General features: G+C 74.3%; 51 protein-coding genes and 1 pseudogene (2 of these 52 cut by a window edge). 36 read left to right on the top strand and 16 right to left on the bottom strand.

Features of this window, described 5'->3' with window-relative positions; genetic code table 11:
- Together PSED_RS28605 and PSED_RS28600 are read left to right on the top strand one after the other, a co-directional pair.
- Positions 1 to 70, top strand: the end of a protein-coding gene (locus PSED_RS28605; protein ID WP_013677718.1) for a polysaccharide deacetylase family protein. It extends 698 nt beyond the left edge of the window; only the last 70 of its 768 coding nucleotides appear in the window; its start codon lies beyond the left edge, outside the window; its stop codon occupies positions 68 to 70.
- Positions 64 to 885 (top strand): glycoside hydrolase family 16 protein, encoded by an 822-nt coding sequence (locus PSED_RS28600; RefSeq protein ID WP_049803534.1) that lies wholly within the window; start codon positions 64 to 66, stop codon positions 883 to 885. The genes PSED_RS28605 and PSED_RS28600 overlap by 7 nt, the downstream gene beginning before the upstream one ends.
- Positions 886 to 900: 15 nt before the next feature.
- Here the strand turns inward: PSED_RS28600 and PSED_RS28595 are convergent, their stop codons facing one another.
- Positions 901 to 1548 carry a response regulator gene (locus PSED_RS28595; protein ID WP_013677716.1) on the bottom strand — a complete coding sequence of 216 codons (648 nt, stop codon included), beginning with the start codon at positions 1546 to 1548 and terminating at the stop codon, positions 901 to 903.
- Between the two features lie 68 nt (positions 1549 to 1616).
- On the opposite strand from PSED_RS28595, the gene PSED_RS28590 reads away from it, so the two are divergent.
- From PSED_RS28590 to PSED_RS28575, 4 genes are all read left to right on the top strand, one after another.
- On the top strand, positions 1617 to 2840 hold the full coding sequence (locus PSED_RS28590; protein WP_013677715.1) for a sensor histidine kinase: 1224 nt from the start codon (positions 1617 to 1619) through the stop codon (positions 2838 to 2840).
- Positions 2841 to 2984: 144 nt separating this feature from the next.
- On the top strand, positions 2985 to 3743 hold the full coding sequence (locus PSED_RS28585) for a DUF6069 family protein (protein ID WP_013677714.1): 759 nt from the start codon (positions 2985 to 2987) through the stop codon (positions 3741 to 3743).
- 173 nt (positions 3744 to 3916) lie between these two features.
- The gene (locus tag PSED_RS28580) at positions 3917 to 5869 is read left to right on the top strand and encodes an oxidoreductase (protein WP_013677713.1); all 1953 of its coding nucleotides are present in this window, start codon (positions 3917 to 3919) and stop codon (positions 5867 to 5869) included.
- Positions 5866 to 6624, top strand: a complete 759-nt coding sequence (locus tag PSED_RS28575) for an SDR family NAD(P)-dependent oxidoreductase (RefSeq protein ID WP_013677712.1) — start codon at positions 5866 to 5868, stop codon at positions 6622 to 6624. The genes PSED_RS28580 and PSED_RS28575 overlap by 4 nt, the downstream gene beginning before the upstream one ends.
- Positions 6625 to 6636: 12 nt before the next feature.
- Here the strand turns inward: PSED_RS28575 and PSED_RS28570 are convergent, their stop codons facing one another.
- Positions 6637 to 7617: an SDR family NAD(P)-dependent oxidoreductase gene (locus PSED_RS28570; RefSeq protein ID WP_013677711.1), complete on the bottom strand. Its 981-nt coding sequence runs from the start codon at positions 7615 to 7617 to the stop codon at positions 6637 to 6639.
- A gap of 88 nt (positions 7618 to 7705) precedes the next feature.
- Entirely contained in the window at positions 7706 to 8854 is a 1149-nt protein-coding gene (locus tag PSED_RS28565) for a GNAT family N-acetyltransferase (RefSeq protein ID WP_013677710.1), read from the bottom strand.
- 157 nt (positions 8855 to 9011) lie between these two features.
- Here PSED_RS28565 and mftA point away from each other — a divergent pair, with 157 nt between their 5' ends.
- From mftA to mftE, 5 genes are read left to right on the top strand one after another with little or no spacing between them, the layout of a single operon-like run.
- Positions 9012 to 9119 (top strand): mycofactocin precursor MftA, encoded by a 108-nt coding sequence (gene mftA, locus PSED_RS28560; protein ID WP_013677709.1) that lies wholly within the window; start codon positions 9012 to 9014, stop codon positions 9117 to 9119.
- Positions 9109 to 9417 carry a mycofactocin biosynthesis chaperone MftB gene (gene mftB / locus PSED_RS28555; protein WP_013677708.1) on the top strand — a complete coding sequence of 103 codons (309 nt, stop codon included), beginning with the start codon at positions 9109 to 9111 and terminating at the stop codon, positions 9415 to 9417. The genes mftA and mftB overlap by 11 nt, the downstream gene beginning before the upstream one ends.
- Before the next feature lie 12 nt (positions 9418 to 9429).
- The gene (gene mftC, locus PSED_RS28550; protein ID WP_013677707.1) at positions 9430 to 10662 is read left to right on the top strand and encodes a mycofactocin radical SAM maturase; all 1233 of its coding nucleotides are present in this window, start codon (positions 9430 to 9432) and stop codon (positions 10660 to 10662) included.
- A 55-nt stretch (positions 10663 to 10717) separates the two neighbouring features.
- Complete coding sequence (locus PSED_RS28545; protein WP_013677706.1) at positions 10718 to 14572, top strand: oxidoreductase; 3855 nt, start codon at positions 10718 to 10720, stop codon at positions 14570 to 14572.
- Between the two features lie 9 nt (positions 14573 to 14581).
- Positions 14582 to 15307: a mycofactocin biosynthesis peptidyl-dipeptidase MftE gene (gene mftE, locus PSED_RS28540; RefSeq protein WP_013677705.1), complete on the top strand. Its 726-nt coding sequence runs from the start codon at positions 14582 to 14584 to the stop codon at positions 15305 to 15307.
- A 106-nt stretch (positions 15308 to 15413) separates the two neighbouring features.
- Here the strand turns inward: mftE and PSED_RS28535 are convergent, their stop codons facing one another.
- A complete protein-coding gene (locus PSED_RS28535) occupies positions 15414 to 16559 on the bottom strand; it encodes an alkaline phosphatase family protein (RefSeq protein WP_013677704.1) in 1146 nt (381 codons plus the stop codon).
- Between the two features lie 78 nt (positions 16560 to 16637).
- Here PSED_RS28535 and mftF point away from each other — a divergent pair, with 78 nt between their 5' ends.
- From mftF to PSED_RS28510, 5 genes are all read left to right on the top strand, one after another.
- Positions 16638 to 18152 carry a mycofactocin biosynthesis glycosyltransferase MftF gene (mftF, locus tag PSED_RS28530; RefSeq protein WP_013677703.1) on the top strand — a complete coding sequence of 505 codons (1515 nt, stop codon included), beginning with the start codon at positions 16638 to 16640 and terminating at the stop codon, positions 18150 to 18152.
- Positions 18153 to 18420: 268 nt separating this feature from the next.
- Positions 18421 to 18936 carry a (2Fe-2S)-binding protein gene (locus PSED_RS28525; protein WP_013677702.1) on the top strand — a complete coding sequence of 172 codons (516 nt, stop codon included), beginning with the start codon at positions 18421 to 18423 and terminating at the stop codon, positions 18934 to 18936.
- Between the two features lies 1 nt (position 18937).
- On the top strand, positions 18938 to 21415 hold the full coding sequence (locus PSED_RS28520) for a xanthine dehydrogenase family protein molybdopterin-binding subunit (RefSeq protein ID WP_013677701.1): 2478 nt from the start codon (positions 18938 to 18940) through the stop codon (positions 21413 to 21415).
- A complete protein-coding gene (locus PSED_RS28515) occupies positions 21412 to 22263 on the top strand; it encodes an FAD binding domain-containing protein (RefSeq protein WP_013677700.1) in 852 nt (283 codons plus the stop codon). The genes PSED_RS28520 and PSED_RS28515 overlap by 4 nt, the downstream gene beginning before the upstream one ends.
- A 118-nt stretch (positions 22264 to 22381) precedes the next feature.
- Positions 22382 to 23128, top strand: a complete 747-nt coding sequence (locus PSED_RS28510; protein ID WP_013677699.1) for an SRPBCC family protein — start codon at positions 22382 to 22384, stop codon at positions 23126 to 23128.
- A gap of 305 nt (positions 23129 to 23433) precedes the next feature.
- Here the strand turns inward: PSED_RS28510 and PSED_RS35770 are convergent.
- Positions 23434 to 23766 (bottom strand): annotated as a pseudogene (locus tag PSED_RS35770) (hypothetical protein); the annotation flags it as partial.
- Positions 23767 to 23926: 160 nt separating this feature from the next.
- The gene (locus PSED_RS28500) at positions 23927 to 24304 is read right to left on the bottom strand and encodes a hypothetical protein (protein ID WP_013677698.1); all 378 of its coding nucleotides are present in this window, start codon (positions 24302 to 24304) and stop codon (positions 23927 to 23929) included.
- A gap of 450 nt (positions 24305 to 24754) precedes the next feature.
- Here PSED_RS28500 and PSED_RS28495 point away from each other — a divergent pair, with 450 nt between their 5' ends.
- From PSED_RS28495 to PSED_RS28480, 4 genes are all read left to right on the top strand, one after another.
- Positions 24755 to 25477 (top strand): PASTA domain-containing protein, encoded by a 723-nt coding sequence (locus PSED_RS28495; RefSeq protein WP_233899187.1) that lies wholly within the window; start codon positions 24755 to 24757, stop codon positions 25475 to 25477.
- Between the two features lie 796 nt (positions 25478 to 26273).
- Positions 26274 to 26897: a superoxide dismutase gene (locus PSED_RS28490; protein WP_013677696.1), complete on the top strand. Its 624-nt coding sequence runs from the start codon at positions 26274 to 26276 to the stop codon at positions 26895 to 26897.
- Positions 26898 to 28023: 1126 nt separating this feature from the next.
- Positions 28024 to 28236, top strand: a complete 213-nt coding sequence (locus PSED_RS28485; protein WP_013677695.1) for a hypothetical protein — start codon at positions 28024 to 28026, stop codon at positions 28234 to 28236.
- The gene (locus PSED_RS28480; protein ID WP_013677694.1) at positions 28233 to 28934 is read left to right on the top strand and encodes a hypothetical protein; all 702 of its coding nucleotides are present in this window, start codon (positions 28233 to 28235) and stop codon (positions 28932 to 28934) included. Before PSED_RS28485 ends, PSED_RS28480 begins: the two co-directional genes overlap by 4 nt.
- Before the next feature lie 241 nt (positions 28935 to 29175).
- Here the strand turns inward: PSED_RS28480 and PSED_RS28475 are convergent, their stop codons facing one another.
- Both PSED_RS28475 and PSED_RS28470 read right to left on the bottom strand, forming a co-directional pair.
- Positions 29176 to 30447, bottom strand: a complete 1272-nt coding sequence (locus PSED_RS28475; protein WP_013677693.1) for a sensor histidine kinase — start codon at positions 30445 to 30447, stop codon at positions 29176 to 29178.
- A gap of 3 nt (positions 30448 to 30450) precedes the next feature.
- Positions 30451 to 31131: a response regulator transcription factor gene (locus tag PSED_RS28470; protein WP_013677692.1), complete on the bottom strand. Its 681-nt coding sequence runs from the start codon at positions 31129 to 31131 to the stop codon at positions 30451 to 30453.
- Positions 31132 to 31233: 102 nt separating this feature from the next.
- On the opposite strand from PSED_RS28470, the gene PSED_RS28465 reads away from it, so the two are divergent.
- From PSED_RS28465 to PSED_RS28455, 3 genes are read left to right on the top strand one after another with little or no spacing between them, the layout of a single operon-like run.
- Positions 31234 to 31722 carry a hypothetical protein gene (locus PSED_RS28465; RefSeq protein WP_013677691.1) on the top strand — a complete coding sequence of 163 codons (489 nt, stop codon included), beginning with the start codon at positions 31234 to 31236 and terminating at the stop codon, positions 31720 to 31722.
- A gap of 41 nt (positions 31723 to 31763) precedes the next feature.
- Positions 31764 to 32516 (top strand): DUF3761 domain-containing protein, encoded by a 753-nt coding sequence (locus tag PSED_RS28460; RefSeq protein ID WP_013677690.1) that lies wholly within the window; start codon positions 31764 to 31766, stop codon positions 32514 to 32516.
- A 46-nt stretch (positions 32517 to 32562) separates the two neighbouring features.
- Entirely contained in the window at positions 32563 to 33579 is a 1017-nt protein-coding gene (locus tag PSED_RS28455; protein ID WP_013677689.1) for a P1 family peptidase, read from the top strand.
- A gap of 63 nt (positions 33580 to 33642) precedes the next feature.
- Here the strand turns inward: PSED_RS28455 and PSED_RS28450 are convergent, their stop codons facing one another.
- From PSED_RS28450 to PSED_RS28440, 3 genes are all read right to left on the bottom strand, one after another.
- Positions 33643 to 33915 carry a MoaD/ThiS family protein gene (locus PSED_RS28450; RefSeq protein ID WP_013677688.1) on the bottom strand — a complete coding sequence of 91 codons (273 nt, stop codon included), beginning with the start codon at positions 33913 to 33915 and terminating at the stop codon, positions 33643 to 33645.
- A gap of 14 nt (positions 33916 to 33929) precedes the next feature.
- Positions 33930 to 34991 carry a GTP 3',8-cyclase MoaA gene (gene moaA / locus PSED_RS28445; protein WP_049803781.1) on the bottom strand — a complete coding sequence of 354 codons (1062 nt, stop codon included), beginning with the start codon at positions 34989 to 34991 and terminating at the stop codon, positions 33930 to 33932.
- A 200-nt stretch (positions 34992 to 35191) separates the two neighbouring features.
- Positions 35192 to 36397 (bottom strand): acyl-CoA dehydrogenase family protein, encoded by a 1206-nt coding sequence (locus PSED_RS28440; RefSeq protein ID WP_013677686.1) that lies wholly within the window; start codon positions 36395 to 36397, stop codon positions 35192 to 35194.
- A gap of 60 nt (positions 36398 to 36457) precedes the next feature.
- Between PSED_RS28440 and PSED_RS28435 the strand changes: the two genes are divergently transcribed.
- The 5 genes from PSED_RS28435 to PSED_RS28415 all read left to right on the top strand — a co-directional run bounded on the left by PSED_RS28435 (position 36458) and on the right by PSED_RS28415 (position 41704).
- Complete coding sequence (locus PSED_RS28435) at positions 36458 to 36871, top strand: TOBE domain-containing protein (RefSeq protein ID WP_013677685.1); 414 nt, start codon at positions 36458 to 36460, stop codon at positions 36869 to 36871.
- A complete protein-coding gene (gene modA, locus PSED_RS28430) occupies positions 36868 to 37659 on the top strand; it encodes a molybdate ABC transporter substrate-binding protein (protein WP_013677684.1) in 792 nt (263 codons plus the stop codon). Before PSED_RS28435 ends, modA begins: the two co-directional genes overlap by 4 nt.
- 138 nt (positions 37660 to 37797) lie before the next feature.
- Positions 37798 to 38559: an ABC transporter permease gene (locus PSED_RS28425; RefSeq protein ID WP_049803780.1), complete on the top strand. Its 762-nt coding sequence runs from the start codon at positions 37798 to 37800 to the stop codon at positions 38557 to 38559.
- A complete protein-coding gene (locus PSED_RS28420; RefSeq protein WP_013677682.1) occupies positions 38556 to 39683 on the top strand; it encodes an ABC transporter ATP-binding protein in 1128 nt (375 codons plus the stop codon). Before PSED_RS28425 ends, PSED_RS28420 begins: the two co-directional genes overlap by 4 nt.
- Before the next feature lie 497 nt (positions 39684 to 40180).
- Entirely contained in the window at positions 40181 to 41704 is a 1524-nt protein-coding gene (locus tag PSED_RS28415; protein WP_233899185.1) for a S8 family peptidase, read from the top strand.
- Positions 41705 to 41734: 30 nt separating this feature from the next.
- On the opposite strand, the gene serS is transcribed toward PSED_RS28415, so the two are convergent.
- The gene (gene serS / locus PSED_RS28410) at positions 41735 to 42997 is read right to left on the bottom strand and encodes a serine--tRNA ligase (protein ID WP_013677680.1); all 1263 of its coding nucleotides are present in this window, start codon (positions 42995 to 42997) and stop codon (positions 41735 to 41737) included.
- Positions 42998 to 43131: 134 nt separating this feature from the next.
- Here serS and PSED_RS28405 point away from each other — a divergent pair, with 134 nt between their 5' ends.
- Positions 43132 to 44796, top strand: a complete 1665-nt coding sequence (locus PSED_RS28405; protein ID WP_013677679.1) for an AMP-binding protein — start codon at positions 43132 to 43134, stop codon at positions 44794 to 44796.
- Positions 44797 to 45016: 220 nt separating this feature from the next.
- The gene (locus PSED_RS35400; RefSeq protein ID WP_041762662.1) at positions 45017 to 45403 is read left to right on the top strand and encodes a cold-shock protein; all 387 of its coding nucleotides are present in this window, start codon (positions 45017 to 45019) and stop codon (positions 45401 to 45403) included.
- Positions 45404 to 45418: 15 nt separating this feature from the next.
- Here the strand turns inward: PSED_RS35400 and PSED_RS28395 are convergent, their stop codons facing one another.
- From PSED_RS28395 to PSED_RS28385, 3 genes are read right to left on the bottom strand one after another with little or no spacing between them, the layout of a single operon-like run.
- Complete coding sequence (locus tag PSED_RS28395) at positions 45419 to 45898, bottom strand: DUF2771 family protein (protein WP_013677677.1); 480 nt, start codon at positions 45896 to 45898, stop codon at positions 45419 to 45421.
- 23 nt (positions 45899 to 45921) lie between these two features.
- On the bottom strand, positions 45922 to 47910 hold the full coding sequence (locus PSED_RS28390; protein WP_013677676.1) for an MFS transporter: 1989 nt from the start codon (positions 47908 to 47910) through the stop codon (positions 45922 to 45924).
- Between the two features lie 21 nt (positions 47911 to 47931).
- On the bottom strand, positions 47932 to 48693 hold the full coding sequence (locus PSED_RS28385) for a glutaminyl-peptide cyclotransferase (RefSeq protein ID WP_013677675.1): 762 nt from the start codon (positions 48691 to 48693) through the stop codon (positions 47932 to 47934).
- Between the two features lie 28 nt (positions 48694 to 48721).
- Here PSED_RS28385 and PSED_RS28380 point away from each other — a divergent pair, with 28 nt between their 5' ends.
- The 5 genes from PSED_RS28380 (at position 48722) to PSED_RS28360 (ending at position 56274) form a co-directional block, all read left to right on the top strand.
- Positions 48722 to 49555, top strand: a complete 834-nt coding sequence (locus PSED_RS28380) for a DUF3027 domain-containing protein (RefSeq protein ID WP_013677674.1) — start codon at positions 48722 to 48724, stop codon at positions 49553 to 49555.
- A gap of 38 nt (positions 49556 to 49593) precedes the next feature.
- Positions 49594 to 52587 (top strand): sacsin N-terminal ATP-binding-like domain-containing protein, encoded by a 2994-nt coding sequence (locus tag PSED_RS28375; protein WP_013677673.1) that lies wholly within the window; start codon positions 49594 to 49596, stop codon positions 52585 to 52587.
- Positions 52584 to 53957 carry a D-inositol-3-phosphate glycosyltransferase gene (gene mshA, locus PSED_RS28370; RefSeq protein ID WP_013677672.1) on the top strand — a complete coding sequence of 458 codons (1374 nt, stop codon included), beginning with the start codon at positions 52584 to 52586 and terminating at the stop codon, positions 53955 to 53957. Before PSED_RS28375 ends, mshA begins: the two co-directional genes overlap by 4 nt.
- 18 nt (positions 53958 to 53975) lie before the next feature.
- Positions 53976 to 54455 (top strand): type III secretion system chaperone family protein, encoded by a 480-nt coding sequence (locus PSED_RS28365; RefSeq protein ID WP_013677671.1) that lies wholly within the window; start codon positions 53976 to 53978, stop codon positions 54453 to 54455.
- A gap of 730 nt (positions 54456 to 55185) precedes the next feature.
- Complete coding sequence (locus PSED_RS28360) at positions 55186 to 56274, top strand: DUF4349 domain-containing protein (RefSeq protein ID WP_013677670.1); 1089 nt, start codon at positions 55186 to 55188, stop codon at positions 56272 to 56274.
- A 742-nt stretch (positions 56275 to 57016) separates the two neighbouring features.
- On the opposite strand, the gene PSED_RS28355 is transcribed toward PSED_RS28360, so the two are convergent.
- Positions 57017 to 57526 (bottom strand): VOC family protein, encoded by a 510-nt coding sequence (locus PSED_RS28355; RefSeq protein WP_013677669.1) that lies wholly within the window; start codon positions 57524 to 57526, stop codon positions 57017 to 57019.
- 94 nt (positions 57527 to 57620) lie between these two features.
- Between PSED_RS28355 and PSED_RS28350 the strand changes: the two genes are divergently transcribed.
- Positions 57621 to 57671, top strand: partial view of a MarR family winged helix-turn-helix transcriptional regulator gene (locus PSED_RS28350; RefSeq protein ID WP_013677668.1) — the start only. 498 nt of this gene lie beyond the right edge of the window; 51 of the gene's 549 nt are visible here — the first part of the coding sequence; the start codon lies at positions 57621 to 57623; the stop codon falls past the right edge of the window.

The raw sequence follows: 57671 nt of genomic DNA, 5'->3' as shown, positions 1-57671 counted from the left end.
GCAGCAGGCCTGGCTCGACTACGACGGCGACGACAAGACCTACTATCCCGCCGTGGCAGGCCCGTGGTGATCCCCTTCGGCGAGCTCGTCCGGGGGGCGACGACGTCGGCCGTCGCGGCCGTGATCGCCCTGTGCGCCGAGCTCGTCGGTGCCGGGCCCGTCGCGGCCGCGGACACCTCGCCCCCGGCGTACACGTTCGTCGACGAGTTCGACGGTCCCGCCGGTAGCGCGCCCGATCCGGCGCGGTGGACCTACGACCTCGGTGCCGGCGGCTGGGGCAACGGCGAGCTGCAGACCTACACCGACTCCGGGCGGAACTCGTTCCTCGACGGCGCGGGCAACCTCGTCGTCCGCGCGACGGCCACGCGCGCGGCCGACGGCCGGATCGCCTACCAGTCGGCCCGGCTCACGACCAAGGGTCGCTTCGCCCAGCGCTACGGGCACTGGGAGGCCCGGCTGAAGTTCGTGAGCGCCCGCGGTTACTGGCCGGCGTGGTGGACCCTCGGCGCGGACATCGACCGCGTCGGCTGGCCGCGGTGCGGCGAGATCGACATGTTCGAGGACTACGGCTTCGGCGCGCGCGAGTCCAGTGTGCACACCGGGACGACCGACGCCGACCTCGCCAGCTGGTCGGCGTCGGCGCCGAACGACGGGCGGTTCCACGACGTGCGCATGGACTGGTCGCCGGTGGGCATCACGTTCGCGCTCGACGGCGTGCCCTACGGCAGCGTCGTGTTCGACCCGGCCGACCCGACGCGCCCGGCCGACCCGGGTACGGCGTTCATGCTCCTCAACGTGGCCGTCGGCGGGCGGGTCGGTGCGCCCGACCCGGCGTGGACGGCCCCGGTCGACCTCGTCGTCGACCACGTCCGGGTCTGGAGCTGACCGGCGCCCGGTTCGCTACTCCACCAGCCCGCGGCGCATCCCCTCGGCGACCGCCGCGGCCCGGTCGGACACCCCGAGCTTCTCGTAGAGCCGCTGGACGTGCGTCTTCACGGTGCTCACGCCGATGAACAGCTCGCCGGCGACCTGCGGCACCGAGAGCCCGCGGGCGAACGCCTGCAACACCTCGCGCTCGCGCTCGGACAGCGCCGGGCCCGTGGTCTGCGCGCGCATCCGGATCTCGCCCGCGAGACCGGCCGCCAGCTCCGGCGGCACGACGGTGCGGCCCTTCGCCACGTCGAGCACCGCCGCGACGATCTCCGCGCGCCGGGAGTCCTTCGCCAGGTAGCCCGCGGCGCCCTCCTGCAGCGCCTGGAACACCACGGCACTGTCGGTGTGCGCCGACAGCAGCAGCACCCGGGTCGCCAGCCCGTCGCGCACCGTGGCGCGCACGACGCCGAGACCGTCGATGTCGGGCATCTCGTAGTCGACGAGTGCGACGTCGGGCGAGTGCTCGCGGATGGCGTCGAGCGCCTGGCGGCCGTCGTCGGCCTCGGCGACGACCTCGACGCGCCCGCTGGTCGTCAGACCACGGGCGACGCCGTCACGGAAGAAAGGATGGTCGTCGGCGACGACCACACGCACTCGGGCGTCCGACGACTCCATCGGGTCAGCATATTGATTCCGGCGTCCGCGGTGGACACTTCGCGCAGAGATCCCGACCCGGAGGTCCCATGTCCGTCCCGACCGAACCGGAGCCCGTCGGCCCGGACGTCCTGCGCGTGGCCATGGACCACGCCCGTCGTGGGGTGAACCTGCAGGTCGCGCTGCGGTGGGTGCTGGTCGTCTTCGTGGCGCTGACCGTCGTGTTCGTGGCGCCGGCCCAGCAGGTCCTCTCGTGCGCGCTCATCGCGGGCGGGTACGCGCTGTGGGCGCTCGCCGTGTTCCTCTGGACGCGCGGCGGCAGCGACACCCCCGTCCGGTTCGCGTGGATCGCGCTGCTCGTCGACCTCTTCGTGCTGGGGACGCTGACCCTGCTCACCGGCGTCGCCACCCCCGAGAGCTGGACGGCGGACGTCTTCACCGCGGGTTTCCTGCTCGTCCCCGTGCTCGCCGCCACGCAGCTGCGCGCCCACGTGTGCGCGGCGGTCGCGGGGGCGACCGTGGTCGTCTACCTGGTCGCCGGGGTGGCGACCCAGCAGGCCAACGCCGAGCCGTGGGCGTCGCTGCTGCTGCGGACGGCGATCGTGGCGGGCGTGGGCCTGGGCTGCATCGGGCTCTCGCGCATCCAGCGCTCGCGCGTGGAGACGATCGGCTCGCTCGTCACCGACCGCACCGACCTGCTCGGCCAGCTCACCGGCATCGAGGAGCGCGAGCGGCGGGTGCTGTCGGAGCACCTGCACGACGGTGCCCTGCAGTACGTCCTCGCCGCCCGCCAGGACCTGGAGGACGCCCGCGACACCGGGGACGCGGGCGCGTTCGACCGGATCGAGGAGGCGCTGCTGGAGTCGTCGCGCCTGCTGCGCAGCACCGTCTCCGAGCTGCACCCGGCCGTGCTCGACCGGGCCGGCCTCACCGCCGCGCTCGGCCAGCTCGTCGAGACCGCGGCGGCGCGCGCGGGGTTCGCGGGTGAGGTGTCGACCGACGGCTGGCCGGCCGAGCGCACCCCGCTCGACGGGCTGCTCTACCGGACGGCGCGCGAGCTCGTCGGCAACGTGGCCGCGCACGCGAAGGCGTCGTCGCTGCGGCTGACGCTCGGCCGGGTCGACGGCCGGGCCCGTCTCGTCGTCGCCGACGACGGGGTCGGCCTCCCCGCCGACGCCATGGCCCGCAGCCTGCGCCGCGGCCACATCGGGCTGGCCTCCCACCGGGTCCGCATCGAGGCCGCCGGCGGGACGTTCACCGCCGCCCCGGCGTCCCCGAGCGGCACCGTGGTGACGGTCGAGCTGCCCTTGTGAGCCGTTCACAGGGCGTGTCCGTCGATCGGGGGACAGCGGCGTCGTCCCGCGGATCGGGCGGTCGGTCGACGGTGGGAACCCGTTGCGCGCGAGAGCCTTGAGGCATCGGGGAGGAAGCCCCGCAGACTGAATGAGGCGAGTGCGATGACCACGACGATGAGCAACCGCTACTGGGACGGCGACACCGAGCGGATGGCGCCGGTCGGGTACCAGGTCCGCGGCACCGTCCCGCCGCGTCCCGTGACGCCGGAGCCCCGGGTGCCCGCCACCGGGCTCGGCGACCGGACCCACGGCGAGCCGGGCCAGGGCCACGGCGTCGGCTACGGCACGGGCGTCGGCTCGGGCTACGGCACCGGCTTCGACGCGGGCCACGGTCCGGGCTACGACGTCGTCCGGCCCGACGGCCGCTACGGCCACGACGGCGCCTCGGCTGTGGTGTCGCCCGCCGCGCAGGCGGAGCCGGTCGAGCACCGGCCGGTCGTCGACGCGACGCGGCTCTGGTCGGGCGGCCTGGCGACCGCGGTCGTCGCAGCGCTGATCGGACTGGTCGGGGTGCTGGTCGTGCGGGTGGCGTTCCACGTCGCGCTCTACGCGCCCACCGGGGCGGCGGCGCTGGGGTCGTCGGCCTCGGTGACGATGCTCTGCCTGGTCGCCGCCGGGGCCGCGCTCGCCGCGACCGGCCTGGCCCACCTGCTCCTGCTGTCGACGCCGCGCCCGCTGGCCTACCTCGGCTGGATCGTCGGCCTCACGACCGCGGTCGCCGTGGTGATCCCGTTCCTCGGCTCGACGTCGCTCGCGGTGACCGGGGCCGCCGCGGTGATCCACCTGGTGATCGGGCTGGCCATCGGGACCCTCGTCGCCGGCTCGGCCGCCGCCGCCACCCGCAGCGGCCGGCTGCGCTGACCCGGGATCGCCGACCCGCGCGTCCCGACCCGCACCACGAACCCGCGCCCCCCGCCCGGCCCACCAGCCCGGGCGGGGGGCCTCTCCGTGCGCGCAGCACATGCGTCGTTAGGACCTTGACGACGCTCTGTCGACGAGGCAGTGTCGACCCGTCCCGAGCGACGGAGGCGGCGTTGGCTCCACCACCACTCACCCGGCTGTTCGAGCCGATCGACATGGGGAACGTGCGGGTCCGCAACCGCATCGTCCTCGCCGGTCACGGCAGCCGGTTCGTCGATCCCCACGACCACGCGCTCACCGAGCGCCAGGCCCACTACCTGGCCGAACGCGCCCGCGGCGGCGTCGGACTGATCATCCAGGGGTCGGGCATCGTGCACCCGACCGGCCTGACGTTCGGCGGGATCAACCAGGTCTGGGACGACGCGGGCATCGCGCCGTACGCGCGGGTCGTCGACGCCGTCCACGAGCACGGCGCCGCGATCTTCGCCCAGCTCTCGCACCTCGGGCGTCAGGGCAGCGGCTTCCCCAGCCACCGCGAGCTGTGGGCACCCTCGGCCGTGCCGGACCCGTCGAGCCGGGTCGTTCCGCACGCCATGACGCACGCGGACATCGAGGAGCTGGTCGAGTCGTACCGCTCGGCCGCGCGGCGCTTCCTCGCCGCCGGCTTCGACGGCCTCGAGGTCTACATGGCCCACGGCTACCTGCTGTGCTCGTTCCTGTCCCGGTTCAGCAACACCCGCACCGACGAGTACGGCGGCTCGCTGGAGAACCGGATGCGGCTGCCGCTGCGGGTGCTCGCCGAGGTCCGCGACGTCGCCGGGCCGGACGTGCCCGTCGGCATCCGGGTGTCGGGCGACGAGTTCGTCCCCGGCGGCCTGGAGATCGACGAGAGCCGCGAGATCGTCGCCCGGCTGCTCGACGCGGTGCCCACCCACTACGTGAGCGTCAGCCAGTCCAACTACGCCTCGATCGACCGCCAGATCCCCGACATGAGCTTTCCGCGCGCGCCGTTCGTGCACCTCGCGGGCTCGATCCGGGAGGTCACCGGCGGGGTGCCGGTGTTCGCGGTCGCGCGCGTCGTCAGCGCGGAGAAGGCCGAGGAGCTGATCGTCGACGGCACGGCCGACCTCGTCTGCCTGGTCCGGCCGCTGATCGCCGACCCGGAGCTGCCGAACAAGGCGCGCGAGGGCCGGCTCGACGAGATCCGGCCGTGCATCTCGTGCAACGTCGGCTGCCGGGGTGGGCCCCACCGGGGTGTGCCGGTCGCGTGCCTGGTCAACCCGGTCGTCGGGTTCGAGAAGCAGTGGGGCGGCACGCTCGCGCGGGTCGACGAGCCGCGCCACGTGGTCGTCGTCGGCGGCGGGCCGGGTGGGCTGAAGACGGCCGAGACCGCCGCCCTGCGCGGGCACCGCGTCACGCTGCTGGAGGCGTCGGACCGGCTCGGCGGCCAGGTGCTCGTCGCCGCCGCGGCCATGCCCTACCGCGACGAGTTCGCCGGCGCCACCCGGTTCCTCGAACGCCAGGTCGCCCGGCTCGGCGTCGACGTGCGGCTGGGAGTGCGGGCGGGCGTCGCGGAGATCGCGGCCCTCGACCCCGACCTCGTGGTGGTCGCGACGGGCTCCCTGCCGGGCAGGCCCCCGGTCCCGGGCGGCGAGCTGGTGAGCACCGCGCACGACGCGATCACGAACGGGGTGCGCGGGGAACGCGTCGTCGTCCTCGACTCCGGCGAGGCCGACTGGAAGGTGCTCACGACCGCCGAGCGCCTGGCCGCCGACGGACACGTCGTCACCCTCGTCACGCCGGTCGCCGCGGGTGCCGAGCTCGACGCGTTCTCCCGGCCGCCGATGCTGCGTCGCCTGGGCGCGGCGAAGGTCCGGATCCGGGAGAACCACAGCGTGCTCGCGATCGAGGACGGACAGGTGCGCTCGCGCGACAACTGGACCGGCGACCAGGTCGTCGACGAGGCCGACGCGGTCGTCGCCGCCTGGTACGGCGTGGCGTGCGACGAACTGGTCGGGCAACTTGCGGCGCAAGGGATTCAGGTCCGGGCGGTGGGCGACGCGCTCGCCCCGCGACGGGCGATCGATGCGATCTGGGACGGGTTCCGAGTGGGGGTCGAGGCATGAGCAGCGGCAAGGTCGTTCTGGTGACGGGTGCCGGTGGCGGGATCGGTGCCGGCATCGCGCGGGTGCTCGCCGAGCGGGGCTGGCACGTCGCGGTCAACGACGTCTCCGCCGAGAACGCGGAGAAGGTCGCGGCCGAGGTCGGGGGCACGGCCGTCCCCGGCGACGTCACCGCGGACCCGGCCGGGCTGGTCGAGGCGGTGCTCGCGATCTCCGGACGCCTCGACGGCCTGGTCAACAACGCCGGGATCATCCGGCGCGGCCCGCTGTCGGACCTCGACCCCGCCGACGTCGACGCGACCCTCGCGGTCAACCTCCGCGCGGTCGTCGCCCTGTCGGCCGCCGCGCTGCCGCACCTGTCGTCGGCAGGCGGGGCCGTCGTGAACATCGCGTCGATGGCGGCGGAGGTGCCGCAGCTCAACGGGGGTCTCTACGCGGCGTCGAAGGCCGGGGTGGTCGCCTACACCCGGCAGGCGGCCGTCGAGTGGGGGGCCCACGGCGTGCGGGTCAACGCCATCGGCCCGGGCATGATCCGCACCGAGATGGCGGAGGCCGTCTACGCCGATCCCGTCCTGTACGAACGTCGCCGGGCCCTGGTCCCGGTCGGGCGGATCGGGGCCCCGGAGGACATCGGGCGTGTCGTCGCGTTCCTGCTCTCCGACGATGCCGGCTACGTCAGCGGCCAGCACATCCTCGTCGACGGCGCGCTGACCCAGACCCTGATGCGACATTTCCCGCAGCCGGGGGACACCGCATAGCGGGACCCGCGGTCAGTGCCCGCCGGGGCCCGCGGCCTCGGCCCGCGCGGCGGCGATGCGGGCCTCGCGCGCCCGGACCGCGTCGCTCGTCGACGTCGGGACGACCGGCGAGGACGGGTCGACGATCTCCGCCCAGCGGGCGCGCACGTCCTCCGGCTGGAGATCGGCGACCACACCGGCCGTCTCCGCCCAGAAGACGCGCGCGAAGCGCCCGAGGCCGGCGCTGAGCACCTCGCCGGTGGCCGGGCACGACTCGTGGGCCAGTACGAGCAGCATCGGCGCCGCACGGTCGGGCCCGCGCGCCGGGTCGGGCGCGTGCTCCGGCGCCAGCGGCGGGAGGCCCGACCGCTCGCGGAACGCCGGGTCGGTCACCATCCGGGTGTCGGCGGCCGGCGCGATCATGTTGACCCGGATCCCGTGGGCCCGGCCGGCGTCGGCCAGCGAACGGCCGAGCGACACGCACGCCCCCTTCGCGGTGGCGTAGGAGACGAGGTGCTCGCCGCCGAACATGCCGACCGACGTCGTGAGCACGACCCGGCCGTAGCCCTGCTCGACGAGGTGCGGCCAGGCGGCGCGGGTGACGTTGAAGGCGCCGACGACGTGGACGTCGAGATGGCGCCGCAGGTCGGCCGCGCCGAGCCCGGGCAGCGCGCCCGGGACGAGGATGCCGGCGTTGTTGACGACGACGTCGACGCGGCCCCAGGCGTCGACTGCGGCGGCGACGATCGACGCCGCGCCGTCCTCGGACACCACGTCGGCGTCGTTCGCCAGTGCCTCGCCACCCGCCGCCCGGATCTCTGCGGCGACCGCGGCGGCCGGGCCCGCGTCGGTGCCCTCGCCGAACAGGCTGCCGCCCAGGTCGTTGACCACGACCCGGGCCCCGCGGGCGGCGAGGGCGAGTGCGTAGGCGCGCCCGAGACCGCGTCCTCCGCCGGTCACCACGGCGACCCGGCCGTCGAACCGCAGCTGTTCCTCCGATGACGGCGCGCTCATCCCGGCAGGTTCGCCGCGCGACGCGACGTCGTCAACACCGCGGCCGGACACGATCACCCGATCGCCGCACGGGTGCCGGCGGTCCGCGTCACGACGCCGGCGCGGCCGCGGGCAGCCGGCAGAACCAGGACTCGCCCACCTCGCCGAACCCGCGGCGGCGGTACCACTCGCGCGGCCAGTCGCGGGCGTCGGCGTCGAGCCAGACGAGGTCGCAGCCGGCCCGGTGGGCCTCGCGCAGCGCCCCGGCGAGCAGGGCGTCGCCGAGTCCCCGGCCACGGTGGCTCGGCGCGGTCTCGACCGCGTCGAGCTCCGCGGTGGCGCCGTCGACCTTCAGCAGGCAGCACGCCACGACGAGCCCGTGCTCGCGGACGACCATGGCGTGCACGTCGACGACGTCGTCCTCGAGCTCGTGGCGGTCGCACAGCTGGGCGCGCTGCGCCTCGGTCAGTCCCGGCGCGGCGCGCAGCCACGACGCCTCCCAGAACGCCCGCAGCTCCGACGGGAGGGCCCGCTCGGCCTGCACGCGGTGGCGCGGGACCTCGCCGGACGGGGTCGTCACCATCGACACCACATGGTCGACCTCCCAGCCGTGCCGGGCGAGCTCGGCCGCGGTCGCGGCGGCATCGGCACCGCGCACGGTGGCGGCCCGGTGCGCGAGGCCGGCGCCGCCGAGGACCCGGTCGGCCTCGGCGATCACCTGCGGGGCGCCGACCGGGCCGTCGAGGAGCAGCTGGTTGTGCTGGTGGGACGCGGGGACGGGACCGGTCAGGACGGCGGTGCCGCCGGTGACGGTGTGCTCGGCCGTCGCGAGCCTGCGCAGCACCGAGTAGGCCATCGCGTCGCGGCGGGTCCGGGCGTCGACCCGCGGGGGCGGCGGCGACGGGGCGACGAACGTGCCGTCGGGGCCCGGCCGGTAGGGGAGCGCGGCGAGGACCGCGCCCGTCGGCACCGGCCCGTACGCGTGGGGGAAGACCATGTCCGCGGGGTCGTCGGGAAGCCCCGGCTCCCAGCGCAGATCGGCGATCCGGCCCGCGTCCACCGCCAGCAGGACGAGGTCGTGGCGACCGGCGAACAGTCTGTTCGCCGGCAGCGACACCTGCTCCGATGTGGACAGATGGACGAAGCCGGACGCGGTGAGCGAGCGGCCCGCGGCCCCCGAGATGCCGAGCGCCCCGTCGGCCAGCGCGGCCCGCCACTCGGCCGGGGTACAGAGGTGCAACAACGTCGGAGCACTCACGCGATCAGTGTGAACGGCAGGGACGACCGGGACGGACCGCCCCCTCCGAACGGGTGGGGCCGGACAGGTCGCGGATCGACGTCACCCTTGCATTGGCACCGGGTGCCATTTAGCGTCCATCACGTCCGAGCACGCCCCGAACGACGGGAGACAGCCGATGGCGCCGGTCGAGAACACCCAGTCCACCGCCTCGCAGGAGGAGCCGCTCGTCGAGGAGACCCTCGTCGAGGAGGTCTCGATCGACGGCATGTGCGGTGTCTACTGATCCCACCGCCGGGCGCGCGGACCCCGGGTTCGACCCGGGGGCCGCGTACCGCTGCAGCCCGCAGGTCTCGCTGCGGCCCGAGTCGTTCGGCGCCCTCGTCTACCACTTCGGGACGCGCAAGCTCTCGTTCCTGAAGACGCCGCAGCTCGTCGACGTCGTCACCGGGCTCGAGAAGCACCCGGACGTGCACGCCGCCATCGAGGCGGCCGGCGTCGCCGAGACCGAACGTCCCGCGTACCTCAAGGCCCTGGCCGGCCTCGCCGCCTCCGGGACCATCGAGGCCCGTCCCACCACCTGACAGGGGAACGACGTGAAGCTCGTCGACCACTTCCAGTACGGGCTCAGCTCACCGATCTGCCTGACCTGGGAGCTGACCTACGCGTGCAACCTCGCGTGCGTGCACTGCCTGTCGTCGTCGGGGCGTCGCGACCCGCGTGAGCTGTCCACCGACGAGGCCAAGGCCGTCATCGACGAGCTGCAGCGGATGCAGGTCTTCTACATCAACATCGGTGGCGGCGAGCCCACCGTGCGCCCCGACTTCTGGGAGCTGCTCGACTACTCGATCTCCCACGACGTCGGCGTCAAGTTCTCCACCAACGGCATCAAGCTCGACCGGAAGCGGGCCGCCCAGCTCGCCGCGACCGACTACGTCGACATCCAGATCTCCCTCGACGGCGCCACCGCCGACGTCAACGACCACGTCCGCGGCCCGGGCTCCTACGCCACCGCGATGCGGGCGCTGGAGAACCTCGCCGAGGCCGGGTTCGCCCAGCCGAAGATCAGCGTCGTCATGACGCGGCAGAACGTCGACCAGCTCGACGAGTTCAAGGCGATCGCCGACAAGTTCGGCGCGCAGCTGCGCATCACCCGGCTGCGGCCGTCGGGCCGCGGCGCCGACGTCTGGGACGAGCTGCACCCGCTGCCGTCGCAGCAGCGCCAGATGTACGACTGGCTCGTCGAGCGCGGCGACCAGGTCCTCACCGGCGACTCCTTCTTCCACCTCTCCGCCTACGGCGAGGCCCTGCCGGGGCTGAACCTGTGCGGCGCGGGCCGCGTCGTCTGCCTGATCGACCCGGTCGGCGACGTCTACGCCTGCCCCTTCGCGATCCACGAGAACTTCCTCGCGGGCAACGTCCGCTCCGAGGGCGGGTTCCAGAAGGTGTGGCAGGACTCCGAGCTGTTCACCGAGCTGCGCCGGCCGCAGACCGGCGGTGCCTGCGCCTCCTGCATGCACTACGACTCGTGCCAGGGCGGCTGCATGGCGGCCAAGTTCTTCACGGGTCTGCCGCTGGACGGTCCCGACCCCGAGTGCGTCCGCGGTTTCGGCGAGCAGGCCCTCGCCGCGCGCGACGGCGCGACCCTCATCCCGAAGTCCGACGTCGACCACAGCCGCTCGGCCCCGCGCAACTCGCGCACGCCGAAGGGCCCCGTCCCGCTGACGCTGACCACCCGCCCGGATCGCGCCTGCGAGACCAGCCCGCTCGCCGGCCTCGGTGCCTCGGAGACCGACTCCGGGCTGCGCCTGCCGGTCGCGGGCGGCTGAGAGACCGCCGGCACCGGACCCGCCCGAACGGGTCCGGTGCCGTGCACTTCCTCCCGTGCCTGCGCTGACGTCCCCGTGGCCGCTGCGGGGCCGCGTCGCGCCCTCGCGGGTGCTGTTCGGTCCGCACGAGACCAACCTCGGCGACGAGCGCGCGTTCTCCGAGCGGCACGTCTCCTACTACGCCGCGCGGGCCGCGGGTGGGTGCGGCGTCGTCGTCACGGAGACGGCGTCGGTGCACGCGTCGGACCATCCGTATGCGCGGGCGCCGCTCTCCTCCGCGTGTGGACCGGGGTGGGCTGCGGTGTCCGCCGCCTGCCGCCCGGCCCTGGTGCTGGCCTCGCTCGGGCATGCGGGTTCGCAGGGGTCCGTCTCCTACGGTGCGCCGGTCCTGTGGACCCCTGCCTCGTTCGACCGGGCCGCCCTCGTCGACGGGTTCCGGGCTGCCGCGCTGCTCGCCGTCGCCTCCGGTCTCGACGGGGTGGAGATCGACGCCGGGCAGTACGCGCTGCTGCGGCAGTGCCTCTCCTCGGGGGACGCCGTCGTCCTGTCCGAGGTGCTCGACGTCGTGCGGGACGCGATCGGCGACGCCGTCCTGGGCCTGCGGCTGTGCTGCGACGAGCTCACCCCCTGGACCGGGATCACCCCCGCCTCGGTCGCGCCGGTGGTCGACGCCGTCGCCGGTCTCGTCGACTACGTCGTTCCGGTGCGCGGCGGGACGCTCACCGTCGCCGCCACCCGGGCCGACATGCACACCCCACCCGGGTACAACCGCTCGCTGTCCACAGCTGTGAAGTCCATTGTGGATGGTCGGTGCGACGTGGTGTGGCAGGGCTCGGTCGCGTCGCCGTCCCTCGCGCAGGAGGGGCTCGACGCCGGTGTCGCCGACGCGGTCGAGATGACCCGCGCGCAGATCGCCGATCCCGACCTGGTCGCGCTCGTCCGCGCCGGGACGCCGGAGCGGGTCCGGCCGGCCACGCTGTCCGGGCGCTGGTGGGCGGGCCGGGACCCGCGCAACGTCGTGGTCTCCGACGACGCCGCGCCGCCCTTCGCGACACCCGCTGCGCCGGGGACCGGGGACGTCCTGGTCGTCGGGGGCGGGCCGGCCGGGCTCGAAGCGGCGCGGGCCTTCGCGCTGCAGGGGCGGGTCGTCCACCTGCTGGAGCGCGACGACCGGCTCGGCGGTGCGCTGCGCCTCGCCGCCGCGCTGCCGGGCCGCGAGCGTTTCGGGTTGCTCGTCGACTGGTGGGAGCGGGAGCTCGCGTTGCTCGGCGTCACGGTCTCGACGGGCCGTTCCGCGACGCCCGCCGATCTCGACGACGCCCGGGCCCGCGGCGCCGACGTCCTGCTGGCGACGGGCTCGCGCCCCCGGCCCCCGGCGTTCCCCGTGGGCTCCGACGTGGAATGCATCCCGGCGGCCGAGCTCCTCAACGGCACGAACGGCCCTTTTCCGCAGCTCAGTTGCGCGAAAGGGCCGTTCGTGCAACAGGAGCAACGGGATGTCGTCGTGTCCGACCCCGTGGGGGACGCCGTCGCGATCGGCGTGGCCGAGCTGCTCGCCGCGGCCGGGCACCGCTGCACGCTCGTCACCCCCGACCCCGCCGCGGGGATGCGGCTCGGGCCCGGCGCCGACGTCTCCGGCGCCCACGCCCGGCTCCTGCGCGCGGGCGTCACGATCGCGGCGTTCTCCGAGGTCCGGTCCGCTGCCGACGGGGTCGCCGAGCTGGTCGACGTCCACACCGCCGAGGTCCGGCGCGTCCCGTGCACGGTCGTCGTCGACTGCGTCCGACGCCTCCCCGACGATGCACTCTGGCGCGCCCGGCCGGACCTGCCCCGGGCCGGCGACTGCGTCGCGCCCCGGGGAATCCAGGAGGCGGTCCGCGAAGCCCGCACCCCCGTGCGCGGCAACAGTCGCGACAGCGACCATTGCCGCTCACGGGGGGTTCCTGCCGCGCGCCCGGTGGTGCGGACCGCGCTGGGGCCGGACCCGCTCTTCTCGCCGCTGCAGGTGGGGCCGCTGCGGCTGCGCAACCGGGTCGTGTTCGCCGCGCACCTCACCGGCTTCGCCGAGGACGGGCTGCCGAGCATGCGCCACGTCGACCACTACGCGGCCCGGGCCGCCGGCGGGGCCGGGCTGGTGATCACCGAGGAGCACACGGTCCACCCCGGCGACCGGCCCTACGAGCGGATGATCCGCGGCCACGACCCACGGGTGGTCGACGCGTACCACCGGCTCACCGGGGCCGTCCACGCGCACGGCGTCCCGGTGCTCGCCCAGCTCAACCACAACGGGCCGCAGTCGTCGGGCCTGTACTCGGGTGCGCCGGTGTGGGCGCCCTCCGCGGTGCCGGACCCGATGTTCCGCGAGGTCCCCGTCGCCATGACGGCCGCACAGATCGACGAGCTCGTCGACGCCTACGCCGACGTCGCCGCGCGGTGCGTCGAGGGCGGGTTCGACGGCGTCGAGCTCCAGTGCTCGCAGGCGTCGATCCTGCGGGCGTTCCTCGCGCCCGGCACGAACCTGCGGACGGACGGCTACGGCGGCGACCTGACGTCGCGGGCACGGCTGCTCGTCGAGGTCGTCGCGGCGGTGCGGGCCGCGATTGGGCCCGACCGCGCACTCGGCGTGCGGCTCGGCGGCGGTGAGGACGTCCCGGGCGGGCTGACGATCGACGACGCGGTGGCCGTCGCCCGTCTCGTGGAGCCCGGCGTCGACTACCTGAGCACCTCCGTCGGGCTGGCGACCCGGACCCTGGAGCTGGTCGAGGCGCCCTCACCGGTCCCGGCGGGATACGCGGCGGCACTGCCGGCGGCCGTCCGGGCGGCGGTGTCGGTGCCGGTCCTCGGCGCCGGTCGCTACACCCGTCCCGACGACGCGCGCGCCGCCCTGGCGGCCGGGCACTGCGACCTCGTCGGGGTCGTCCGCGGCCAGATCGCCGATCCGGCGTGGGCGGCGGCGCGAACCGGGGGGCCGACCCGCACCTGCATCGGGTGCAACCAGGACTGCACGGCGAACGTCGGGATGAACCGGGCGCTGTCGTGCACGGTCCGCCCGGAGCGGCTGCTGCTCGCAGGCCCGAGGGTGCGGATGGACCTGCTCGTCGTCGGGGGTGGGCCTGCGGGGCTGCGCGCGGCGGCGTCGGCGGCGGAGCGCGGGATGCGGGTGCGGCTCGTCGAACGTTCGGACCACCTCGGCGGGACGCTCGCGCTCGCCGCCCGTGCCCCCGGCCGGGGCGAGCTCGCCACCCTGGTCGACGACCTCGTCGCCGAGTGCCGTGCCGCCGGGGTGGACCTGTGCACCGGCGTCGACGCCGACCCCGCGGCGCACGGCGGGACCGTCGTTCGCGCGACGGGTGGCATCCCGGACCGGCCGGCCTGGGCCGTCGACGGCGTGTACGACGTCGTCGACGTGCTCGACGGGAGCGCCGACCCTCGCGGCGACGTGCTCGTCGTGGACGCGACGGGCTTCCACGAGGCCACGTCGGTCGCCGAGCTGCTGGCCGAGCGCGGTTGCGGGGTGGAGGTGGTGGCGGCGGCGATGGTCGTCGGTCAGGACCTGGGCCTCACACTGCACCGCCCCATGTTCCGACGGCGCGCGGCCGCACTCGGGATCAGGTGCACCCCGGACACGGTGCTCCTCACCGCGACGCGCACCGGGGCCGGCCGGATCACCGTGACCCTGCTGCACCACCCCACGGGCCGCGAGTCGGTGCGGGACGTCGACGCGGTCGTCGTCGCCACCCCGCCACGTCCAGGCGAAGGGCCCAACCGTATCGGCGACGCCCTCGCCCCGCGCCGCGTGGGCGCCGCGATCGCCGACGCCGAGCGGCTCGTCGCCGAGATCGCCGAGACCGGCGGGAGTGCCGCCCCTGCGCCCAGACGCAGCACCGATGCCGGCCTCGGCGGGGGTTAGGGTCCGCGCGTGCCGCTGCTGCGCGAGCTGACCTGGCCGGACCTGCGCGACGCCCGGCCGACGCTCGTCGTGCCCGTGGGGTCGGTGGAGCAGCACGGGCCGCACCTGCCGCTGGACACCGACGTGCGGATCGCCGACGCCGTCGCCGCGGGGCTGCTGGCCGCGGAGCCCGCGCTCGTCGTGGCCCCCGCCGTCGCCTACGGCGCCGCGGGTGAGCACGAGGGCTTCCCCGGCACCGTGTCGATCGGGCACGAGGCGCTGCGGTCGCTGCTCGTCGAGTACGGCCGGTCGGCGTGCCGGTGGGCCGCCCGGCTGTTGTTCGTGAACGGGCACGGCGGCAACGTCGCGACGCTGGTCGAGGCCGTCGACCTGCTCCGGTACGAGGGCCGCGACGTCGGCTGGATCCCTTGTGCCGCACCGGGTGCCGACGCGCACGCGGGCCGCACCGAGACCTCGCTGCTCGCGGCGCTCGCCCCGGACGCCGTGCGCGGGGACCGGGCCGCGCCCGGCGCGACCGCGCCGCTGGCCGAGCTGCTGCCGGCCCTGCGCGCGGGCGGCACCGCCGCGGTCAGCGCGAACGGCGTGCTGGGCGATCCGACCGGGGCCTCCGGCGACGAGGGACGGGCCCTGCTCGCGACCGTCGTCGACACCGCGCTCGCGGCCCTGCGGGCCTGGGACCCGGGCCCCGGCGGACGGCTGCGGCCGCCCCGCGGGTCCCGCGCCGCCACGGCCTGAGGCCGCGCTCGGGGCGCTCGGGGACGACGGACCGTGGATGCCACGCCGCCGCGCGGTCGAGTGCGGCGGCCGCGGAGGGTGTGGCTGTGGGGCGGCGGGTGCGGGCTCAGCCGGCCGGGCCCGCCACCAGCAGCGGCACGAGCTGCTCGGCGCTGGTCAGGGACCCGTGCTGGCCGATCAGCGCCGCGAGCTTCGGCTCGGCCCGGGTCCGGACGAGGGCGGTGCCACCCCGCATCGCGGCGACGACGTCCCCGATCCGCCCGGCGACGTGCGGCCCCAGCGGCCCGAACCAGTTCGCCGCGACGGCCTCGTCGCGGGGGACGACCCAGGCGTCGTCGCCGAGGACGGTCCGCCAGGTGGCGAGCACGTCGTCGGCGGCGCCGTCGACGGTGTAGACGTGCCTGGCCCGCGCGTCGCCGCCGAGCAGCGCGACGCCGGCCTGGAGCCGCTCGTCGGCGTCGAAGTCGGGCGCCCGGTCGACGGTGACCATGCCGTGGTCCCCGGTGACGACGAGCAGCGCGTCGGGCGGGAGCGCCGCGGCGATCGTCGACACGAGCAGGTCGATCTGGCGCAGCTGCAGGCGCCACGGGAGCGTGCCGGGGCCGTGCACGTGGCCGAGCGTGTCGAGGTCGGAGTGGTAGGCGTAGCAGAGCCGGCGCCCGGGACCGGAGAGTCCTGAGACCGTCTCGGCCGCGAGGTCGCCGAGCGCGAACACGCCGTGGAAGTCGCCCCCGCGCAGTGCGGCGCGGGTGAGGCCGGATTCGCGCTGGAAGCGGGGCGCGACCATCGTCACGACGATCCCCGCGGCGGCGGCGCGTTGCAGCGCGGTGTCGTGCGGCTGGACCACCTCGGGGACGTGGGTCTCGCGCTGGTCGTGGTGGCGGCCGTCGCGGTCGCGGGTCCAGCGCAGCGCGTCGAGCAGCGCGTGGTCGCCGGGGTCGAACGACAGTCCGACGATGCCGTGCCCGCCCGGGGGCAGGCCGGTGCCGAGGGTCGCGAGACTGATCGGGGTCGTCGACGGGAACCCGACGGTGAGGGGCCCGGCGTCGGCCATCGCGGCGAGGAACGGCGCGTCGACGGCGTGGGTGCGCAGCAGCTCGGCGCCCAACCCGTCGACCAGCAGGACGCAGGCCGCGCGGACCGACGGCAGCGCGATGGGAGCGGGTCCGGGCTCGCCGAGCGCCGCCAGCACCGACGGGAGCACCTCGGCCAGCGAGCCCGTTCCGTAGCGGGGCAGCAGCGGGGTGGTCACGGTGTGCAGCCTGCCAGGCCGCGGGGCGGCGCGGGGGAGGCAGAATGACGACCGGCCCCGCGACGCTCAGGACGGTGGATGACCGCTCAGACCGCACGACCCGGGTCGGCCGGGCCACCGGGGGCGACCGGCCCCGCGGACACCCGGCTCCCCGACGGGTTCCGGGTCGTCCTCGACCGCCGGACGCGGGTACTCGACGACGGCGCCGCTCTGCTCGGCGGCGCGCCGCCGCGGCTGGTGCACCTCACCGCGAAGGCCCGCGCGCTGCTCGGCACCGGCGCCACGATCACCGTCGCCGACCCGGCCTCGCGGGCGCTGGCCCGGCGGCTGCTCGACGCCGGGCTCGCCCAGCCCGTCCCGCCCGCGGCGCCGCTGGAGCGACCCGTGCCCGCCGACGTCACCGTCGTCGTCCCGGTGAAGGACCGCACCGCGGGCCTGGTGCGGCTGCTCGCCGCGCTGCCCGCCGGCCTCGGCGGGATCGTCGTCGTCGACGACGGCTCGGCCGACCCGGCCGCGGTGCCCACGGCCGCGGCGGCCCACCCCGTGCCGGTGACGGTGCTGCGCAACGACATCGCCCGCGGTCCGGCGGCCGCGCGCAATGCCGGGCTCGCCGTCGCGACGACCCGGCTGGTCGCGTTCCTGGACTCCGACGTCGTGCCGCGGGCGGGCTGGCTCGACCCGTTGCTCGACCGGTTCGCCGACCCGGCCGTCGGGCTGGCGGCGCCGCGGATCGTCGCCCTCGCGGCGGGCGGATCGTGGGTGAGCAGGTACGAGGCGGTGCGGTCGTCGCTGGACCTGGGACTCGACCCGGCGCCCGTGGTCCCGCGCTCCCGGGTGGCCTACGTGCCCAGCGCCGCGCTGCTGGTGCGCCGCGACGCCGTCGGTGCCGGCTTCGACGAGCGGCTGCAGGTCGCCGAGGACGTCGACCTCGTGCTGCGGCTGTACACCGAGGGGTGGCGGCTGCGCTACGAGCCGGCCTCGCACGTCGCGCACGACCACCGCGTCGACGTCGGGCGCTGGGCGGCGCGCAAGGCCTTCTACGGGACGGGTGCCGCGCCGCTCGCCCTGCGGCATCCGGGGTCGGTGCCGCCGATGGTGCTCTCGCCGTGGTCGGCCGCGGTGTGCGCGCTGCTGCTCGTGCAGCGGCGCGGGGCCGTCGTGCTCGCGGCGGGGATCACCGCCGTCGCCACGGAACGCCTGTCCCGCAAGCTCGGCAGGGTGCGCCGGCCCCGGGCCACGGCGGTGCGCCTCATCGGGCTGGGTCTCGCCGGCGCGCTCGCCCAGACGGCGGCGGCGCTCACCCGGCACTTCTGGCCCCTCGCGGTGGCGGCCTGTCTGGTGTCGGCGCGGGCCCGCCGCGCGGTGGCGCTCGCCGCCGTCGCCGAGGGCGTCGTCGACTGGTGGACCCACCGCGGCCACGACCCGCACGGTCCCGGCCCGCTCGGCCACGTCCTCGCCCACCGGATCGACGATCTCGGCTACGGCGCGGGGCTGTGGTGGGGCGCGTGGCGGCACCGGACGACGGCGCCGCTGCGGCCCGCCGGACCCGCCCACCAGGCCGGCCACTCCGTCAGGGCTAGTCCGAACGGATGAAGTGATCGTCAGGACGGCGCCGCTTCTGCGCCCTCAAGCGCTACAGAACGCCGCGACTGCGGAAGTGTTCACCCCTGGGTGCGCAGGGACGGGCGAGGACCTCCACCGCAGGTCGGAGGCCATCTTGCACCGGTCGATCATCGGGAGTATGATGTGTCGACCGCCACACGTGTGCGCGGCGCGCAGGCGTGGCTCCGGCCATGCGGCGCGACATCCCCGGTAGTCCTCGCGACACGACACGGACGTCGCGGTTGAGGAGTGAAGACTCATGGCACAGGTCCGGGTCACCGTCGACGGCGTGAACTACGCCGACGACGTCGAGCCCCGAATGTTGTTGGTGCAGTACCTGAGGGAGAAGCTGGGCAAGACCGGGACCCTGATCGGCTGCGACACCAGCAACTGCGGTGCCTGCACCGTGCACCTGAACGGGCGCAGCGTGAAGTCCTGCTCGGTGCTCGCGGTCCAGGCCGACGGCGGCGAGGTGCTGACGATCGAGGGCCTCGCCCGCGACGGTGAGCTGCACCCCGTCCAGAAGGCGTTCAACGAGTGTCACGGTCTGCAGTGCGGCTACTGCACGCCGGGCATGATCATGGCCGCCGTCGACCTGCTCGGGGACAACCCCGACCCCGACGAGAACGAGGTCCGCGAGGGCATCGAGGGCAACCTCTGCCGGTGCACGGGCTACCAGAACATCGTCCGCTCCGTGCAGCGCGCGGCCCAGATGATGAAGCCGGGCTCGGCCGTCCCCGCCGAGTCCGCCGCTCCCGTCGCGGGAGGAAACTGACATGACGACGACCGCCGAACCCACCACCGAGCTCGGCAAGGCGCGCACCCGCAAGGAGGACGCGCGCCTCATCACCGGGCGCACCCGCTACACCGACTCGATCACGCCGCACGGCACGCTGCACATGCACGTGGTCCGCTCGCCGCTCGCCCACGCGAGGATCAACGGCGTCGACAAGTCGGCCGCCGAGGCCGCCCCCGGCGTCGTCGGCGTCTACACCGCCGCCGACCTGGGCGTCGACGCGGTCGGCCTGCCCTGCGCGTGGCCGATCACGCCCGACATGAAGTCGCCGCAGCGCCCGCTGCTCGCGACCTCCACCGTGCACTTCGCCGGTGAGGGCGTCGCCGTCGTCGTCGCCCGCACCGCCGCCGAGGCGCGCGACGCCGGCGACCTGGTCGAGATCGACTACGACCCGCTCGAGCCGGTCCTCGACATGGAGGCCGCCCTCGCCGACGGCGCCACCCTCGTCCACCCCGACCTGGGCACCAACGAGAACGCGACCTGGGTCTTCGACTCGGGGGCGGCCGGCACCGGCGGCAGCGTCGACGAGGCCATCAGCGCCGCCGAGGCCGACCCCGACTCGGTGGTCGTGCGTCGCCGCTTCCGGCAGCAGCGGCTCATCCCGGCGTTCATGGAGCCGCGCTCCTGCGTCGTCGACCCGACGGGTGAGCAGATCACCGTGTGGTCCGCGACCCAGATCCCGCACATCCTGCGCACCATGACCACGGTCACCCTCGGGGTTCCCGAGGCGAAGCTGCGCGTCATCGCCCCCGACGTGGGTGGCGGCTTCGGCGGCAAGATCGGCGTGCTGCCCGAGGAGATGCTCTGCGTCGCACTGGCGCAGCGGCTCCACAAGCCGGTCAAGTGGACCGAGACCCGTTCGGAGTCCCTGCTCGCGGCCCACCACGGGCGCGACCAGATCCAGGACATCACGATCACGGCGAAGCGTGACGGCACCGTCACGGGTCTCGACGTCCACCTCCTCGCGGACATGGGCGCCTACCTGGGCCTGGTCGGTCCCGGCGTGCCGATCCTGGGCGCGTTCATGTTCAACGCGATCTACAAGATCCCCGCGCTCAAGTTCACCTGCACCAACGTCTTCACGACCAAGACGCTCACCGACGCCTACCGCGGCGCCGGGCGTCCTGAAGCAACGTTCGCCATCGAGCGGATCATGGACGAGCTCGCCGCCGAGCTCGGCCGTGACCCGCTGGAGCTGCGCGAGCAGAACTGGATCACGCACGAGGAGTTCCCGTTCACCACGGTGGTGGGGCTCACCTACGACTCGGGCAACTACGAGCAGGCCACGCAGCAGGCCAAGCAGAAGTTCGACTACGACGCACTGCGTCGCGAGCAGGCGGAGCGGCGCGCGCGCGGCGACAAGGTCCAGCTCGGCATCGGCATCTCGACGTTCACCGAGATGTGCGGCCTGGCTCCGTCGCGCGTTCTCGGCTCGCTCGCCTACGGCGCGGGCGGCTGGGAGGCCGCGAGCATCCGCATGCTCGCCACCGGCAAGGTCGAGGTCATCACGGGCGCATCCCCGCACGGCCAGGGCCACGAGACGGCGTTCAGCCAGATCGTCGCCGACCAGCTCGGCGTCCCGTTCGAGGACGTCGAGATCCTGCACGGTGACACGCAGAGCTCGCCGAAGGGCCTCGACACCTACGGCTCGCGGTCGCTCGCCGTCGGCGGCATCGCCATCGTCAAGGCGGCCGAGAAGGTCGTCGCGAAGGCGAAGAAGCTCGCCGCGCACCTGCTCGAGGCGTCCGAGGACGACATCGAGTTCAACGCCGGCCAGTTCACGGTCCGGGGCACCGACAAGGGCAAGGCCATCCAGGAGCTGGCGTTCGCCGCGTTCATGGCGCACGACTACCCGGAGGACATGGAGCCGAGCCTCGACGCGGACGCCGTGTACGACCCGGAGAACTTCTCGTTCCCGCACGGCACCCACCTCGCCGCGATCGAGGTCGACACCGAGACCGGCAAGGTCAACCTGCGCAACTACGTCTGCGTCGACGACATCGGTACCGTCGTCAACCCGCTGATCGTCGAGGGTCAGGTACACGGCGGCCTCGCCCAGGGCATCGCCCAGGCGCTCTACGAGGAGGCCAACTACGACGACCAGGGCACCCTGGTCAACGGCACCTTCGTCGACTACACCCTGCCGTCGGCGGCCGACCTGCCCAGCTTCGACACCGCTGTGGTGAGCACCCCGGCCACGTCGAACCCGCTGGGCGTCAAGGGTGTCGGTGAGGCGGGCACGATCGCCTCGACGCCGGCGATCGTCAACGGCGTCCTCGACGCCATCCGCCACCTCGGTGTGGCCGACGTCGAGATGCCGACGACCTCGCAGCGCGTCTGGCGTGCCATCCAGGAGGCGCAGGGCCGCTCGACACAGGAGACCCCCGTCGACACCCACTCGCCGGGCGCCGGGCTCGGCTCGATCGACCCGAACAACCCCCAGGGAGAGGTCCAGTGATCCCCGCCAAGTTCGACTACGTGCGGCCCTCCTCGGTCGAGGAGGCCGTGACGGCGCTGCGCGACGCGGGTGAGGACGCGAAGATCCTCGCCGGCGGGCAGAGCCTGCTGCCGGTGCTGCGGCTGCGGCTCGCGGCGCCCTCGACGATCGTCGACCTCGGCGGCATCGCCGAGCTGCGGCACATCGCCGAGGACGGCGACCGCATCGCCATCGGTGCGATGGCCGCCCACCACGACGTCATGCGTGACGACCTCGTGAAGCAGCACGTGTCGCTGCTCTCACAGGCCACCGAGACCGTCGCCGACCCGCAGGTCCGCCACCGCGGCACGCTGGGCGGCGCGCTGGCCCACGCCGACCCGGCGGGCGACCTCGGCGCCGTCGCGCTGGCGCTCGACGCCGAGTTCGTCATCGCCGGCGGGTCGGGCACCCGCACGGTGCCGGCGAGCGAGTTCTTCGTCGACTACTTCACGACCGCGATCGGCGAGGGCGAGATCCTCACGCAGGTCCGGTTCCCGAAGTACACCGGCTGGAGCACGCACTACGAGAAGTTCAACCGCACGGCGCAGGCGTGGTCGATGTGCGCGGTCGCGGTCGCGCTGCGGCTCGACGGCGGCAGCATCGCGGAGGCGCGCGTCGGCCTGACCAACATGGGCACCACCCCGATCCGGGCACGCGGGGTCGAGGCGGCGCTCGTCGGTCAGCAGGCGAGCGAGGACGCGGCACGCGCCGCGGCGGAGCACGCGACCGAGGGCACTGCCGCACCGAGTGACGCCGACGCCGCATCCGACTACCGTGAGCACCTGGCCAGGGTGCTGACGGGCCGGGCGGTGCTCGCGGCAGCGGGCTGAGCAGACAGCGTCACTGTGGACGCCCGCCCTGCCCGGGCGGGCGTCCACAGTGTGTGCGGGGGTTTCGGCCACTTCCGCCCCCCGGCGGGAGGGTGGCCCCGAAGAGGAGGCAGTACCGATGCAGCTGGAGAACAAGTTCACGATCGCGGCGCCGATCGAGGAGGCCTGGGCGGCCCTGAACAACCCGGAGACGGTCGCGCCGTGCTTCCCGGGCGCCACCCTGACCGAGTACGAGGACGACTCGTTCACCGGCACCGTCAAGGTCAAGCTCGGCCCGATCTCCTTGACCTACAAGGGCAAGGGCACCTACATCGAACGCGACGACGCGGCCCACAAGGTCGTCATCGACGCGACCGGCCGCGACTCGCGGGGCAACGGCACCGCCGCGGCCAAGGTGACGGGGTCCATGGTCGCCCAGGGTCCGGACAAGACCGAGGTCACGATGGTCACCGACCTCTCGATCACGGGCCGGCCCGCCCAGTTCGGCCGCGGCGTCATCTCCGACGTCAGCGAGAAGATCATCGGGCAGTTCGCGTCGTGCCTGACCGACAAGCTCGGCGGGTCGAAGGCCGACGAGGGTGCGGCCGGCGGCGAGGCGGCGAAGGCGGACGCGGCTCCGTCGGACACCGCACCCGCGGCGGCTGCTCCCACGAGCGCTCCGACCGCGGCCACCGCGGGCAGCGCGGCCCCGGCCGCCCCGTCGGCGCCGAAGGCGTCGTCCGGTCCGATGCGCAGCGAGATCGACGCGATCGACCTGCTCGACACGGCCGGTGCGCCCGTGATCAAGCGGGTGGCGCCGATCGCGGGGGCGTTCGCCGTGCTGCTCGCGATCTTCGTGATCGTCCGGCGGCTCCGCGCCAAGTGATCCACTCCTGACGGCGGGCCGGCGTCCCTGCGGGAAGCCGGCCCGCCGTCGTCGTGCGGGCGGCCCGGACCGGTCCCTGCACCGGTCGGTCCTGCGCCGATCAGTCGTCGCCCCCCCCGGTCGTCGCCCGGCCCGTCGTCGCCGCCCCTGCCGTGGTGGTCGGCCGACCCGTGGTGGTCGTCGCCGCGCCGGTCGTCGCCGCGCCGGTCGGGGAGGTCGTCGTCGCTCGCCGCGGACTCCGCGCGGTCGCGGGTGACCGCGCCCGTCGCGGCGTCGACGTGCACCTCCCGCACCCCGGCCTCCGTGCGGACGTCGACGTCCCAGACCGTGCGGCCGTGCTCGACCTCGCGCTCGACCTTCACGACCTCCCCGCTCCCGACGTGCGCGAGTGCGGCCCGCTCGGCGGCGGCGCGGTCGACGTCCCCGGCGGGCAGCAGTGCGGTTCCGCTGCCGGTGACGTCCGGGGCGGTGGCTGTGGGGGCGGTGGACGTCGAAGCGGTGGACGTCCGGGCCGTCGGGACCGCCGGGCCCCGGTCCCCGTCGTCGTCCCCCGCGCTGAGCGCGAGGGCCGTGCCTGTCAGCGCGAGCAGGGCGACGCCGGTGGCGGCGGCGAGAGCGAGCGGGCGGCGGATCGTCATCGGATGTCCTCCAGGTCCGTTGTGGTCGACCTGGACGACGGTGCCGTCGCCGGGGCTAGGGCCGCGCTGTCCGGGGTTCAAGGCGCGGTTAAGACCTCGGCACGGGACGTGCAGTGATATGCCGTGCAGCCGCGGGCCGGTCAGGTGCTCCCCGGAACGGTCAGTACTCGAGCCGCTCGATGATCCACGCGTACAGCTCCGGCTCGCTCATCTCCGGGAACTCGGTGGCGAAGTTCGCGAGCGCGCGCGTCGCCTCCTCACGGTCGAGGCCACGTGCCGCGGCGGCGCGGAAGTAGTCCTGACGGGCCGCGGTCGGTCGCCCACCGCCCGCACCGCGTCCCGGGAGCCCGTCGCGCCACCGCATCATGTCCTCCAGCCGGCCCGGCGACCAGCCGGGCGTCCCGTCGATCTCGACGTCCGGCTCGGGGAACGGGTGCTCCGAGCCCGCGGGGTAGCGGGACCGCCACTTGTGGACGGCGTGCCGGGTCACGCCCATCGCCTCGGCGACGCCGAGGACGCCGACGTAGTGATCGACCATGGTGTGCGACGTCTCCGGTCCGACTCCTGCTGCGGAGCACATGCGTACCATCCCGCGCGCCGAGCCGGATTCGTCGTCTCTGACGTGGACGACGTTAACCGGTGTGCAGATCGTCGTCAACGACAGAGACGAGGTTCAGCAGCCCGCAGTGAAGACGGCGTCGTCCGCGGCTGCTCACGGACTTCCTGTCATTCGCCGTGGCACCGGCGGAGCGAATTCGACAGCATCGGGAAGCGGTGTGTCGGGTGTAACGCCCGGCTCGTCCGATACGAAGCACGAAGGTCATTTCCCTTGACCTTCACCGGAGCGGTCATGTCTGTCGATCCCGGTCAGCAGGCCGTTCCTCCGGGGACGCCGCCGACCACGGTGCCCATCCCGGCACAGGCCCCTCCGATGTGGCTCGGCGGCACACCCGCACCGCCCCCTCCGGCGCCGCCGCGGAAGGGTCGCGTGTGGCTGCCGTTGCTCGTCATCGGCGTGGTCGTCGTCGCGATCGCGGGCGCCATCGTCATCGTCACCACCGGCAGCGGGACGGCTCCGGGAAAGTCCGCCGCGGGGAGCGCGTCGTCGGCGACCGTGCCGAACGTCGTCGGCATGCGCGCAGATCACGCGATCGCGGCGCTCAACTCGGCAGGGTTCGGCAACGTCTCGACCTCGTTCACCGGGGAGCTGTGGCAGCGCACCGTGCTGCTGCAGAATCCCGCCGCCCTGACGACCGTCGGCCGCGACACCCCGGTCGTGCTGTCGGTGAGCGTCCCTGCACCGAGGCCCACACCTGTGCCGACGACCGTGAAGCCCCCTCCGCTCCCGGCGAAGGCGATCACCGCGCGGGAGTGGGCGCTGATCGCGCGCAGCCCGGACGCGCATATCGGGGAGGCCGTGATCGTGTATGGGCAGGTCACGCAGTTCGACTCGGCGACAGGGCCGGCCGGGTTCCGCGCGAACGTCGACGGGGTGGCGCACAAGGTCAGCTACGGGTACGCGGACTACGACACGAACACGATCCTGGTCGCGGACACGGCGGCGACGCTGGGCGACCTGGTGAACAAGGACCTGTTCAAAGCCGAGGTGACCGTGCTCGGGTCCTACACGTACGAGACGACGATGGGCGGGTCGACGACGGTGCCCAAGCTCGCCGTCCAGAAGGTCACGGTGACGGGCCAGGCGAAGTAGCGCGGGCGCGTCCGACCGGACGACGTCAGCTCGTCAGGCCCACTGCGGTGCTGGACGGCGCCGGGCTCAGATCGTTCCGAGGTCGGTGGCGGACAGGTCAAGTCGCAGTCGGACGAAGCTGACGGGGTGCGCCGGACTCCTCGGTCTCGTGCGGTGTCGACGTGCAGCTCTACCACGAGATCGGGCCTGACGTGGGTGACCGGGACCGGGCCGGACTCGCCGAAGCCAGGTCGCAGGGTGCTTGGCCATGGGTGGTCGTGGGTGGCGTGCAGCGTGCCCTGCAGGCTCCAGGCGGGCGGCAGGGGGGAGCGGCTTGGTGTGGCCGACCACCCGCAGCCGGTTCCGGTTGTCGAGCCGGCCGAGGATCAGCGCGGTCGGGTCAGCGCGCGAGCCGACGACACAGCCCTAACTGCACTCGTCCAGGGCGGACGGGTCGATAGCAGCCATCATGCCTGGCGGACCCTTGCTTGGCCGGCCGCGCTTGCCGGTCGTGTCCCTGCCGGTGGGCCTCCGGTGTCGCAACGGCGACGCAGTCGGCCGACCGCCTGTGAGCTCCTGGAGCAAGGTCGGGGCCGGTCAACTTACCCGGCCCCGCCTCACGCGTGCGGTGTCGAGCTGCCAGAACGACCACCCACCCGCGAGCCCCCGACTCGACGGTCACCGTCGTAGTTGCAAGAGACTTGCAACAGCGTAGATCACTGGTGACCGTTCCGTCCAGAGCAGTTGCGAGTTATAGGTTGTTGCAAGAGTGTGGTGATACTTCTCGTCGCACCCCTCACGCTGCCGGAGGTTCCGCATGGCCGATTACACGTTGCCTGACCTGTCCTACGACTACGGCGCCCTCGACCCGCACATCGCGGGCGAGATCATGGAGCTGCACCACTCCAAGCACCACAACACCTATGTCACCGCCCTCAACCAGACCATCGACAGGCTCGCCGCCGCCCGCGACGCGAACGACTTCGGCGCCGTCGTCGGCCTCGAGAAGACGCTCGCGTTCAACCTGGGCGGGCACGTCAACCACTCGATCTTCTGGAACAACCTGTCCCCGGACGGTGGGGACAAGCCGACCGGTGAGCTCGCCGCGGCGATCGACGACGCGTTCGGCTCGTTCGACGCCTTCCGGGCCCACTTCACCGCGGCGGCGACGACGATCCAGGGTTCCGGCTGGGCGATCCTCGGCTGGGACGCCCTCGGCGGCCGGCTGCTCATCCACCAGCTCTACGACCAGCAGGCCAACCTGCCCGCCGGCCAGATTCCGCTCGTCATGCTCGACATGTGGGAGCACGCGTTCTACCTCCAGTACAAGAACGTCAAGCCCGACTACGTCAAGGCGTGGTGGAACGTCGTGAACTGGGCCGACGCGGACAAGCGCCTTGCTGCGGCCCGGTCGACGGCCCCCGGTCTCATCACCGTCTGACCGACGAACCCGACGTGGCGCCCCGACGACCGTCGGGGCGCCACCTCCGAGCAGCAGAGGTCTCGACGGCCCGTTTCCGCCGACACACAGCTGGCGGGCAGCGACCAACCCATCACATCCGCAGCAACGACAAATACGCATGGCCACGGAGTTGAAGGGCAGACGTACGTTCATCTCTCGGACGGCAATTCTGAGATACCGACGCGCCGTGAACAAGGCGGCGCTGTCGTCAGATGTGCCACCGGCAGGTTGAGGGGCGAGTGCACCGTCGCGCGGCGAGAAAAGGGTCAGTCTGCCCCCGCCAGGACTCGGCAGAGGGATTCTGTGACGTTCGTAGGACCCGCTCCCACGTTGTTGCCTACGTCGTCGACGATCTTCGCCAGGGGTCACCCGGCCGCCGCACTCCAGGTGACCGACCACGCCACCACCAGGCCCGCGAGTGCACTCGAATGTCGTATTGACTGGCCCTCTACCTGCGCGAACACTTGGCGGCAGGTGATGGGGCTCACCTTCAACCGCGGTCCGCGCCGCTGACAGTCCCTAGTCGACTTCGCGACTAGGGAGGCGCGTCCGATGAACCGCAGACCCCCGCTTCGACACCCACCTCTCGGCGACGCTCCCGCGCGAGCTCCCCCAGCGTGGATGAACGTGTCGCGCCATTCGCCTCGCCGGCTCCGCGCTTTTTCCGCTGGCGTGCGTGGCCATCCCCGACGACGCATCCGTAGCAGGCGCGCCGACGATTCTTGCTGCGTTCCACAGCAATTTCCTCGCCCGAACCTCTCGGGCGAATCTTCCGGCACGTCGCCGGGCGTGGGACGCGCAGTCGCGAAAATGAGAAAATGACGTGAATCGAGGTCAACGATGACTGTCGATACCGAGTACGAGCGCGATCGCACCACCAGCGACGGCGCTCACGCCGCTCCAGACGTCACTCCGGGCCCATCGTGTTCGGGTTCTGCGCCATCGCGCTGTTCATCTCGCTCATCTCCACCCATACCCGTCACCGGCCACTCCACGGCGCAGACGTCACCGACCTACCGCAGCGAACCGACCGACTCGGTACCCGTGGCCGACCCGACCATCAGGTCAGGGACCGGACGGGTGCAACCCGACTCAGGAGAACACCATGAACCTCGGCAAACACGTCGCGACCGGCTACGCCCTCGACAATGCCGAGCCCGCACCGGCGACCACCAGCCTCGACCCCGCACCCGAGCGACCCGCACCACCCGCGGGATCGATCCGGGCCCCACAGCCCGCACCCACCCAGTACTCGATGGTGGCGATCGTGGGCGGTGAGCCGGTCCAGGTCGCGGCCGGTCGGGGACGCGAGCCGTGAACAGCAGCGCGGGCGCTCGCGAGTTCTCCAGCAGCCCGCTGACCGGGTACAAGATCGCCTACCCGCTGATGTCGGCCGACGGGAGCCGGACCGCGTTCTGCGGCACGGGCACCGGCCACAGACACGTCTACCTCGCCGTGGACAACGCGATATGTCTGAACAACAGCCGGCACCACGTACCGAACTGGATGTGCACCTGCGGTTTCTACTGCCTCCACACCCTGGATGCAGCACGTGACCTCACCTGCGCCCCGGAGAACCGCAACACCGTCGTCCTCGAAGTTGCTGCGTCCGGGCGCTACCGCCGCCACGACCTCGGACTGCGCTATGAAACTCAGAGGGTCCGGCGGGTATGGACCGGGCGCTGTCGCTGCGGGCGGCCCACGGAGGTCTTCATCGACGCCGGCACCGGGCGCACTGCCTGGCGCAACCTCACGCCGAGCTGCGTCCACTGCTCCGATGGCCGACCCGTCCTGCCGCTGGACAAGTTCGCCGCGCTGACCGGCACCGCGGGGCTCGAGGTGCGGGTGGACCGAGCACCGCTGCGCAACTTCATCGTCCCGGACCGCCCGCTGACAGGCGACGGCGTGGGAGCACCCGGTGACGCCACACCGGTCGTGGACGCCGAGCTCGCCGTGATCAACGCCCGCGTCGACGAGCTGCAAAGCCACGTCGACCGTCTGCTCCACCGCGACTGATACGAAGGAGGTATCCGCCACGCGGTAACGATTCGCTGACACGCGGGTGGGGAGGAGCTCCCGTCGGGACGGGTCGACTCCCTGCCGCCGGCGGCCCCCGGTGGTAGCGGGTGCCGGCGAACTCGAACACCGCGTCGGGCTCGGCGGCGCGGGCGGCGACGACGCTGCGGCCGTCGGTCACGAGCAGGAGCCGGTCTCCCTCGCGGACGGTGTGTTGCGCCACTCCGGAGCCCGCGGCGCCTCAGCTCCGACCCGGCGCTCCGAGGGTGACGACGACCCGCAGGCCCCTGCCCGGCGAGTCCAGGCGCAGTCCGCCCCCGGACCGCTCGGCGGCGCGGCGCGCGATGTCCAGGCCCAGTCCGGTCGACCCGGCGCCGCTCACCCCGCGGTCGAGCGCGGGAGCGTCGGCGGGGATGCCGGGCCCGGTGTCGGCGACGGTCAGCGTCGCCCCCGCGGGCTCCGCGTCCAGCCGCACGGCGAGCGACGTGCCGTCGGGGGTGTGGGCGAACACGTTGCCCAGCAACGCGTCCACCACGGCCTCGAGGTCGCTGCGGGGCAACGCAGCCGGCAGCGGGCCTGGCGCGAGCTCGACCGCCAGCTCCCGGTCGGTGTCCTCGGCCAGCACGGCCCAGAACGCCACCCGCTCGGCGACGACGGCCGATGCGTCGCACGCGGCCGGATCGGCCCCGCGGCGGCGGGCCTGCTCGATCGCGGCCGTCACCGCGCGCTGCACGGCGTCGACGCCCGCGCCGATGCGGGCTGCGTCGGCCGGCGGCAGCGACTCGACCTCCAGGCGCAGCGACGTCAGCGGCGTGCGGACGCGATGGGCCAGGTCCGCGACGGTCTCGCGCTCCTCGCGCAACAGGTCGGCAATGCGTCCGGCGAGCCCGTTGAGCGCGCGGGCGACGACGCCCAGCTCGGCCGGGGCGGCGGCGTCGGCGCGGGCGTCGAGGTCCCCCCGGGCCAGCCGGTCCGACACGAGGGCGAGGTCCGTCGTCGCCCGGACGAGCCTGCGGGCCAGCCGGTCGGCGAGGACGAGCCCGACCGCGAGCAGCGTGATCCCCAGGCCTGCGAGCAGCAGCCACGACCGGTCGACGCCGCGGGTGAGCTCGGCGTCGGGGACGAAGGCGCGCACCGCCCCGCCGGCCCCCGTCGCGTCGCGGACGGCGACGACGATCTCGCGTCCGCCCGGCACCTCGCCCGACGCCGACACCCCGCGCGACCCCAGCTGGACGAGCGGCGTCCGTGCCGCGGGGGCGCCGAGGACGGTGCCGTCGGGCAGGAAGAGCGTGACGTCGGCGGGCGTCGTGGCGTCGACCTGGCCGACGGCGAGCGCCAGCGCCTCACGGTCCGCGGTGGCGACCAGCGGGCTCAGCGACTGCGCCTGCGCGGTCGCCGTCGCGACGGCCCGGTCGGTCGCGACCGTTCGCACGAGCAGCGCGAGCGGCACGAGGAACGCGATGAGGACGAGGGTCGTCGTCGCAGTGACGAGAACCAGGACGCGGCGGCGCACGGATCAGCCCGGGGCGCCCAGCCGCACCCCGACGCCGCGCACCGAGTGCAGGTAGCGCGGCTCCTGGGCGGTCTCGCCGAGCTTGCGGCGCAACCACGACAGGTGTACGTCGACGGTCTTGTCGGCGCCGCCGTAGGGCAGCTGCCACACCTGGGTGAGGAGCTCGCGCTTGCCGACGACCTCGCCCGCCCGCGCCGCCAGGTAGTGCAGCAGGTCGAACTCACGCGGGCTCAGCTCCAGCTCGCGACCGTCGAGCCGGGCGATCCGGCTGCGCGGGTCGACGACCAGGCCGCCGACCGTGACCGTCGGATCGGTGCCGGGCTCCCCGGTGCGGCGCAGCACCGCGCGGATGCGGGCGTCGAGCTGGGCGGAGCCGAACGGCTTGACGAGGTAGTCGTCGGCGCCCGCGTCGAGCACGGCGACGATCTCCGCCTCGTCGTCGCGCGCGGTGGCGACGATGACCGGCACGGCGCTCGCGCCGCGCAGCATCCGCAGCATGACCGTGCCGTCGAGGTCGGGCAGGCCGAGGTCGAGGACGACGATGTCGGGCCGGTTGCCGACGGCCTGTTCCAGCCCGGCCATCGCCGTCGGCGCGGAGTCGACCGCGTGCCCGCGCTCGGACAGGCCGCGGACCAGCGCACCGCGGATCGCGGCGTCGTCCTCCACGAGCAACACCTGGGCCATGTGCGCACCGTATGGCAGAACCGGTGGGTGCGACGCACGTCCGGCGTGAGCCTTAGGCGCGTCTTGTCCGGGCCTTAACCTCCTGGGCGGCATGCTCTGCGGGTGCGTCCCGCCCGTGCCCGTTCCGCCGCGCTCGTCGTGGTGTGGCTGGGGGCCGCGGTGGGCGCGCTGGTCGTCGGGCTGACGGCCGTCGGCGCGATCGGGTCCGGCATCACGGGGGAGGGTTTGCGCCCGCTCACCCCCGCGGAGGTCGACGCCCGGCTCGCGGCGCTGCCGTCGACCGCCCCCGGGTCGCCGGGCCCGGCGCCGTCGTCGTCGGCGCCCCCGGCCGCCCCGCCCGGGCGGGCCGTGGTCGTCCCCGGGGCACCCGGCGGGACCGTCGTGGCCCGGTGCGACGCGACGACGCCGCGGGTCGTCTCGGCGAGTCCCGCGCAGGGCTTCGAGGTCGAGGACCCCGGTCACGACGACGGCCACCACGGCGACGACGCCGGGCGGGTCCGCTTCGAGAGCGACGACCTGCGGGTCGAGGTGCGGTTGTCCTGTGTGGCGGGCACTCCCGTCGGCGACGTGCGCGTCGAGCGGCACGGCTGACGCGGCCGTAACGGCGGCGGTCCGCGGACCGAACTCCCGGGGTGCCCCGCAGCTCCCCACCGCGGCGCCCGGGTTCGCCCGGCCCCGCTCCCGGAGGCGTCCCCGAGCCTCCGACCGTCCCCTTCCACGCGGTCCGCCGGCGCCCCCGGTCGGTCCTCGTCGCGTCGGTCCTGGTCGTGCTCGGCGCGCTGTTCGCCGTCATCCCGGCGACCGCGCCCCTGGGCCTGGTCCTCTGCCTCGCCGCGTCGGTGCCGGCCGTGATGGCCTGGCGACGCACCCGCGGCGCGCCGCCGAACGTGCGCAGGCCGGCCGTCGCGGCGGTCGCGCTGGCGCCGACGTTCCTGGTCGTCGCGATCGTCGTCGGCATGACGACCTCGTCCCCGGCCCGCCCGGCGGCGCTGCTGGCGGAACCCGGGGGTACGACCCGCGCGGCCGTACCGTCGCTCGCGCCCCCGCCGCCCTCGCCGACGTCCCTGCAGCAGGCGCCGGTGTCGACGCCGGCCGCCTCCCCGACGGTCGCCCCGGTGCCCCTGACCTCCCGGCGGGCGGCGGCCGTCGCGCCGCGACCGCCCGCGGCGCCGCCGAGCGTCGCGGCCCGGGCGGCACCGGCCTGCGACACGTCGACCCACTACGTCAACGTCAGCGGCAACTGTGTGCCCCGGCCGGGCTCGTCGACCACGGAGAGCCCGACGGCCGTCTGCAAGGACGGCGAGCCGTCCTACAGTCAGCACCGGAGGGGCACCTGTTCCGGCCATGGCGGTGTCGACCGGTACCTGGTGAACCTGCCGGCGTGAGGCCGGGCCGGGCGTGCGCGGTCGGGCCGGTGCCAGGATTGCGGGCATGATCGCGGGCCCGCACAACGACATCACCGACGTGGCAGGCATCCGCGTCGGGCACGCGCAGCTCGACGCCGAGGGGGCGCTCTCCGGCACCACCGTCGTGCTCGCGCCGCCGGGCGGTGCCGCCGCGGGAGTCGACGTCCGGGGCGCCGCGCCCGGGACGCGCGAGACCGACCTGCTGGACCCGCGCAACACCGTCGACCGGGTGCACGCGATCGTCCTCGGCGGCGGCAGCGCCTACGGGCTCGACGCGGCGTCCGGGGTGATGGCGAGGCTCGAGGAGGCCGGAACCGGCTTCGCGGTGCCCGGCGGCGTGGTCCCGATCGTGCCCGCCGCGGTGCTGTTCGACCTCGGTCGCGGGGGCCGGTTCACCGCGAGACCCGGTGCGGCACAGGGCATCGCCGCGCACGACGCGGCGACCGACGGCCCGGTCGCGCAGGGCGTGGTCGGCGCCGGGACGGGCGCGGTCGCGGGTGGGCTCAAGGGGGGGATCGGATCGGCCAGTGCGCTCCTGGACGACGGCACGACCGTCGCCGCGATCGTCGCGGTCAACGCCGTCGGCTCACCGGCCGACCTCGCGACGGGGCACCTGCACGGCGCGCGGCACGGCCTGCCCGGCGAGTTCGACCTGCCGGACCCGGGCGCGGGCGGCGGTGCCGCCGTCGCCGGAGCGCTGGGCCGGCACGCCGCCCGCAGCGCGGGGACGGCCACGACGATCGCGGTGCTGGCGACCGACGCGACGCTCGACAAGGCCGGCTGCGCCCGGCTCGCGACGGTGGGCCACGACGGCCTCGCGCGCTCGATCGCGCCGGTGCACACCGTGATGGACGGCGACACGATCTTCGCGATGGCGACGGGCACGCGGCCCGCCCCCGACCTGCCCGCCCTCTTCGCGCTGCACGCGGCGGCGGCGGACGTCGTCGCCCGCGCGATCGTGCACGCGGTCCTGAAGGCGACGAGCGTGTCGACACCGGCGGGCACGTGGCCGTCGTACCGGGACGCCGTCGCCGGGTCGTGAGTGGCAGTGGTCGCGGCAGCACGGGTCGCGGTAGCAACTGTTGCCACTCACAGGGCGTGCGGCTCAGCCGCCCGCGAAGGGTGGCAGGACGTCGAGGACCGCCCCGTGGGGCACGACGACGGACGTGTCGCGGACGGCGATCTCGTCGAGCAGGTAGCTGCAGCGCTGCAGGACGCGGGCGAACTCCGCGTCGCGGCCGGCGCGCAGGGTGTCGAGCAGGTCCTCGACCGACGCGCCCTCCGGCAGCTCGACCGACGTCGTCTCGGTGCCCGCGGCGGCGCGTGCGGCCGCGAAGAAGCGGACGGTCGCGGTCAGCGTCGTCGTTCCGGTCGTCACGCGTGCATCCTCTCTCAGCCGCCGATGGCGCTCATCGGACGGTCGGGCTGCAGGAAGCCGGGGTCGTCGATGCCGTGCCCGGCGAGCTTGCCCCACATGGCGTCGCGCCAGACGTCGGCGATCTCCGCGTCCGACGAGCCGCCGCGCACCATGGCGCGCAGGTCGGTCTCGGTGCGGGCGAACAGGCAGGTGCGGATCTGGCCGTCGGAGGTGAGCCGGGTCCGGTCGCACGCGCCGCAGAACGGGCGGGTCACCGAGGCGATGATGCCGACCATCATCGGGCCGCCGTCGACGACCCAGCGCTCGGCCGGGGCGGCGCCGCGGTGCGCGGGATCGGGGGTGAGCGTGAACTCCGCCGAGAGCGCCTGCATGATCTCGCCCGCGGTGACCATCTCCGAGCGCTCCCAGCCGTGCTGGGCGTCGAGCGGCATCTGCTCGATGAACCGGAGCTCGAAACCCTCGGCGACGGCGAAGCGCAGCAGGTCGACGGCCTCGTCGTCGTTCATCCCGCGCAGCAGCACCGTGTTGATCTTGACGGGTGACAGTCCCGCGTCGCGGGCCGCGCGCATGCCGGCGACCACGTCGTCGAACCTGTCCCGTCGGGTGATCGACGCGAAGCGGTCCGGGCGCAGCGTGTCGAGCGAGACGTTGAGCCGGTTGACCCCCGCGGCCGCCAGCGCCTCGGCGCGCCGGGCGAGGCCGACGCCGTTGGTGGTCAGCGAGATGTCCGGGCGGGGGCGAAGCGCCGCCGACGCCGCGACCAGCTCCTCCAGGCCCTTGCGCAGCAACGGCTCGCCGCCGGTGAAGCGCAGCTCCTCGACGCCGAGGTCGCGCACGGCGATCGTGATGAGCCGCAGCAGCTCCTCGTCGGTGAGCTGCTCCTCGCGCGGCATCCAGTCCAGGCCCTCTGCCGGCATGCAGTAGTGGCAGCGCAGGTTGCAGCGGTCGGTCAGGGAGATGCGCAGGTCCGTCGCCACCCGGCCGAAGCCGTCGATGAGCCGGGCGTCGGCTGGGCGGGCGGGGTCTCGTGTGGTGGCTGTCCGCAGTGCGGGCAGGCCGAGCTCCGTTGCCGTCACCACACGAGAGTAACCATCCGGACGGCCGGAGAAGAGGCCTCTGAGCAGCGGAAATTCGTGTCTCCGCAGGTGCGTGGGAAGCGGGCCTCGGACGCCGCAGAAGCGGATCATCAACACAGTGTGACGAATCCCACCGAGGGGGCCTGCCTGATCGACAGGCCAGGTCGATCAGGCAGGGCCCCGGGCTCATGCCGCGCCGCTCACTCGTGCGCGGCCAGCTCCTGACGGGCGACCGAGCGCAGGTGCACCTCGTCGGGGCCGTCGGCGAACCGCAGCGCGCGGGCCCACGTGTAGAAGTACGCGAGCGGGAAGTCGTCGCTCATCGCGGCGGCGCCGTGCAGCTGCATGGCCCGGTCGATGACGGTGCAGGCCATCCGCGGCACCGCGACCTTGATGGCCGCGATCTCCGTCGCCGCGCCCTTGGAGCCGTGCTCGTCGATCAGCCACGCGGTCTTGAGCACCAGCAGCCGGGCCTGCTCGACCTCGATGCGCGACAGCGCGATCTGCTCGCGCACGACGCCCTGGTCGGCCAGCGGGCGCCCGAAGGCGACCCGGTCGCGGGCCCGCCGGACCATCAGGTCGATCGCCCGCTCGGCCATCCCGATCAGCCGCATGCAGTGGTGGATGCGGCCGGGCCCGAGCCGGGCCTGCGCGATCGCGAAGCCCCCGCCCTCCTCGCCGAGCAGGTTCGACGCGGGGACCCGCACGTCGTCGAACACGATCTCGGAGTGACCGTGCTGGTCCTGGTAGCCGAAGGTCGGAAGGTGGCGCAGGACCTGCATCCCAGGGGCGTCGCGGGGCACGAGGATCATCGACTGCTGACGGTGCCGCGGCGCGTCCGGGTCGGTCTTGCCCATGACGATGAAGACCTTGCAGCGCTCGTCGGCCGTCCCCGAGATCCACCACTTGCGACCGGAGATCACGTAGTCGTCGCCGTCGCGGCGGATCCGCGTCTGCACGTTCGTCGCGTCCGACGACGCGACGTCGGGCTCGGTCATCGCGAACGCCGACCGGATCTCGCCCGCGAGCAGCGGCTCGAGCCACTGCTGCTTCTGCTCGGGCGTGCCGAACAGGTGCAGGGTCTCCATGTTGCCGGTGTCGGGCGCCTGGCAGTTGATGGCCTCCGGCGCGATGACCGGCGACCAGCCGGACACCTCCGCGACCGCGGCGTACTCCAGGTTGGACAGGCCCGACACGCTGGGCAGGAACAGGTTCCACAGCCCCCGCTCCCTGGCCTCCGCCTTCAGCTCCTCGACGACGGGCGGCAGGTCCCACTCCTGCGGGGTGCCGCGGCGTTCGAGGCGCCAGGCGTCGTAGGTCGGTTCGGCCGGGAGCACCTTCTCGTCGAGGAAGGCGCGCATCCGCCGCGTGTGATCGGCTGCCGCTGCGCTGGGTTCGAAGTCCACCGCCGCACCCAATCACAGCTGACCCGACTGCCTGGCGTCGTGCGCATCTGCGGAACTAAGATGCCGCTCGTGCCGCAGTTCAGGATCGCTGACGCCGCGCGCCTGCTCGGCGTCAGCGACGACACCATCCGCCGCCGGGTGGACGCAGGCGTGCTGCCCAGCCGGCCCGACGCGTCGAACCGCACGGTGATCGACGGTGCGGCGCTGGCCGCGTTCGCCCGCGACCACGCCGACGCCACCCCCGACCCGTCCGACGTCCGGCGCTCCGCGCGCAACCGGCTCGTCGGGCTCGTGACGGCCGTCGTCGCCGACACGGTGATGGCCCAGGTCGAGATGCAGTGCGGACCGCACCGGGTGGTGTCCCTGATGAGCGCCGAGGCGGTGGACGACCTCGGGCTGGAGCCCGGGGCGCTCGCCGTCGCGGTCATCAAGTCGACCAACGTGGTCGTGGAGATCCCGGGAGGACTCTCGTGAAGGTTCGTGCACTGCTCGGCCTGCTGGCCGGGCTGGCCCTGCTGCTCGCCGGGTGCGGCGGCGGCTCCGGCGCCTCGGCCGCGTCGCCGACCTCGGGCGACGCCGCTCCCCGCACCCTCACCGTGCTCGCGGCCGCGTCGCTCACCGAGACGTTCAACGCGATGAAGACGCAGTTCGAGACCGACAACCCCGGGGTCACCGTCCGGATCAGCTACGGCGGCTCGTCCGACCTGGCGTCCCAGATCGTCAACGGGGCGCCCGCCGACGTCTTCGCCGCCGCGAGCGACGCGACGATGAAGACCGTCACCGACAAGAGCCTGACCGCCGCGCCACCGGTGAGCTTCGCCACGAACGTCCTGCAGATCGCCACCCAGCCCGGCAACCCCAAGGGCATCGCGACGTTCGCCGACCTGGCCAAGCCCGGCCTCAAGGTCGTCGTGTGCGCCCCGCCCGTCCCGTGCGGTGCCGCCGAGCAGAAGGTCGAGAAGGCCACCGGTGTGACCCTGACCCCGGTCAGCCAGGAGACCGACGTCAAGTCCGTGCTCGGCAAGGTCAGCAGCGGCAACGCCGACGCCGGCCTCGTCTACGTGACCGACGTCACCGCCGCGAAGGGGCAGGTCCAGGGCGTGAGCTTCCCCGAGGCGCAGCAGGCCGTGACCAACTACCCGATCGCCGTGGTCAAGAACGCGCCGCAGGCCGACCTCGCCCAGAAGTGGGTCGCCCTGGTCACCGGTGAGTTCGGCCAGAAGACGCTGCAGGCGGCCGGGTTCGGCGCGCCGCAGGCGTGACGGCTCCACGACGGTGCTGCACGGTGAGACGGTGACCTCGGAGCGCCCGTGACCCTCACCGACGACGCATCGCAGGCACCCACGGCCGAGCGGCGCCAGGACCGGCGCCACGAACGTGACGTCGCCCTGCCCCGCTGGATGTGGGTGCCCGCGGTCGTCGGGTTCCTGGTGATCGCGCTGCCCGTCCTCGGCCTGCTCGTCGAGGCCGACTGGCGGCGGATGCCCGAACTGCTCACCAGCGACGCGGCGCTCGCCGCGCTGCGGCTCTCCCTGGAGACCGCCGCCGCGTCGACGGTCCTGTGCATCCTGCTCGGCGGCCCGCTCGCCGCGGTGCTGGCCCGGGGCAGGCTGCCCGGGCTGCGCGCGCTGCGCTCGGTGGTGCTGCTGCCGCTCGTGCTGCCGCCGGTCGTCGGCGGGCTGGCGCTGCTCTACCTCGTCGGGGCGCGCGGCCTCGTCGGCGAGGGCCTGCGGTTGGCCTTCGGCGTGACGGTCCCCTTCACGACGGTCGCGGTGGTCATCGCGCAGACGTTCGTCGCGATGCCGTTCCTCGTCGTCAGCCTCGAGGGGGCGCTGCGCACCGCGGGGGAGCGCTACGAGGCCGTCGCCGCCACGCTCGGCGCGTCACCCGCGCTGACGTTCCGCCGGGTCACCGTCCCGCTCGTGCTGCCGGGGCTGATGTCGGGCACGGTGCTCGCGTTCGCCCGCTGCCTCGGCGAGTTCGGTGCGACGATCACCTTCGCCGGCAACCTGCAGGGGACGACGCAGACGTTGCCGCTGCTCGTCTATCTCCAGCGCGAGACCGACGACGCCGGTGCCGTCGCGCTGTCGTTGCTGCTCGTCGTCGTCGCGATCCTCGTCATCGTCGTCGCGCGCCCGCGCAACACCGAGGGGCTCCGGTGACCGGGCGCGACGACCGGGGCGCCGGCCTGGCGGCGTCGGTCCGCCTCGAACGCCGGGCGTTCACCCTCGACGTCGCGCTCGACGCCGAGCCCGGCGAGGTCGTCGCCGTACTGGGGCCCAACGGGTCCGGCAAGTCGACGCTGCTCGGGGTGCTCGCGGGGCTGCTGCTGCCCGACGCGGGGCAGGTGCGGGTCGGCGAGACCGTCGTGACCGACGTCGGCGCGGGGATCTCCGTGCCGCCGCACCGCCGCGGGGTCGGGCTGCTCGCCCAGCAGCCCCTGCTGTTCCCGCACCTGACCGCGCTGGCCAACGTCGCGTTCGGGCCGCGGGCGGCGGGGGTCGGCAAGCGGGAGGCGCACGAGCGGGCCCGTGAGCTGATCGCCGACGTGCTGCCCGGTCTCGACGCCGACGAGATGTCGCGGCGCCGGCCGTCGCAGATGTCGGGCGGGCAGCAGCAACGCGTCGCGCTCGCCCGGGCACTCGCGCCGCGCCCGGGCCTGTTGCTGCTCGACGAGCCGCTCGCCGCTCTCGACGTCGACGCCACGCCCGCGATGCGCTCGCTGCTGCGCCGGGTCATCCGCGATGCCAAGCAGACCGCCCTGCTCGTCACGCACTCCGCGCTCGACGCCCTCGTGCTCGCCGACCGGATCGCCGTCCTCGGCGGTGGGCGGATCGTCGAGCAGGGGGCGACGCGTGAGGTGCTGACCAAGCCGCGCACGCCGTTCACCGCCCGGATCGCGGGACTCGACCTCGTGCCCGGAACGGCCTGCGCCGAGGGCCTGCGCACCCGGGACGGGACGGTCGTCGCCGGCCGGTTCGACGACCCGCTCCCGGAGGGCGAGTCCGCGGTCGCGGTGTTCCCGCCCTCGGCCGTCGCGGTGTTCCGGGACCGGCCGAGCGGGAGCCCTCGCAACGTCCTGCAGGTCAGGCTGGCCGCGATCGAGCCGCAGGGCGACACCGTCCGGCTGCGCGCAGCGCCGCTCGCGGGCGGGCATGCCTGGGTCGACGGGCTCGCCGCCGACGTCACCCTCGCCGCCGCGGCCGAGCTGGCCGTCGAACCCGGCGCCGAGCTGTGGTTCGCGGTGAAGGCGACCGAGGTGGCCGTCCACCCCGCGGCCCTGTGATCCGCCGCCCTGCTCCGCTGCTCCTCTGGTTGATCGCCGGGCGCGGGACATCAGCGCAAGGAGATGCGCTCAGGTCCCGGCTTCGGTGATCACGAGGTCGCCTCGGCGCGGTCGACGCGTGCGCCTGACCGGCTGGGCGCCGCCCGTGCGCGCTGAGTCGTCGGCCGCGTGTCGCTCGCCCCGCCGGGTGATCTCGACGCGCCGCCGCCGGGTCCACGACCGGGCGGGAGCGCCGCGAACGGCGACGCTGCGTCACCGCGCACCGCGCGCTCGGCCGTGGATACGTCCGGTTCGGTGGTCGGGGACGCAGGCGGTCGCGGCGGGTCACCCCGTTCGCCCAGGTCGGCAGCGGGAGGTCGGCTCATCGGGGCGGGTCCCGCGCCGCCGCGAGGGGTCACTGACCGCAACTATCACCGGCAAACTTTTGCCACACGAGCATCACCCGACTCGATCGTGTGGCTGTCCGGCGGGCTTCGCGGCCTTTACCGTCACTCGACGTGACGCGAACTGCCCTGAAGGTGCTCGTCGTGGTGCTGCTGCTCGTGGTGTTCGGGTCGGCCACGGGCGCGCTGCCGAGCGAGATCCCCGCCCCGGTGGCCGACGAGACCGCGGGCACGAGCGCCGCGACGTCGCGGCCGGGTGCCCCCGTGGGGCAACCGCCCTCCGTCGGGGCGGGCAGCGCGCAGGCCGGCGACGTGTCGGCCCGAGCCGGTGGTGCGACCGTCGGGGGCCGCGGGGCGGGCGCCCCGACGACCGCGGCGACGCCCGCTCCACCGGAGCCCGCGACGACCGCCCCGGCTGTGCCGACGCCGAGCGTGCCGGCCACGACCGGATCCGGGCCGAGCGAGCCTGCGTCGAGCGAGCCTGCGTCGACCGTCCCCGCGTCGACCGGCCCCGGGACGAACCCGACCCCTGCCACGATCGCGGCCGCCGCCAGTGCCGACTACGTCGTCCACGCCGCCACCGAGGCCGACGCCACCCGGGCCGCACAGCAGCTCGGCGTCACCCCGACCCAGACGTTCCGCGAGGTCATCGCGGGCTGGGCGGCGACGCTGACGGCGGACCAGGTCTCGACGCTGCACACCCTGCCCGGCATCCTCGGCGTCGAGCAGGACCGCACGATCAGCCCGCTGGAGCCCAGGACGATCCGTGCGTCGACCCCCGCCACGGCCGTCCCGAACACCGAGGCGACCCAGACCTCGCCGCGGAACTGGGGGCTCGACCGCATCGACCAGGCCGCCCTCCCGCTCGACGGGCGCTACACCGTCAACGGCACCGGCGCGGGTGTGACGATCTACGTCGTCGACACGGGCGTCGACGTCAGCCACCCCGACTTCGGGGGCCGCGCGAGCGTCGGCACCGACACGATCGACGACAACTCCACCGACTGCGACGGCCACGGCACCGTGGTGGCGGGCATCGCCGCCTCCACGACCTACGGCGTCGCCAAGCAGGCCCGGATCGAGTCGGTCAAGGTCCTCGACTGCAACGGCACCGGCACGCTGTCCTCCCTGCTGGCCGGCGTCGACTGGGTGGCGCGCAACCACTCCGGCCCGTCGGTCGCCGTCATGTCCTGGAGCTACGGCCCGTCCGACGTCCTCACCGCCGCGGTGAAGGGCCTCGTCGACAACGGGGTGTTCGTCGCGTCCTCGGCCGGCAACACGGGGGCCGACGACTGCGACGTCGCCCCGCGCGACGCGGCGGGCGTGCTCGTCGTCGCCAACTCGACGATCGACGACAAGCGCGCCCCGACGTCGAGCACCGGCGCCTGCGTCGGCCTCTACGCGCCGGGGACCGGGATCATCGCCCCGGTCCCGGGCGGGGGCACCGCCTCCTACAGCGGCACGTCGATGGCGGCGCCGTTCGCCGCCGGGGTCGCCGCTCTCTACAAGCAGGAGAAGGGCGACGCCCCGAGCGCCACGGTCCGGCAGTGGATCCTCGACCACGCCACGCCGAACGTCGTCGCGGGCGGCGGGACGGGCGGCACCCCGAACCTGCTCCTCAACACCGGTGGGCTCTGACCGGGTCGTGAGCGGGCCGCTCGCCGCGGGTCAGGGCTCCAGCGTCGCGAAGCCGGCGTAGGGGACGAGCGCCTCGGGCAGCCGGACCGAACCGTCGGGCTGCTGGCCCTGCTCCAGGACGGCGACGAGCGTGCGCCCGATCGGCAGGCCCGACCCGTTGAGGGTGCCGGCGAAGCCGCGGGAGCCGTCCTTGGCCTTCGTACGGATGCCGGCGCGGCGGGCCTGGAACACCCCGAAGTCCGAGCACGAGGAGATCTCGCGGTAGGTGCCCTGGCTGGGCAGCCACACCTCGATGTCGAACGTCAGCGCCGCCGAGAAGCCCGTGTCGCCCGCCGCGAGCTTGACGACGCGGTAGGCCAGCCCGAGCCCCTGCAACGCCGACTCGGCGTGCCCGACCAGGACGTCGAGCTCCTCGCGCGACCGGGCCGGGTCGACGAAGCGGACCAGCTCGACCTTGGCGAACTCGTGCATCCGGATCAGGCCACGGGTGTCGCGGCCGTAGGAGCCGGCCTCCGAGCGGAAGCACGGCGTGTGCGCCGTGTACGCCAGCGGGAGCGACTCGAGGTCGAGCGTCTCGCGCGCGTGCAGGTTGGTGAGCGGAACCTCGGCCGTCGGGATGAGGAAGAGCTCCCGGTCGGCGACCTCGGTGCGGAACAGGTCCTGCTCGAACTTGGGCAGCTGCCCCGTCCCGGTCATGGTCTGGCGCGTGACCAGCGACGGCACCGAGAACTCGGTGTAGCCGTTCTCCAGCGCCTTGTCGATCAGGTAGGCGCCGATGGCGCGCTGCAGCGCCGCACCCCTGCCCTTGAGGACCGCGAACCGCGGACCCGACAGCTTGGTGGCGCGCGGCAGGTCGAGGATGCCGAGCTTCTCGGCGATGTCGACGTGGTCGGCCGGCGACTCGATCGTGGGCGGCTCGCCCCAGGTGCGGACGAGCTCGGCGTCGGCGTCGGAGGTCCCGTCGGGCGACTCGTCGGCCGGCAGGTTCGGGATGCCCAGCAGCAGGTCCTGCAGCTGCGCGTCGAACTCCTTCTGCTCGTCCTCGGCGGCCGAGACGATGCCCTTGAGCTCGCGGGCGCGCTCGACCAGCGCGGGCCGCTCCTCGGCGGACGCGCCCTTCACCGACGTCGCGACCCGCTTGGACTCCGCGCGCGCCTCGTCGCCCCGTTGGATCGCGGAGTTGCGCCCGGTCAGGAGCTTCTCCAGCTCGGGGAGGTCGAGGGAGTAGCCGCGGCGGGCGAGCTTGCGCACGGCGTCGGTGGCGGGGTCGAGCAGGACGCGCGGGTCATGCATCGGACGAGGGTATCGCCCGTCCGCAGCCGGATATCCCCGGCGGTCGGACCTGACCTGCGGGGGAGTGGCGTGCGTCGCTGTGGCGAGACAGGATGTCGTGAGCCCTCCCGACCGCACCCGAGGAGAACGACGTCGTGACCTCCGCAGGCGCCCCCGCTGTCCCGTCCTACGCCTCCGGCATCTCCGAGGTGCCGTTGCTGGGCGACACGATCGGCGACAACCTTGACCGCACGGCCACCGCGCAGCCTGATGTGGAGGCGCTGGTGGAGGTGCCGACGGCCCGGCGGTGGACGTATGCGCAGTTGCGTGAGGACGTCGATGTCGTGGCGATGGGTCTGATGCGGGCGGGTCTGGGCAAGGGTGACCGGGTGGGGATCTGGGCGCCGAACATGGCGGAGTGGACGCTGGTCCAGTACGCGACGGCCAAGATCGGCGCGATCCTGGTCAACATCAACCCGGCGTACCGCACGCACGAGTTGGAGTACGTGCTCAACCAGGCCGGGATCCGGATGTTGGTGTCGGCGGAGAAGTTCAAGACCTCCGACTACGTAGGCATGATCGAGAAGGTGCGGGGCAGCTGCCCGGCGCTGGAGCAGGTCGTGATCATCGGTGGCCCGGAGTGGGAGGCGTTGGTGGAGTCGGGCCGCGGCGGCGACCGTGAGGAGCTGGCCCGGCTGCAGGCCGCGTTGAGCCCGGACGACCCGATCAACATCCAGTACACGTCGGGCACCACGGGTTTCCCCAAGGGCGCGACGCTGAGCCACCACAACATCCTCAACAACGGCTACTTCGTCGGCCGGCTGTGCGGCTACACCGCCGAGGACCGCGTCTGCATCCCGGTGCCGTTCTACCACTGCTTCGGGATGGTGATGGGCAACCTGGGGTGCACGACGAACGGGTCGACGATGGTCATCCCGGCGCAGGGGTTCGACCCGGAGGCGACGCTGCGGGCGGTGGCGCAGGAGCGGTGCACGTCGCTCTACGGGGTGCCGACGATGTTCATCGCCGAGCTCAACCATCCGGACTTCGCCTCTTATGACCTGTCGAGTCTGCGGACGGGGATCATGGCCGGGTCGCCGTGTCCGGTGGAGGTGATGAAGCAGGTCGTGGACCGGATGGGGATGACGGAGGTGACGATCTGTTACGGGATGACCGAGACCAGCCCGGTGTCGACGCAGACGCGGGCGGATGACTCGGTGGAGCGGCGGGTGTCGACGGTGGGGCGGGTGCATCCGCATGTCGAGGTGAAGGTGGTGGATCCGGAGACGGGGTTGACGGTGCCGCGTGGGCAGGCCGGGGAGCTGTGTACCCGGGGGTATTCGGTGATGCTCGGCTACTGGGAGCAGCCGGACAAGACGGCGGAGTCGATCGACGCGGCGCGTTGGATGCATACCGGTGACCTGGCGGTGATGGACTCCGACGGGTATCTGAACATCACCGGGCGGATCAAGGACATGGTGATCCGGGGTGGGGAGAACGTGTACCCCCGCGAGATCGAGGAGTTCCTCTACACCCACCCGGATGTGCTGGATGCGCAGGTCATCGGCGTTCCCGACATCAAGTACGGCGAGGAGCTGTGCGCGTGGGTGAAGCTGCGTGACGGGGTGGAGGGGCTGACCGCGGAGCAGGTCCGGGAGTTCGCCACCGGCAAGCTGGCGCACTACAAGATCCCGCGCTACGTGATCGTGGTCGACGAGTTCCCGATGACGGTGACGGGGAAGGTCCGCAAGGTCGAGATGCGGGAGAAGTCGGTCGAGCTGCTCGACCTGGCCGACGCCGCCGCGGTCAAGAACGCCTGACTCGCCGCCCGTTGCGCCGTCCGGCCGACGCCGGCGGCGTTTTGGGCGGTGCGCTCCCGGGTGTCGCGGGGCTACGCTGGTACGTGCGCGTCCCGGTGTCGCTCGGCGAGCCGACCGAAATGGTGCGGCGGACCTGGTGATCCGAGGGCGCGTTCGTCGTGCGGGGGTGGAGTTTCCACGGCACGGCGGCGTGGGGACGATCGAGGAACGGGTGAGCAAGGTGCCGACCGGCAGGGTCAAGTGGTACGACGCCGACAAGGGTTTCGGTTTCCTCGCCCAGGACGGCGGCGAGGACGTCTACGTCCGGAAGTCGGCGCTGCCGACGGGTGTGGAGTCGCTGAAGTCGGGGCAGCGCGTCGAGTTCGGGATGGCCGAGGGCCGGCGCGGGCCGCAGGCGCTGCAGGTCCGGCTCGTCGACGCACCGCCGTCTGTCGTCGAGGCGACGCGGCGGCCCGCCGAGGAGCTGCACGGCCTCATCGAGGACATGATCAAGCTCCTCGAGGCCAAGGTGCAGCCCGACCTGCGCCGCGGCCGCTACCCCGAGCGCAAGACGGCCAAGCTCGCCGCGGAGGTCGTCCGGGCCGTGGCCCGGGACCTCGACGGCTGAGACCGCCCGGCCCCCTCAGGCGTCGGTGACCAGCACCCAGCTGCCCCGGATCGGGAACTCGCCCTGGCCCGTGTCCGGGTCGGCGGTCGGGATGCCGTACTGCTGGACCTGCGCGGTGATCAGCTGGTCGGTGGGTGCGGGCAGGACGAGCGAGTAGTCCTTGCGCGCGTTCGCCGCGAACACCGGGCTGCGGCCGTCGACCTGCTGGCCACCGGCGCTGCGGTAGCTGAACACGACCTGCCACGGCGCCGTGGACACCGGCTCGGGGACGGCGACGTCGACCGTGACGCCCGGCGCCACCCCGAGGTGGATCTCCGCCGCGGGGTCGCCGGAGCAGTCGGTGACCTTGATGTCGCACCACTGGGTCGGTCCCGTCGTGCGGGTCTGCCCGGCGACGGTGAACGTCACCTGCGGGGGTGCGTCGTCGGAACCGCCGCAGGCCGCCAGCAGCGACGCGCAGGCGACCAGCAGGAGCGGCAGGGCACGGCGCAGCACGGGGCCAGCCTACGGACGGGACCTCAGCGCGGTGTCGGGGCCATGGGCCTGCTGTCGACGCGCGGGTCCCTGGCCCCCAACCCGGGGACGAGCGTGCGGCCGCGGCTGACCATCGTCGTCTGGATGCCCGCCAGCGCGACGACGACCGAGATCACGACGAAGCCGATCCAGAAAGTCGAGTGCGGCAGCAGCACCCCGAGCGCGCCGCCGAACACCCACGCCAGCTGCAGCACCGTCTCCGAACGGCCGAACGCCGACGCGCGCGACTCCTCGGGCAGGTCCCGCTGGACGACCGCGTCGAGGCACACCTTGGACAGGGCGCTGGCCGTCGAGCCGACGAGGCCGACGATCGCCGCCGTCATGATGCCCGGGATGATCGCGGCGACGACCGTCGAGCACACGACGCCCGCGATGCAGGAGACCACGACCGTGTCGGCGTGCCCGAACGCCGACCGCGCCCCCGCCGCGTTGCCGACGAACCCGCCGATGCCGGCCGCGGCGCCGACGATGCCGATGAGGAACAGCTGTCTCGACGGGTCGTGCTCGGTCTGTTCCTTGACGACGAACGCCACGAACAGGGCCAGGAAGCCGGTGAGGATGCGGATCGAGGCGTTGCCCCACAACGCCGTGACGACGCCGCGGCCCATCGGTCTGCGCTTGCCCCGCCTCGTCGTGCGCAGGGCGGCGGGGACCTCGCCGGCGGTGACCTCCACCCAGCGCGGGATGCGCACGCACAGCCACACGCCCACGACCGCCAGCGCCGCGGTGTAGTAGAGCGCCCCCGACGACCCGAACATCCACGCCACGCCACCCGCGACGCCGCCGAAGACGCCACCCGCGACCAGGCCGAACGTCGTCAACCGGGAGTTCGTGGTGGTGAGCGTGATCGTCTCGGGCAGGACTCTCGGGGTGACCGCCGCCTTGAGCACCATGTAGCTCTTCGAGAGCACCATCGTGCCGAGGGCGGCGGGGTAGAGCAGCCAGTTCTCGTAGTTGAGCGCCATCACGACCGCGAGCACGGCCCGCCCCGCGAACGACACCGCGAGCGCGGCGCGCCTGCCGCGCTGCAGCCGGTCGAGCAGCGGGCCGATGACGGGCGCGACGACCGCGAACGGCGCCACCGTGATCGCCAGGTAGAGCGCGACGTTGGACTTCGACTCGGCGCTGGCGGCGGCGAAGAACAGCGTGTTGGCCAGCGCGACGGTGACCGCGGCGTCGACGGCGTAGGTCATCATCGTCGCGTAGGTCAGGGCGGTCAGGCCCGACCGGTCGGCCCCGTCGGCCGTCGCGGCGCGGTGGAAGGTGCGCACGCCCCGCTCGGCGAACTGCCGGCTGCGCATCGCCGCGACACGGGTGACGGTCAGCTTCCGCGGGGTCCGCGGGCCCGCAGGACGCCGCGGCTCGGTGGGCCCGTCGTCCTCGGCGGGCGTCTCGGGAGGCGTGTCCCGGGTTTGTGTGTCCCGAGCCTGCGTCTCCCGGGCCTGCGTCTCCCGGGCCTGCGTCTCCCGGGGTTGCGGTGGCGCCGGCCGGCGGGGCTGTTCCCGGACCGTCTCGCTCGCCCAGTCGATCTCGGGGCGCGGGTCACCGGCCGGGTGGCCGCCGGGCGCGGCACCCGACGCGGGTCCCGTCGGGCGCCACGACTGCGGGGGCGTCGGGTCGCGGTGGTACTCGGCGGGGTCGTAGTCGGGGTCGTCGTGCCAGGGGTACCGGCGGCGGACCGTCGGCTGGTAGGGCGGCGGCACCGGCCGGGCATCCGGCCGCCGCTCACCCCAGCCCGGCGGCTGCGGGGCCGTGGCCCCGCCCTGGGATCCGGTGTTGCCCTGGGAGCCAGTGCCGCCCAGGGACCCGGTGCCGCCCTGGGATCCTGCACCGTCCTGGGATCCGGTGCCGCCCTGGGACCCGGTGCCGTCCTGGGACCCTCCGTCCGGCGACGCCCACGAGCGGCGCTTGCCGCGCCGCGGTTCGCGCGCGTGCGGGGATCCGGACCGAGCCACGCAACCATTGTGGCCCATGGGCCCTCCGTTGCGTGCCACTCACGAAGCGGTGAACCGCACCCGGAACATCACCGGCCAGAACTTGCCCGTCAGCAGGAACTCGTCGCCGCCGAGCGAGGCGATGCCGTTGAGCACGTCGGTCCCGGGTCGCTGCGCCGCGGAGAGCAGCCCCGACGCGTCGACGACGGCCGTCACCACCCCGGTGGCCGGGTCGATCCGCACGATCCGGTCGGTCTGCCAGACGTTGGCCCAGACCTGCCCGGCCACGCACTCCAGCTCGTTGATCTGCGGCAGCGGCTCGCCGTCGACCGTCACCCGCACCGACCCGGTCTCGGCGAACGTCGTCGGGTCCTGGAACCGGAGCAGATCGGTGCCGTCGGAGCGGACCAGCCGTGCCCCGTCCGAACACAGCCCCCAGCCCTCACCGCTGATCGGCACCTGCCGCAGGAGCTGCAACGAGGCCCGGTCCCATTCGAGGGCGACACCGTCGCGCCAGGTCAGCTGCCAGATCCGGTCGCCGACGACCGTCAGGCCCTCGCCGAAGTAGTCCGCCGGCAGCGGCACCGCGCGGCGCAGCGCACCCGTCGCCGGATCGAGCTCGCGCAGCTGCGACCGGCCGGCCAGCCCTGTGCTCTCGTAGAGGCTGCCGCCGGCGACCTCGAGGCCCTCGGTGAACGCCGACGTGTCGTGCGGGAGCTCGCCGAGGACCTGCGGGCGCAGCGTCGGCGCCCCCGGCGAGCCCGCTCCGCACGCCGCCATCGCCAACAGGGCGACCAGCAGGAGCGCACGGCGGACGATCACGATCCGCCAGGGTGGCACAATCCCGGGAATGAGCGACGAACCGACGCACGACGAGGGCGCCGCCGGCGGCGAGGCGCAGCGCCTGCTGGCCGACGCCGTCGACCTCGCCCGCGCGGCGGCCGTCGAGGAGGCGGGGTCCGACGCGAACCCGACCGAGGCCGCGGCCGCGGTCGGCGAGCACCTGTGCGGCGTCGCCGAGGACGGCGGCGCCGCCTACACCCACTTCTTCGCCGCGACGCGGCCCGGCTATCGCGGGTGGCGGTGGGCCGTCACGCTGGCCGCGGGCTCGGCCGAGGACGGGACGGCCACCGTCAGCGAGGTCGTGATGCTGCCCGGCCCGGATGCGCTGGTCGCGCCCACGTGGGTGCCGTGGCAGGAGCGGGTCCGTCCCGGCGACCTCGGGGTCGGCGACCTGCTGCCCTCGCCTCCCGACGACGCGCGGTTGGTCCCCGGCTACGTCGAGTCCGACGACCCGGCCGTCGAGGAGGTCGCCCTCGAGGTCGGGCTGGGGCGGACCCGGGTGCTGAGCCGGTTCGGGCGCACCGAGGCCGCCGCCCGTTGGCAGGAGGGTCCGCGCGGGCCGTCCGCGCCGATCGCGCGCTCCGCGCCGGGCGTGTGCGGGACCTGCGGCTTCTTCGTGCCGCTCGCCGGCTCGCTGCGCGGTGGGTTCGGCGTGTGCGCCAACGAGTTCTCCCCGGGCGACGGGGCGGTCGTGGCCGTCGAGTACGGCTGTGGCGCGCACTCCGACGTCGTCGTCGAGCCGGGGTCGCCGGTGCAGGTCGCCGCCCTCGTCTACGACGACGGGGTCGACCTGGAGACGGTGGAGCGCCCCGCCGCCGAGCTCGAGCCGGCCGACTCCTGAGCGCTGAGCCCGTCGGTGCCGCCCCGAGCGCCGACCCGGTGAGCACCGACCCGGCCGCGGCGGACCCGGTCGGGGCGGATCCGGTCGGCGCGAATCCGGTCGGGGCGGATCCGGTCGGGGCGGACCCGTTCGGGACGAGGGCCCTGCGCGGTGCCGTCCTGGACGCCTGGGCCGCGTCCCCGACCCGTTTCCGGGAGGACGCCAACGCCGAGGAGGACCTGCTCCTCGGCGGGTACGCCGGCGCCTGGTTCGTCGAGCTGGCGCAGAACGCCGCCGACGCGGCCCGTACGGCGGGGATCGCCGGGCGGGTGCTCGTCAGGTTGGTCGCCGACGAGCTGCGCGTCGCGAACACCGGTGCCCCGCTCGACGCGGCCGGGGTCACCGCGCTGGCGTCGCTGCGCGCGTCGGCCAAGCGCGACGACACGGGCTCCGTCGGCCGGTTCGGCGTCGGGTTCGCCGCGGTGCTCGCCGTCTCCCACGAGCCGCGGATCGTCCGTGGCGACGGCCACGGCGTGCGGTTCTCGGCGTCGGCGACCGCGTCGGCCGTCGGCACGCTGCCCGGGCCGGCCGCGGAGCTGACCCGGCGTGCCGGGCAGCTGCCAGTGCTGCGGCTGGCCTGGCCCGTCGTCGAGGAACCGCCGCCCGCCGGGTACGACACCGAGGTGCGGCTCCCGCTGGCGTCCGGGGCCGATCCCGGCCCGCTGCTCGCCGACGCCGCCGCGCAGGCGCCGGACCTGCTGCTCGGGCTGCCCGACCTCGTCGAGGTCACCGTCGGCGACGTGACGGTCCGCCGCGACGACGAGGCCGACGGCCGGGTCCGCGTCGGCGGCAGGTCCTGGCTGCTCGTGCGGTCCACGGGCACGTTCGACGACGACGCCGCCGGCGACCAGGCCGTCGAACAGCGCGGGCGTCGGGAGTGGGCGCTGACGTGGGCGCTGCCGTCGGCCGCCGACGGCACGCCCGAGCCGCTGCCGCCGGACGCGGACGAGGTGCTGCACGCGCCGACGCGGTCGGACGAACGCCTGTCGCTGCCCGCGCGGCTGATCGCGACCGTCCCCCTGGAGCCCGACCGTCGCCGCGTCCGGGACACCGCCGCGACCCGGCAGATCCTCGCCGCCGCCGGACCGGCCTACCTGGACCTGGTCCACGCCGTCGCCCCCGCCGCCCGGGCCGGGCTCGTCCCGGCGCCCGGCTTCCCCCGCTCGACGACCGACGCCGCGCTGCGCGAGGCCGTCCTCGCCGCCCTGCGTGACGGACAGTGGCTGCCCGCCGCCGCGGACGGGACGCTGGTCGCCCGCCGCGCGCAGTGGCTCGACCTGCCCGGCTCCGGGGCCCTCGCCGCGCTGCTCGACCTCCCGCTCGTCGATCCCGACGCGGTGCGCGGTGTCCCGGCCGGGGTGCTCGACGAGCTGGGGCTGCGCTGCGTCGGCCCCGCCGAGCTGGCCGATCGGCTGCTCGGTACCGAGCGACCCGGCGAGTGGTGGCGTTCGGTGTACGCGGCGATCGAGCCCGCTGTCGACCTCGTCCCGGGCCTGCTCGACGAGCTGCGCGCGCTGCCCGTCCCGCTCGCCGACGGCCGGGTCGTTGCCGGGCCGGCGACCGTGCTGCTCCCGGTCGCCGAGACCGCCGAGCTGCTCGCCGGGCTCGACGTCCCCGGCCTGCACCTGGCCGACCCGGCCGCCGTGCACCCGCTGCTCGAACGCCTCGGCGCCGTCGCGGCCGAGCCGGCGTCGCTGCTCGAGGTGCCCGCGTTGCGCGAGGCCGTCGAACGGTCCGTCGACGACGCCGAGGCCGGGTTGGACACCGCGCCCCTGGCCGCCGCGGTGCTGGGGCTGCTCGCGCTGACCGACGCCGGCCCCCGGCTGGGCGCACTCGCCCTGCCCGACGAGCACGGCGACCCCGCCCGCGCCGACGAGCTCGTCCTGCCCGACGCCGCGATCCGGCCGCTGCTCGCGCCGGACGCACCCGTCGGTGTGCTCGACGCCGACGTCGCCGCCCGGTTCCCGCGCGCGGCGCTCGTCGCGGCCGGTGTGCTGGACGGGTTCGGGCTCGTCGTCGACGACGAGCCCCTCGGCCCCGACCACGACCTGCACGACGCGGACGTCTGGTGGGACGGCCTGGACGCGCCACCCGTGCGGTTCGTCGGCCTGCGCGACCTCGACCTCGTCGACGACGACGCCTGGCCCGCCGCGCTCGCCCTGCTCGGCGCCGACCGCGAGAGCCGGGCCGCCGTGCTCGCCGACGGCTACGTGCGTTGGTGGCTGCGTGCCAACGTCCTGCTCGGCGGGCGCCCACCCGGGCACTGGAGGCTGGCGACGGCGTCCGACCTCGCCGCGCTGTACGCCCCGGCGCCCGCGCCCGGTGTCGACGACGCGGTGCTGCGGGCCGTCGGCGTCCGGGCGGGGCTCACGGTCGACGACCCCGAGGCCGCCCACGACCTGCTCGAGCGCCTCGCCGACCCGTCCCGGGCCCCCGACCCCGCGACCGTCCTCGCCGCCTACGAGGCCCTCGCCGATGCCGTCGCCGACGGCCGGGTCGACCCGGCCGCGGTCGAGCCCCCGCAGCGGGTGCGGGTGCTCGACGCCAGCGTCGTACCCGTCGACGACGTCGTCGTCCTCGACGCGCCCTGGCTCGCCGCCGTGCTGCCCGCCGCCGAGGTCGTCGCCGGCGGCGACCCGGCGGTGCTCGCCGAGCTGCTCGACCTGCCGCTCGCATCGGACTATGTGGACGCGACGGTCGAACCGGACGCGGGGCGGCTCGTGGCCTGGTCCGCAATGCCCGATGTCGTGGTGGCGTGCCACACACTCGGGGTCCCCGTTCCGCCCGGCGACCTGGTGCTGCACGACGAGCTCGCCGTCGCGCTACGCCGTCCGGACCTGGGCAGGCGCACCGTCGCAGCCTGGCCCGACGGGGCCGGACGATGGCACGCGAGCGATCCGCTCCGGGCACTCGTCGGGCTGCTCGCGACCGAGCGGGCGCCCCTGCCGCACGGTGGGTGGACCGCGGGCGTGCGTGCTAGGAAGAACTCGTGAGCGATCGCCACGGCGGACCGCGACCCGCGCGCCCGCCGCGTCGGGTGTGCGTCCTGTCGGTCCACACCTCGCCGCTGGAGCAGCCCGGGACCGGCGACGCCGGCGGGATGAACGTCTACATCGTGCAGACCGCCCAGCGCATGGCCCGACGTGGTGTGGCCGTCGAGATCTTCACCCGGGCCACGTCGTCGGAGCTGCCGCCGGTCGTCGAGATGGCTCCCGGTGTGCTCGTCCGGCACCTCGCCGCGGGGCCGTACGAGGGGCTGGGCAAGAACGACCTGCCCGGCCAGCTGTGCGCGTTCGCCTCCGGCGTCATGCGCGCCGAGGCCCGCCACGAGCCCGGCTGGTACGACACGATCCACTCCCACTACTGGCTTTCCGGTCAGGTGGGTTGGCTCGCGCGCGACCGTTGGGGCGTCCCCCTCGTGCACAGCGCGCACACCCTCGCCAAGGTCAAGAACGCCGCTCTCGCCGACGGTGACCCGCCCGAGCCGATGGTCCGCGTGATCGGCGAGGACCAGGTGGTCGCCGAGGCCGACCGGCTCATCACCAACACCGACATCGAGACCCGGCAGCTGCTCGACCTCTACGACGCCGATCCGCTGCGGACCGTCACGATCCCGCCCGGCGTGGACCTCGACCGGTTCACGCCCGGGTCCGCCGCGATCGCCCGGTCCCGCCTCGGGCTGCCGCCCGATGCCGTCGTCCTCGCCTTCGTCGGACGCATCCAGCCGCTCAAGGCCCCCGACGTGCTGCTGCGCGCCGCGGCCGAACTGCTGCGCCGCGACCCGGCGCTGCGGGAACGTCTCGTCGTGCTCGTCGCGGGCGGGCCCTCGGGCAGCGGGCTGGCCGAACCGCGCGCGCTGCAGGAGCTGGGCACCGCGCTCGGCCTCGACGACGTGCTGCGCTTCCTGCCCCCGCAGAACGGTCGCGAGCTGGTGCAGGTCTACCGCGCCGCCGACGTCGTCGCCGTGCCCAGCCACAACGAGTCCTTCGGGCTGGTGGCGCTGGAGGCGCAGGCGTGTGCGACGCCCGTCGTCGCGGCCGCCGTGGGCGGGCTGCCCGTCGCCGTCGACGACGGCCGGTCCGGGCTGCTCGTCGGGGGCCACGACCCCGCCCGGTGGGCCGACGCCCTCGCCGCCGTCGCGCTCGACCGCGCGCGCCGCGAATGGCTGGCCGCGGGAGCGGTCGCACACGCCAACCGGTTCTCCTGGGACCGGACGACCGAGGCGCTGCTCGCCACCTACGCCGAGGCCGGCGCGGAGTTCGCCGTCCGGCGCAGCCCCGCGGCGGTCGGCGGCGGCCGGACACTCGACGCCGCGACACTCGCCCGGGTGCGCGACGGTCTCGCGCGTGTGGGCGAGAGCTGAGCGGGGGACCCGATCTCCATGAGCGATCCCGTCGTCGTGATCGAGGCCGCGCTGCGGGACCTCGATGTCGAGCACACCCGGCGCGACCGCGGTGAGTACCTGGTCACCCTCCCCGGCACCAACCGGCTGCAGACGCCGTGCTGGCTCGTCGTGCGTGAGCACACCCTGTTCGTGCAGGCCTTCGTCTGTCGTCAGCCTGACGAGAACCACGAGGGTGTCTACCGTTTCCTGTTGCAACGCAACGCGCGGCTCTACGGTGTGCACTACGCGCTCGACCGCATCGGCGACATCCACCTGATCGGACGGGCCTCGCTCGACGCCGTGACCTCCGCGGAGCTCGACCGCATCCTCGGCCAGGTCCTCGAGGCCGCCGACGGCGACTTCAACACCCTCCTGGAGCTGGGCTTCGCGTCCTCGATCCGCAAGGAGTACGCCTGGCGGACCGAGCGTGGCGAGTCCCTGGCCAACCTCCGCGCCTTCGAGCACCTCTTCACCTGACCGCCGACGCCGCGACGGCCGCGCCCTTCGGTCGAGCCGACGCGCGGGTCGGGCGGCCGGTTCCGCCTCCGGGTGCGCCGGTGCGGTTGCCGTCGTGGAGCGGTGCGCCGGGGACGCCGGGTCGCGGCTCGGTCGGCGCCGGTGTCCCGAGCGCAACCTGAGGGTCGGTCCGGTGGCTCGCCTCCACGGTGAGGTTGCGGCGTGGTCCAGATCAGCGTCAGAGCCGTCCGCGGTGTGCGGGAGGACGCGAGTCGGCCGGCGTCGACCGAGGGCAGCCGAGGTTCCGGGCGGCGCAACCTGGGGGTCGGTGTCGGGGTTGGGCGCGACAGCGAGGTTGCGGGCGGTGTTCCGGGCGCAACCTGGGGGTCGGTGTCGGGGTTGGGCGCGACAGTGAGGTTGCGGCCGAGGGTGGGGCGCACCCCGAGAGTCGGGCTGGCTCGCCGGTGAGTTGCGGTGTGGGCCGTGGCGCACCGTCAGGGCCATCAGCGGTGTGCGGGGGAGCGGGTGCGGTCGGCGTCGGGCCGAGGGGCGGCCGGGGTTCCGGGCGCAACCTGAGGGTTGGTCCCGCGGCCGGGCGGGACAGTGAGGTTGCGGCCGAGGGCGGGGGAACCTCCGCGCTGTCCGCGGGTTGGCGACGACGTGAGATTTGCGGGGCGGCTCGGCCAACCGTTCCCGGTGTCCGTTCCGTCCTCTCCGCGGAGAGGGTCACCTCTCCTCGAGGGGAGACGAGATGACGACGACCGAGACCCCGGTTCCGCAGGCGCCGCCCGTGCGTACACCGCCGCCACCCCCGACGGCGCCACCACCCCCGGCGGCACCGTCGTCGCGTGGGCGTGCGCGCCGGCGTACGGCGTTTCGGGTCGCGGGCGTCGTGCTCGCGGCGCTCGTGCTGGGGGTGCTGCTCGCGGCGATGATCGTCGCGACGACCTCGTCCGGTGCGAGCGGCGAGCGGGGATCGTCAGCCGGGTACGCCGCACCGGCGACGGGCGGTGCGGCGGAAGGGAGTGTCGCGCCGGCCGCGCCGTCGGAGAGCTCGGACAGCGGTGCGCGGGCTGTCGCCCCGGGGGCCGACCCCGCGCAGACCGCGATCGGGCCCGACCGCGCGGTGGTCCGTTCGGCGACGGTCCGCGTTGAGGTCGCCGACCCGGCGGTCGCGGCTGCCGACGTCCGTGCCGCGGCCTCGTCCGCGGGTGGCTACGCGGCGAACGAGCGGTCGGCGAGCGAGCGGTCCGATCTCGTCGTGAAGGTCCCCTCGGTCGGCCTCGACGCGTTCCTGAACCGGATCGGCGGGCTGGGCACCGTGACGGACCGGTCGACGACGGCGCGCGACGTCACCGACCAGCTCGTCGACACCGACGCGCGGGTCGCGAGCATGCGGGCGAGCGTCGACCGCGTCCGGACGCTGCTGGCGCAGGCGGACTCGGTCTCGGAGATCATGTCGATCGAGTCGGAGCTGACCCGGCGCCAGGCCGACCTCGACGCGCTGGAGCGCCGCCTCGCCGCGCTGCGTACGAGCACCGACCTGGCGACGATCGACGTCGCGCTCGTCCCGCGGGGTACGGCTCCCGCCGCCGATCCGGGACCCGGTTTCGGCGCGGGGCTCGGTACCGGCTGGGAATGGTTGCGGGGGATCGGCTCGGCGCTGGCCGCGACGGCCGGGTTCCTCCTGCCGCTGCTGCCCGTGGTCGCGGTGCTCGTCCTGCTCGGGTGGGGCGGCCGCCGCGTGCTGCGGTCACGACGAGTCCGGGCGAGGCGATCGGACGCCGGACCGGCCCCGGCCGCGGGCGGGCCTGCCGGCTCGGACGCCGAGACCGGCTGATCGTCAATCGTGGGACGTGGGCGCAGCTGGGCGCGCTCAGGTCCCGCGTGTGGGGATCATCAGGGGTCGCGTGCGGCGGGGTGGCGCGGCCCGGCGGGATGGCGCGGCGCGGCGGGTGCGCTCGCTGCCGTGGCGCGGAGTGGGTGCCGACCGGTGATCGCCGATCGCGGGGCATGGGCGCACGAGGATGCGCTCAGGTCCCTCGCGCGGTGATCACTCGTCGTGGAGTCGCCCGGGTGCGGCGAGGCAGGACTGTTCGCTGTGGTGCTCGCGGGGCGTGGTGTCGAACCGGGTGATCGCCGGTTGCGGGGCATGGCCGCACGAGGATGCGCTCAGGTCCCTCGCGCGGTGATCACTCGTCGTGGAGTCGCCCGGGTGCGGCGAGACAGGACTGTTCGCTGTGGTGCTCGCGGGGCGTGGTGTCGAACCGGGTGATCGCCGGCCGCGGGGCATGGGCGCACTTGCATGCGCTCAGGTCCCTCGTTCGACGATCACCCCGCGGCTGATCACCCTCGGCCGGCGACCTGCGGCCCGGGGCCTGCAGCAGGGGCCGATCAGCCGCAGCGCCGGGTGAGCGCCAGGCGCCCGGACAGCACACCCGACCGCCAGATCGCATCCGGTGTCCGGGCGAGCACCCGGGGTCGGGGCGAGCACCCCGCCGCAGGGCGAGCACCCGGTGGCCGTCCGGAGCGCGGGCCGTGGTCACCCCGGAGGGGCAGTCGACGACCGAGACGCGGGACGGTCAGGGCGCGACGGGGACCGAGACGCCGATGCCGCCCTGGGTCTGGGCGCCGTAGCGCTCGATCTCGGCGGCGAGGTCGAGGGGGCGAGTGGTGATCTCGACGTCGGCAGGGAGGAGCTCGGCGGGAACGAGCCAGCTGACCTCGAACTCGAGACCGTCGGGGTCGTGGGCGTAGAGGGCCTTGGTGGTGCCGTGGTCCGAGGCCCCGACGAGGGAGCCGCGCTCGCGCAGCACGCCGGCGATGCGGTCGAGCTCGGCGAGGGTGTCGACCTCCCAGGCGAGGTGGTAGAGCCCCACGGTCGCCTGCCCGGCCTGCGAGGCGCCGGCGGCGCTGCCGATGGCGAACAGGCCGAGGTCGTGGTCGTTGGACGAGCCCTCCGCCTGGAGGAACGCCGCGCGGCCCGGCATCTCGACCTTCACCCGGAAGCCGAGGGCCTCGCGGTAGAACGCCACGCTCCGGGCGACGTCGCGGACGTAGAGGACGGCGTGGTTGAGGCGCTGGACCGGCATGACGGGCTCCGTGGGTCGACAGTTCTTACGTTCAATATTCAACCACAGTACGAGAGAAAGATGAAAGCTCAAGTTTTTCCGCTACAGTGCAAGCATGGGTGACGCGGACGAAGCACGCTGGCTGGACGCCGAGGAGTACGCGGCC

This window comes from Pseudonocardia benzenivorans CB1190 (assembly GCF_000196675.2).
Classification (GTDB): Bacteria; Actinomycetota; Actinomycetes; order Mycobacteriales; family Pseudonocardiaceae; genus Pseudonocardia; species Pseudonocardia benzenivorans.
This window is presented reverse-complemented; position numbering and strand designations above follow the sequence as displayed.

Excerpts from the sequence above, each read along its gene's own strand:
- PSED_RS28485 (WP_013677695.1), top strand. The coding sequence starts at position 28,024 with ATGAACCTCGGCAAACACGTCGCGACCGGCTACGCCCTCGACAATGCC.
- PSED_RS28365 (WP_013677671.1), top strand. The coding sequence starts at position 53,976 with ATGAGCGATCCCGTCGTCGTGATCGAGGCCGCGCTGCGGGACCTCGAT.
- PSED_RS28455 (WP_013677689.1), top strand. The coding sequence starts at position 32,563 with ATGATCGCGGGCCCGCACAACGACATCACCGACGTGGCAGGCATCCGC.
- mftF (WP_013677703.1), top strand. The coding sequence starts at position 16,638 with ATGACCGCTCAGACCGCACGACCCGGGTCGGCCGGGCCACCGGGGGCG.
- PSED_RS28390 (WP_013677676.1), bottom strand. The coding sequence starts at position 47,910 with ATGGGCCACAATGGTTGCGTGGCTCGGTCCGGATCCCCGCACGCGCGC.
- PSED_RS28435 (WP_013677685.1), top strand. The coding sequence starts at position 36,458 with ATGCCGCTCGTGCCGCAGTTCAGGATCGCTGACGCCGCGCGCCTGCTC.
- PSED_RS28590 (WP_013677715.1), top strand. The coding sequence starts at position 1,617 with ATGTCCGTCCCGACCGAACCGGAGCCCGTCGGCCCGGACGTCCTGCGC.
- PSED_RS28425 (WP_049803780.1), top strand. The coding sequence starts at position 37,798 with ATGTGGGTGCCCGCGGTCGTCGGGTTCCTGGTGATCGCGCTGCCCGTC.
- PSED_RS28570 (WP_013677711.1), bottom strand. The coding sequence starts at position 7,617 with ATGAGCGCGCCGTCATCGGAGGAACAGCTGCGGTTCGACGGCCGGGTC.
- PSED_RS28585 (WP_013677714.1), top strand. The coding sequence starts at position 2,985 with ATGACCACGACGATGAGCAACCGCTACTGGGACGGCGACACCGAGCGG.
- PSED_RS28490 (WP_013677696.1), top strand. The coding sequence starts at position 26,274 with ATGGCCGATTACACGTTGCCTGACCTGTCCTACGACTACGGCGCCCTC.
- serS (WP_013677680.1), bottom strand. The coding sequence starts at position 42,997 with ATGCATGACCCGCGCGTCCTGCTCGACCCCGCCACCGACGCCGTGCGC.
- PSED_RS28520 (WP_013677701.1), top strand. The coding sequence starts at position 18,938 with ATGACGACGACCGCCGAACCCACCACCGAGCTCGGCAAGGCGCGCACC.
- PSED_RS28575 (WP_013677712.1), top strand. The coding sequence starts at position 5,866 with ATGAGCAGCGGCAAGGTCGTTCTGGTGACGGGTGCCGGTGGCGGGATC.
- mftA (WP_013677709.1), top strand. The coding sequence starts at position 9,012 with ATGGCGCCGGTCGAGAACACCCAGTCCACCGCCTCGCAGGAGGAGCCG.
- PSED_RS28595 (WP_013677716.1), bottom strand. The coding sequence starts at position 1,548 with ATGGAGTCGTCGGACGCCCGAGTGCGTGTGGTCGTCGCCGACGACCAT.
- PSED_RS28360 (WP_013677670.1), top strand. The coding sequence starts at position 55,186 with ATGACGACGACCGAGACCCCGGTTCCGCAGGCGCCGCCCGTGCGTACA.
- PSED_RS28510 (WP_013677699.1), top strand. The coding sequence starts at position 22,382 with ATGCAGCTGGAGAACAAGTTCACGATCGCGGCGCCGATCGAGGAGGCC.
- PSED_RS28380 (WP_013677674.1), top strand. The coding sequence starts at position 48,722 with ATGAGCGACGAACCGACGCACGACGAGGGCGCCGCCGGCGGCGAGGCG.
- PSED_RS28470 (WP_013677692.1), bottom strand. The coding sequence starts at position 31,131 with ATGGCCCAGGTGTTGCTCGTGGAGGACGACGCCGCGATCCGCGGTGCG.
- PSED_RS28500 (WP_013677698.1), bottom strand. The coding sequence starts at position 24,304 with ATGGTCGATCACTACGTCGGCGTCCTCGGCGTCGCCGAGGCGATGGGC.
- PSED_RS28355 (WP_013677669.1), bottom strand. The coding sequence starts at position 57,526 with ATGCCGGTCCAGCGCCTCAACCACGCCGTCCTCTACGTCCGCGACGTC.
- PSED_RS28525 (WP_013677702.1), top strand. The coding sequence starts at position 18,421 with ATGGCACAGGTCCGGGTCACCGTCGACGGCGTGAACTACGCCGACGAC.